The sequence below is a fragment of the Candidatus Dactylopiibacterium carminicum genome, assembly GCF_014736495.1.
Lineage (GTDB): Bacteria > Pseudomonadota > Gammaproteobacteria > Burkholderiales > Rhodocyclaceae > Uliginosibacterium > Uliginosibacterium carminicum.
Map to the genome: position 1 here is coordinate 1 of NZ_MDUX01000002.1, position 55,974 is coordinate 55,974.

At 64.7% G+C, this 55,974-nt stretch carries 52 protein-coding genes, 3 tRNA genes and 1 pseudogene (1 of these 56 only partly in view); 16 read left to right on the top strand and 40 right to left on the bottom strand.

Features of this window, described 5'->3' with window-relative positions; translation table 11 throughout:
• Positions 1 to 668: 668 nt before the first annotated feature.
• From BGI27_RS00700 to BGI27_RS00725, 6 genes are all read right to left on the bottom strand, one after another.
• Positions 669 to 744, bottom strand: a tRNA-His gene (locus tag BGI27_RS00700).
• 69 nt (positions 745 to 813) lie between these two features.
• Positions 814 to 890, bottom strand: a tRNA-Arg gene (locus BGI27_RS00705).
• 56 nt (positions 891 to 946) lie between these two features.
• A tRNA-Pro gene (locus tag BGI27_RS00710) sits at positions 947 to 1,023 on the bottom strand.
• Positions 1,024 to 1,083: 60 nt separating this feature from the next.
• A complete protein-coding gene (locus tag BGI27_RS00715; RefSeq protein WP_095523018.1) occupies positions 1,084 to 1,410 on the bottom strand; it encodes a helix-turn-helix domain-containing protein in 327 nt (108 codons plus the stop codon).
• An 82-nt stretch (positions 1,411 to 1,492) separates the two neighbouring features.
• A complete protein-coding gene (locus tag BGI27_RS00720) occupies positions 1,493 to 2,086 on the bottom strand; it encodes an IMPACT family protein (protein WP_095523019.1) in 594 nt (197 codons plus the stop codon).
• A gap of 36 nt (positions 2,087 to 2,122) precedes the next feature.
• Positions 2,123 to 3,025, bottom strand: coding sequence for a LysR family transcriptional regulator (locus tag BGI27_RS00725; RefSeq protein WP_223871505.1), 903 nt, complete (start codon positions 3,023 to 3,025; stop codon positions 2,123 to 2,125).
• 112 nt (positions 3,026 to 3,137) lie between these two features.
• Here BGI27_RS00725 and argC point away from each other — a divergent pair, with 112 nt between their 5' ends.
• Positions 3,138 to 4,079, top strand: coding sequence for an N-acetyl-gamma-glutamyl-phosphate reductase (gene argC / locus BGI27_RS00730; RefSeq protein WP_223871506.1), 942 nt, complete (start codon positions 3,138 to 3,140; stop codon positions 4,077 to 4,079).
• Here argC and BGI27_RS00735 read toward each other — a convergent pair.
• From BGI27_RS00735 to BGI27_RS00755, 5 genes are read right to left on the bottom strand one after another with little or no spacing between them, the layout of a single operon-like run.
• Positions 4,076 to 5,128, bottom strand: coding sequence for an ABC transporter substrate-binding protein (locus tag BGI27_RS00735; RefSeq protein WP_095523020.1), 1,053 nt, complete (start codon positions 5,126 to 5,128; stop codon positions 4,076 to 4,078). The genes argC and BGI27_RS00735 overlap by 4 nt on opposite strands.
• A gap of 11 nt (positions 5,129 to 5,139) precedes the next feature.
• Complete coding sequence (locus BGI27_RS00740; RefSeq protein ID WP_095523021.1) at positions 5,140 to 5,880, bottom strand: ABC transporter ATP-binding protein; 741 nt, start codon at positions 5,878 to 5,880, stop codon at positions 5,140 to 5,142.
• A gap of 5 nt (positions 5,881 to 5,885) precedes the next feature.
• Positions 5,886 to 6,641 carry an ABC transporter permease gene (locus tag BGI27_RS00745; RefSeq protein ID WP_095523022.1) on the bottom strand — a complete coding sequence of 252 codons (756 nt, stop codon included), beginning with the start codon at positions 6,639 to 6,641 and terminating at the stop codon, positions 5,886 to 5,888.
• Between the two features lie 13 nt (positions 6,642 to 6,654).
• On the bottom strand, positions 6,655 to 7,623 hold the full coding sequence (locus tag BGI27_RS00750; RefSeq protein ID WP_095523023.1) for an aliphatic sulfonate ABC transporter substrate-binding protein: 969 nt from the start codon (positions 7,621 to 7,623) through the stop codon (positions 6,655 to 6,657).
• 33 nt (positions 7,624 to 7,656) lie between these two features.
• Positions 7,657 to 8,733: an ABC transporter substrate-binding protein gene (locus BGI27_RS00755; RefSeq protein ID WP_095523024.1), complete on the bottom strand. Its 1,077-nt coding sequence runs from the start codon at positions 8,731 to 8,733 to the stop codon at positions 7,657 to 7,659.
• A 397-nt stretch (positions 8,734 to 9,130) separates the two neighbouring features.
• Here BGI27_RS00755 and BGI27_RS00760 point away from each other — a divergent pair, with 397 nt between their 5' ends.
• Positions 9,131 to 10,753, top strand: coding sequence for a methyl-accepting chemotaxis protein (locus BGI27_RS00760; RefSeq protein ID WP_170943000.1), 1,623 nt, complete (start codon positions 9,131 to 9,133; stop codon positions 10,751 to 10,753).
• Positions 10,754 to 11,262: 509 nt separating this feature from the next.
• On the opposite strand, the gene BGI27_RS00765 is transcribed toward BGI27_RS00760, so the two are convergent.
• From BGI27_RS00765 to BGI27_RS00780, 4 genes are all read right to left on the bottom strand, one after another.
• Complete coding sequence (locus tag BGI27_RS00765; protein WP_095523026.1) at positions 11,263 to 12,222, bottom strand: metal ABC transporter solute-binding protein, Zn/Mn family; 960 nt, start codon at positions 12,220 to 12,222, stop codon at positions 11,263 to 11,265.
• A gap of 4 nt (positions 12,223 to 12,226) precedes the next feature.
• Positions 12,227 to 13,096 (bottom strand): metal ABC transporter permease, encoded by an 870-nt coding sequence (locus BGI27_RS00770; protein ID WP_095523027.1) that lies wholly within the window; start codon positions 13,094 to 13,096, stop codon positions 12,227 to 12,229.
• Positions 13,097 to 13,098: 2 nt separating this feature from the next.
• On the bottom strand, positions 13,099 to 13,923 hold the full coding sequence (aztA, locus tag BGI27_RS00775; protein ID WP_095523028.1) for a zinc ABC transporter ATP-binding protein AztA: 825 nt from the start codon (positions 13,921 to 13,923) through the stop codon (positions 13,099 to 13,101).
• A 275-nt stretch (positions 13,924 to 14,198) separates the two neighbouring features.
• The gene (locus tag BGI27_RS00780) at positions 14,199 to 15,614 is read right to left on the bottom strand and encodes an aminotransferase-like domain-containing protein (protein WP_095523029.1); all 1,416 of its coding nucleotides are present in this window, start codon (positions 15,612 to 15,614) and stop codon (positions 14,199 to 14,201) included.
• Between the two features lie 138 nt (positions 15,615 to 15,752).
• Between BGI27_RS00780 and BGI27_RS00785 the strand changes: the two genes are divergently transcribed.
• Complete coding sequence (locus tag BGI27_RS00785) at positions 15,753 to 16,001, top strand: hypothetical protein (RefSeq protein ID WP_095523030.1); 249 nt, start codon at positions 15,753 to 15,755, stop codon at positions 15,999 to 16,001.
• A gap of 132 nt (positions 16,002 to 16,133) precedes the next feature.
• Here the strand turns inward: BGI27_RS00785 and BGI27_RS00790 are convergent, their stop codons facing one another.
• Positions 16,134 to 17,009: a LysR family transcriptional regulator gene (locus tag BGI27_RS00790; protein ID WP_095523031.1), complete on the bottom strand. Its 876-nt coding sequence runs from the start codon at positions 17,007 to 17,009 to the stop codon at positions 16,134 to 16,136.
• 110 nt (positions 17,010 to 17,119) lie between these two features.
• Between BGI27_RS00790 and BGI27_RS00795 the strand changes: the two genes are divergently transcribed.
• Positions 17,120 to 18,172 carry a DMT family transporter gene (locus BGI27_RS00795; protein ID WP_095523032.1) on the top strand — a complete coding sequence of 351 codons (1,053 nt, stop codon included), beginning with the start codon at positions 17,120 to 17,122 and terminating at the stop codon, positions 18,170 to 18,172.
• On the opposite strand, the gene BGI27_RS00800 is transcribed toward BGI27_RS00795, so the two are convergent.
• The 8 genes from BGI27_RS00800 to BGI27_RS00835 all read right to left on the bottom strand — a co-directional run bounded on the left by BGI27_RS00800 (position 18,091) and on the right by BGI27_RS00835 (position 29,560).
• Positions 18,091 to 19,500: a polysaccharide lyase family 7 protein gene (locus BGI27_RS00800; protein WP_095523033.1), complete on the bottom strand. Its 1,410-nt coding sequence runs from the start codon at positions 19,498 to 19,500 to the stop codon at positions 18,091 to 18,093. The genes BGI27_RS00795 and BGI27_RS00800 overlap by 82 nt on opposite strands.
• A 91-nt stretch (positions 19,501 to 19,591) precedes the next feature.
• Complete coding sequence (locus BGI27_RS00805; protein ID WP_095523034.1) at positions 19,592 to 20,365, bottom strand: SDR family NAD(P)-dependent oxidoreductase; 774 nt, start codon at positions 20,363 to 20,365, stop codon at positions 19,592 to 19,594.
• A gap of 91 nt (positions 20,366 to 20,456) precedes the next feature.
• Entirely contained in the window at positions 20,457 to 22,679 is a 2,223-nt protein-coding gene (locus tag BGI27_RS00810; protein ID WP_223871527.1) for a heparinase II/III domain-containing protein, read from the bottom strand.
• A complete protein-coding gene (locus BGI27_RS00815) occupies positions 22,630 to 24,762 on the bottom strand; it encodes a heparinase II/III domain-containing protein (RefSeq protein WP_095523035.1) in 2,133 nt (710 codons plus the stop codon). Before BGI27_RS00815 ends, BGI27_RS00810 begins: the two co-directional genes overlap by 50 nt.
• 107 nt (positions 24,763 to 24,869) lie before the next feature.
• On the bottom strand, positions 24,870 to 26,420 hold the full coding sequence (locus tag BGI27_RS00820; protein ID WP_223871507.1) for an extracellular solute-binding protein: 1,551 nt from the start codon (positions 26,418 to 26,420) through the stop codon (positions 24,870 to 24,872).
• 145 nt (positions 26,421 to 26,565) lie between these two features.
• Entirely contained in the window at positions 26,566 to 27,447 is an 882-nt protein-coding gene (locus BGI27_RS00825; RefSeq protein ID WP_095523036.1) for a carbohydrate ABC transporter permease, read from the bottom strand.
• A 60-nt stretch (positions 27,448 to 27,507) separates the two neighbouring features.
• A complete protein-coding gene (locus BGI27_RS00830) occupies positions 27,508 to 28,470 on the bottom strand; it encodes an ABC transporter permease (RefSeq protein WP_223871508.1) in 963 nt (320 codons plus the stop codon).
• Positions 28,471 to 28,480: 10 nt separating this feature from the next.
• Complete coding sequence (locus BGI27_RS00835) at positions 28,481 to 29,560, bottom strand: ABC transporter ATP-binding protein (protein WP_272896537.1); 1,080 nt, start codon at positions 29,558 to 29,560, stop codon at positions 28,481 to 28,483.
• Positions 29,561 to 29,906: 346 nt separating this feature from the next.
• Here BGI27_RS00835 and BGI27_RS00840 point away from each other — a divergent pair, with 346 nt between their 5' ends.
• The 4 genes from BGI27_RS00840 (at position 29,907) to BGI27_RS18375 (ending at position 33,733) form a co-directional block, all read left to right on the top strand.
• Positions 29,907 to 30,977 carry a LacI family DNA-binding transcriptional regulator gene (locus BGI27_RS00840; protein WP_170943001.1) on the top strand — a complete coding sequence of 357 codons (1,071 nt, stop codon included), beginning with the start codon at positions 29,907 to 29,909 and terminating at the stop codon, positions 30,975 to 30,977.
• 16 nt (positions 30,978 to 30,993) lie between these two features.
• Positions 30,994 to 32,172, top strand: a complete 1,179-nt coding sequence (locus tag BGI27_RS00845) for an alginate lyase family protein (RefSeq protein ID WP_095523039.1) — start codon at positions 30,994 to 30,996, stop codon at positions 32,170 to 32,172.
• Between the two features lie 203 nt (positions 32,173 to 32,375).
• Complete coding sequence (locus tag BGI27_RS00850; protein ID WP_095523040.1) at positions 32,376 to 33,620, top strand: MATE family efflux transporter; 1,245 nt, start codon at positions 32,376 to 32,378, stop codon at positions 33,618 to 33,620.
• Complete coding sequence (locus BGI27_RS18375; RefSeq protein WP_263406589.1) at positions 33,611 to 33,733, top strand: hypothetical protein; 123 nt, start codon at positions 33,611 to 33,613, stop codon at positions 33,731 to 33,733. The genes BGI27_RS00850 and BGI27_RS18375 overlap by 10 nt, the downstream gene beginning before the upstream one ends.
• On the opposite strand, the gene BGI27_RS00855 is transcribed toward BGI27_RS18375, so the two are convergent.
• On the bottom strand, positions 33,730 to 34,158 hold the full coding sequence (locus BGI27_RS00855; RefSeq protein WP_095523041.1) for an ArsC/Spx/MgsR family protein: 429 nt from the start codon (positions 34,156 to 34,158) through the stop codon (positions 33,730 to 33,732). The two genes, BGI27_RS18375 and BGI27_RS00855, sit on opposite strands and share 4 nt — an antisense overlap.
• Before the next feature lie 256 nt (positions 34,159 to 34,414).
• Here BGI27_RS00855 and BGI27_RS00860 point away from each other — a divergent pair, with 256 nt between their 5' ends.
• Positions 34,415 to 34,729, top strand: a complete 315-nt coding sequence (locus tag BGI27_RS00860; protein WP_095523042.1) for a DMT family transporter — start codon at positions 34,415 to 34,417, stop codon at positions 34,727 to 34,729.
• A gap of 35 nt (positions 34,730 to 34,764) precedes the next feature.
• On the opposite strand, the gene BGI27_RS00865 is transcribed toward BGI27_RS00860, so the two are convergent.
• The 5 genes from BGI27_RS00865 to BGI27_RS00885 form a co-directional block, all read right to left on the bottom strand.
• Positions 34,765 to 36,438: an MHYT domain-containing protein gene (locus BGI27_RS00865; RefSeq protein ID WP_170943002.1), complete on the bottom strand. Its 1,674-nt coding sequence runs from the start codon at positions 36,436 to 36,438 to the stop codon at positions 34,765 to 34,767.
• Between the two features lie 155 nt (positions 36,439 to 36,593).
• Positions 36,594 to 38,219, bottom strand: coding sequence for an AI-2E family transporter (locus tag BGI27_RS00870; RefSeq protein WP_170943003.1), 1,626 nt, complete (start codon positions 38,217 to 38,219; stop codon positions 36,594 to 36,596).
• Positions 38,180 to 38,419: a hypothetical protein gene (locus tag BGI27_RS00875; protein ID WP_095523045.1), complete on the bottom strand. Its 240-nt coding sequence runs from the start codon at positions 38,417 to 38,419 to the stop codon at positions 38,180 to 38,182. Before BGI27_RS00875 ends, BGI27_RS00870 begins: the two co-directional genes overlap by 40 nt.
• A 141-nt stretch (positions 38,420 to 38,560) precedes the next feature.
• Positions 38,561 to 39,466, bottom strand: a complete 906-nt coding sequence (locus tag BGI27_RS00880; protein ID WP_095523046.1) for a LysR family transcriptional regulator — start codon at positions 39,464 to 39,466, stop codon at positions 38,561 to 38,563.
• Positions 39,467 to 39,519: 53 nt separating this feature from the next.
• A complete protein-coding gene (locus BGI27_RS00885) occupies positions 39,520 to 39,666 on the bottom strand; it encodes a hypothetical protein (RefSeq protein ID WP_170943004.1) in 147 nt (48 codons plus the stop codon).
• A 64-nt stretch (positions 39,667 to 39,730) separates the two neighbouring features.
• On the opposite strand from BGI27_RS00885, the gene BGI27_RS17775 reads away from it, so the two are divergent.
• The 4 genes from BGI27_RS17775 to BGI27_RS00910 all read left to right on the top strand — a co-directional run bounded on the left by BGI27_RS17775 (position 39,731) and on the right by BGI27_RS00910 (position 44,716).
• A protein-coding gene (locus BGI27_RS17775) for an IS5 family transposase (RefSeq protein ID WP_095523047.1) occupies positions 39,731 to 40,491 on the top strand; the annotation gives its coding sequence in 2 pieces (ribosomal slippage) (positions 39,731 to 40,052 and positions 40,052 to 40,491; 762 coding nt in all).
• 115 nt (positions 40,492 to 40,606) lie between these two features.
• Entirely contained in the window at positions 40,607 to 41,413 is an 807-nt protein-coding gene (locus tag BGI27_RS00900) for a zinc-binding alcohol dehydrogenase family protein (protein WP_317984268.1), read from the top strand.
• A 107-nt stretch (positions 41,414 to 41,520) separates the two neighbouring features.
• Positions 41,521 to 42,438, top strand: a complete 918-nt coding sequence (locus BGI27_RS00905) for a DMT family transporter (protein WP_095523048.1) — start codon at positions 41,521 to 41,523, stop codon at positions 42,436 to 42,438.
• 148 nt (positions 42,439 to 42,586) lie between these two features.
• Positions 42,587 to 44,716 carry a putative bifunctional diguanylate cyclase/phosphodiesterase gene (locus tag BGI27_RS00910; RefSeq protein ID WP_095523049.1) on the top strand — a complete coding sequence of 710 codons (2,130 nt, stop codon included), beginning with the start codon at positions 42,587 to 42,589 and terminating at the stop codon, positions 44,714 to 44,716.
• Positions 44,717 to 44,733: 17 nt separating this feature from the next.
• Here the strand turns inward: BGI27_RS00910 and BGI27_RS00915 are convergent, their stop codons facing one another.
• From BGI27_RS00915 to BGI27_RS00930, 4 genes are all read right to left on the bottom strand, one after another.
• Complete coding sequence (locus BGI27_RS00915; protein ID WP_223871511.1) at positions 44,734 to 45,108, bottom strand: P-loop NTPase family protein; 375 nt, start codon at positions 45,106 to 45,108, stop codon at positions 44,734 to 44,736.
• A 170-nt stretch (positions 45,109 to 45,278) separates the two neighbouring features.
• Positions 45,279 to 45,725, bottom strand: a complete 447-nt coding sequence (locus BGI27_RS00920) for a GNAT family N-acetyltransferase (RefSeq protein ID WP_095523050.1) — start codon at positions 45,723 to 45,725, stop codon at positions 45,279 to 45,281.
• A gap of 48 nt (positions 45,726 to 45,773) precedes the next feature.
• A complete protein-coding gene (locus BGI27_RS00925) occupies positions 45,774 to 45,998 on the bottom strand; it encodes a DUF3079 domain-containing protein (RefSeq protein WP_095523051.1) in 225 nt (74 codons plus the stop codon).
• A gap of 30 nt (positions 45,999 to 46,028) precedes the next feature.
• Positions 46,029 to 46,502 carry a MarR family winged helix-turn-helix transcriptional regulator gene (locus BGI27_RS00930; protein WP_095523052.1) on the bottom strand — a complete coding sequence of 158 codons (474 nt, stop codon included), beginning with the start codon at positions 46,500 to 46,502 and terminating at the stop codon, positions 46,029 to 46,031.
• A gap of 133 nt (positions 46,503 to 46,635) precedes the next feature.
• On the opposite strand from BGI27_RS00930, the gene BGI27_RS00935 reads away from it, so the two are divergent.
• Positions 46,636 to 47,223, top strand: coding sequence for a flavin reductase family protein (locus BGI27_RS00935; protein ID WP_095523053.1), 588 nt, complete (start codon positions 46,636 to 46,638; stop codon positions 47,221 to 47,223).
• A 53-nt stretch (positions 47,224 to 47,276) separates the two neighbouring features.
• On the opposite strand, the gene BGI27_RS17780 is transcribed toward BGI27_RS00935, so the two are convergent.
• From BGI27_RS17780 to BGI27_RS00955, 5 genes are read right to left on the bottom strand one after another with little or no spacing between them, the layout of a single operon-like run.
• Positions 47,277 to 47,732, bottom strand: coding sequence for an NnrS family protein (locus BGI27_RS17780; protein WP_223871512.1), 456 nt, complete (start codon positions 47,730 to 47,732; stop codon positions 47,277 to 47,279).
• The gene (locus BGI27_RS17785; RefSeq protein ID WP_223871513.1) at positions 47,732 to 48,484 is read right to left on the bottom strand and encodes an NnrS family protein; all 753 of its coding nucleotides are present in this window, start codon (positions 48,482 to 48,484) and stop codon (positions 47,732 to 47,734) included. The genes BGI27_RS17780 and BGI27_RS17785 overlap by 1 nt, the downstream gene beginning before the upstream one ends.
• 8 nt (positions 48,485 to 48,492) lie before the next feature.
• Positions 48,493 to 49,293: an ABC transporter ATP-binding protein gene (locus BGI27_RS00945; protein WP_223871514.1), complete on the bottom strand. Its 801-nt coding sequence runs from the start codon at positions 49,291 to 49,293 to the stop codon at positions 48,493 to 48,495.
• On the bottom strand, positions 49,290 to 50,084 hold the full coding sequence (locus tag BGI27_RS00950; RefSeq protein ID WP_170943071.1) for an ABC transporter permease: 795 nt from the start codon (positions 50,082 to 50,084) through the stop codon (positions 49,290 to 49,292). Before BGI27_RS00950 ends, BGI27_RS00945 begins: the two co-directional genes overlap by 4 nt.
• A gap of 6 nt (positions 50,085 to 50,090) precedes the next feature.
• The gene (locus BGI27_RS00955) at positions 50,091 to 51,080 is read right to left on the bottom strand and encodes an ABC transporter substrate-binding protein (protein WP_095523118.1); all 990 of its coding nucleotides are present in this window, start codon (positions 51,078 to 51,080) and stop codon (positions 50,091 to 50,093) included.
• A 289-nt stretch (positions 51,081 to 51,369) separates the two neighbouring features.
• Between BGI27_RS00955 and BGI27_RS00960 the strand changes: the two genes are divergently transcribed.
• Both BGI27_RS00960 and BGI27_RS17790 read left to right on the top strand, forming a co-directional pair.
• Positions 51,370 to 52,488, top strand: coding sequence for a TonB-dependent receptor plug domain-containing protein (locus BGI27_RS00960; protein WP_186815397.1), 1,119 nt, complete (start codon positions 51,370 to 51,372; stop codon positions 52,486 to 52,488).
• Positions 52,489 to 52,530: 42 nt separating this feature from the next.
• Positions 52,531 to 53,175 (top strand): annotated as a pseudogene (locus BGI27_RS17790) (TonB-dependent receptor domain-containing protein); the annotation flags it as partial.
• Here BGI27_RS17790 and BGI27_RS00970 read toward each other — a convergent pair.
• On the bottom strand, positions 53,061 to 55,974 hold the 3' portion of the coding sequence (locus tag BGI27_RS00970) for an EAL domain-containing protein (protein WP_095523054.1). It continues 410 nt past the right edge of the window; 2,914 of the gene's 3,324 nt are visible here — the last part of the coding sequence; its start codon lies off the right edge, out of view — the gene reads right to left on this strand; the stop codon is at positions 53,061 to 53,063. The pseudogene BGI27_RS17790 and the gene BGI27_RS00970 overlap by 115 nt on opposite strands.

Here is a 55,974-nt window from a genome sequence, read left to right on the forward strand (position 1 = left end):
ATGTCTCCGATAGACTATGAAAAACAGTATTTCATGAAGCTCGGGGCTGTCTAGGAAACCCGGGGCGATTCAGAAGCGCCACATAGCCTCATGTATCCTATCACATAAATATATGTGAATCCGTGGCAAACAACCGAGTCTAATCACCACGCGGAAAAGAAGGCCGCCCAGATCTTTGGCCAAGGAACCTTGGTCGACGACATTGCCGCAGCGCCCGCGATCAGTACCAATCGGACATCCCTCGACACCAGAGCCCAAAGGCGCTCGCGATCATTTCGGAATGCGCAGTAAGGACTACTTACGGCCTGCTCTCCCCCTCCCTTTTCTCTTGTCGCCATTATCGACCTCCAGCGGTACATAGGCTTGCAAAGCCTACTCCCTGAACCCCCGACGATTTTTCTTGTCTTTGTTGGCTGTCAGCCAATCATTGACATCCTTGGCGTCCCACCTAGGACTCCCGCCAACATTCAATGCTGGCTCAGGAAATGGAGTGAGGCCCACGGTCGGCGAAGAAAAGCGTCTGGTCCGTTTCTGGTCCAGCCTTTCGACGCTAAATGCCGAACGAATGCATCGCCCGCGCTGATCAGCCTACAGGGTAGAGCCCCCCCGAAATCCTGGCTCAGAAAGGAAAACGGCCCTGTGATCACTCACAGGGCCGTTCTGAATTTTGGGGCGACATACCGGGTTCGAACCGGTGACCACTGGAATCACAATCCAGTGCTCTACCAACTGAGCTAATGCCGCCGCCGAAACGGGTGTTGCAGAGGGCTGCAACGAATTCTGTACTGCGCCGTACCACATACTGCCATGCTGTGGCCTGCCCGAAGGGAATCGAACCCCTAACCTACGGCTTAGAAGGCCGTTGCTCTATCCAGTTGAGCTACGGGCAGATCCTTCATGAGCAGGTCCCCGGACAATGCCGACCAGGTCGCTGACTTTGGAACCTTGGTCGGGGCGAGAGGATTCGAACCTCCGACATCTTGCTCCCAAAGCAAGCGCGCTACCGGGCTGCGCTACGCCCCGAGGGAGCGAGATTATTGCAAGACACCGCGAAAGAGTAAAGCGCTTTTTGTGTGTCCTGCTTCAGGCCGCGGCACATGCCTCGGGCATCGGCCTGCGGTTCAGCACCGGGGCATGCGCGGCAGACGGCAGCGGCCGTTGCGCAGGTTGTTCCATGCTGACGCCGGAAGGCGCCACCAGCACCAGCTCGGCTTCCATTGCACGCAACACCCGCAGCAAGCGGGCCAGACTCACTACGGAGGGGTCGGCCTCAAGCTGCGCATAGGCTTGCTGCGTCATGCCCAGCCGTTCGGCCATGGCCTTCTGCGTCAGACGCTGCCCCTTGCGAAAGCCTTTGAGGATGGAGGCCAATTGCTCCAGCTGGTCCAATCCGGTGATCTTGTACGACATCTGCGCGCTCCCGTGTGTTCGCATGAACATGGGAGCTAACGCGCGACCCCGCGCGCAGGATGACGACGACGGACGGACGGCGCTATTCGGCCGTCTCCAGCCACTGGATACGCCCTTGCCCGGACGCGCTCAGCTGAGCCATGAAGGGAGCCGCCTGAACCTCCGGCAAGGTAATCGAAAAGGTCACCGCCTGGCCGTGGCGCACTTCCGCGAGCGTCGCCCCGGCCGCATCGATGCCGCGCCTGATCATTCCTTCCAGTGAATACGGCGCTTCACAGCACAGCGTGCACAAGCGGATGAGCGGCACCTTCTGCGCGGTACGCAGCGGCTGGGCGACAGCATCGGTGTAGGCGCGCACCAACCCGCCCGCTCCCAGCTTCACGCCACCGTAGTAGCGCACCACGGTGGCCAGCACGCCCTCCAGTTCCTGCAACCGCAGCACCTCCAGCATGGGCCGCCCCGCGGTGCCACCGGGTTCGCCATCGTCCACGGCAGCGGAGTCTCCGCCAGCGAGCAAAGCCCAGCATACGTGCGCAGCGCCCGGGTGCTGGGCCCACAGAGCCGCCACGATCTTCTGCGCCGTGGCCCGATCCGCCACGGGCTGCACGCAGCCAAGAAAGCGGCTCTTCTTGATCACGAGTTCGCAATCCACGGGCGTGGCAATGCTGTAGGGCATGGAAAAACGGAAGAAGACGCAATCGGGAACGCGATTCTACGCTTGCCGCCAATCACCCTTCCCGGGAGCTCTCGCGCAGGACGTCCAGCACGTGGCGCGTAGCCACTTCGGCATGCGCTGCCGGATAAGCCAAGCCAAGCTCACGCCACAAGGGCGGTTGCAATGGCCGCACAACCAGGTGTGGATCCGCCATCGCGAATCTCCCTCCTGTGGCAGCAGCGTCGCACCAAACCCCGCGCCCACAAAACTGCGGATCGCATCGTTGAAGTTGAGCTGGATGCGTGCCTGCGGGAATTCGCCCGCAGCGGCGAACCATTCCGTGCACAGCCGGTGCAGATGCGTGCTCGCGTCGTTGAGGATCAGGGGCTGGGTGGCGAGCCAGGCCGGGCTTGCCGTGTCCGGAATGTCCCATCCCGCAGGCAGGAAGGCCATCACGGGATCCCGCCGCCAGGGCTCGACGCACACCTGCCGCACAGGCGCCTGCGGCAGGGCAACCAGACCGATCTCCAGCGTACCGGCAGCCAGTCTGGCGATGCTCTCCCGCGACGTCAGGATCTCCACCTGTACCTCGATGCCGGGATGCCGCACGTGGAGCAGCTTCAACGCCCCGGGCAGCAGATGCGCCACGGCGCCGGTAGATGCCCCCAGGCGCACGCGCCCAGCCAGCCCTTGAGCCTGACGCTGCGCGGAGAGCAGAGCCTGTTCGGCCTCCAGCAACAATCGCCGGGCCCGCTCGATGAGGAATTCACCCACAGGTGTGGGCCTCACCTCGCCACGCTTGCGGGACAACAGGCGTGCGCCAACACGCGTCTCCAGTTCGGCCACGTGCAGGCTCACCGTGGGCGGAGCCAGATGCAGCAGATCGGCAGCACGGGCGAAGGACCCCAGTTCGGCCACCGCCACCAGGGTGCGCAGGCGATCCAGGCTGACTTCACGCATGGGTTTTCCCGATTCAGAAAATTCGAATTATGCGCTCATGAAATTCAACTTTTCATCATCACACCAGGATCGCAAGATCAGCCCTCCACACTACAACGCGAGGATTTCCGCGATGACCAGCCCCATCATCTTCATCGATGGCGACCAGGGCACCACCGGCCTGCAGATACACGCCCACCTCGACGGTCGCCCGGACCTGCACCTGCTCACGCTGCCGGAGACCCGGCGCAAGGATCCCGCCGCGCGTGCCGAAGCGCTCAATGCCTGCGATATCGCCATCCTCTGCCTGCCGGACGACGCTGCCCGCGAAGCGGTCTCCTTCATCACCGCACCGCATGTCCGGGTGATCGATGCCAGCAGCGCCCATCGCACCTGCACAGGCTGGGTCTATGGCTTTCCCGAGATGGCGACGGAGCAGGCTGCACGCATCGCTCAAGCCACGCGCGTCAGCAATCCCGGCTGTTACCCCACGGGCGCCATCGGCCTGCTGCGGCCATTGCGCGAAGCCGGCCTGCTGTCGGCCGACCACCCGCTGAGCATCCACGCAGTTTCTGGCTATTCGGGCGGCGGACGTCCTGCCGTGGAAGCCTTCGAAGGAACGAGTGGCGGCCAGCCACCGGGTCTGCGCCTGTATGGCCTGCAGCTCGCGCACAAGCATCCGCCCGAAATTCGCCACTACTGCGGACTCTCGCGCCTGCCGCTATTTGTGCCGGCTTATGCAGCCTATCGCCAGGGCATCGTGCTCAGCATCCCGCTGCATCGCGACCTGCTGCCTGCAGTCAGTGATGCCGCCCGCCTGCACGACTGCCTGGCCACGCATTACGCGAACGCAGGTGCTGTCGCCCACGGCCGCCCGCCAGCTGTCCCATCTCGATCCGCAGGCCTGCAATGGCAGCAACCGCATGCGACTGGCGGTCTTCGAAAATGCCGATGCCGGCCAGATCCTGCTCACGGCCGTGTTCGACAACCTCGGCAAGGGAGCCGCCAGCGCAGCCGTGCAGAACCTGCAACTGATGCTGGGTGGCGGTGTTTCCTAGGGGCTGGCGGCCCCTAGGCTGCGCGCACTTCGGCCAACCTGGACTGTGCCGTCGCCAGCGGCTCGGGCGCCAGCCATTCTTCCAGCGGCACCACGCGGTCGATGAAGCCATGGCGGTGGAGGAACTCGTTCTGGCCTGCCAGGGCTTGCAGCAATGCAGGTGCCAATGACGGCGCCAATACCTGGTGGAAGTGCTCGCCAAAGATGTCAGGCACCAGTTCCTCGGCGTTGCCACTTTCCGCTGCGGTGATCCTGATCGCCATTTCCCGCGTCGTCCGCGCCAGTTCGGCAGCCTCCAGCAAGGCCGTCAGCAGTGCGGTGACGGCATCGGAATGGTCGCGCAGGAATTCGCCGCTGACCGTGAGCGCCAGCAAGGATGAGTTGTTGATACGCGCTTCGGGCGGATGGCTGCGCGTCAGGTCGGCCAGTACACGCAAGCCCAGCACCTGCTGCAAGGCGATGCCATAATGCGCTGGCGAATAGATGGCATCGACGGAGCCGGCCAGCAGAGCCCGCCCTTCCCGGGTCTGGCTGGAAAGCGTCTGCCGCGCCGCGCCGGGCGGGCTGAGCAGGTCCGGACGGCTGGCTCGTTCGGCAAACGCAGCGGCGTCGATGGGGATCTCCACCAGCGTCACGTCATCCAGCGACAGCCCCACCGTGGCGAGCAGATCGTGATAGCCCTTGAGCACCGTGGCGCGCCAGAAATCGATCGGATAGTTCGGGCGTACCGGCAAGGCCAGGCGCTTGCCCTTGAGATCCGCCACGTCCTGGATGTCGTCGCGCTCCACCAGCAGCAACTGGCGCTCATCCGTCCAGCTCAGCCCGAGCAGGCGCACATCGCGCCCGGCGGCACGCGACCACAGCGGTGGAATGTGGCCGCCCTGGCGCGTCATGTCAGGCAGGGCATGCGTGAAATGCGCGAGCCGGAAGGACGCGTCCGCGACGTGGCGCAGGGATTGCGGCGCCACGCCGAAGGCGGCCAGGTGGCGGGCCAGGATGCCCGAGTGCACGGCCAGCGAAAAAGCGGTGGGCAAGGGGCAACGAGTGAACCAGAGCGGTGTGCTCATGCGATGTCCTTTCAGGCGGCCTGGCGCCGCGAAGAAGGCAGCAGATCTTCAAGCAACAAGGCCTTCAGTGCCGCGAACCGGGTGGAGCTGCGATCCCGCGGCCGGGGCAGGTCGACAGCCAGATCGCGCTGCAGACTGGCAGGCGGCCCCCGGAACACCAGGATGCGATCTGACAGCACCAGCGCCTCTTCGATGTCATGCGTGATCAGCAGGATGGCCGGCCCTTCGTCGCCCACGATCTCCAGCAGGTGCTCCTGCATGCGGATGCGCGTCAGCGGATCGAGTGCACCAAAGGGTTCGTCGAGCAACAGCAGCGCAGGCTCGCCGACCAATGCACGTGCAAGCCCCACGCGCTGTGCCATGCCGCCGGAGAGCTGCTTGGGCAAGGCATGCGCGAATTGACTCAGACCAACCTTGGCGAGCGTTGCCTGCACCGCCTGCTCACGCCGCTCGGCCGGCCAGTCCCACACGGCCAGCGCGATGTTCTGTGCCACATCCAGCCAGGGCATCAGGCGCGGCTCCTGGAAGGCGACACTGACCCTCGGGTCCGGCCCGGTGATGGCCTGCCCGTCCAGCGTGATGCTGCCGGCACTGGCCTGCTCCAGGCCAGCGATCAAACGCAGCAAGGTACTTTTACCGCAGCCGCTGGGGCCGATCACCGAGAGGATCCGCTCAGCGCCGCTGCTGAAACTCACCGGCCCCAGAGCCGCGAAGTCACCGAAGGATTTCCTCAGACCGGATACCTGGATCATGCGGTTCACTCCTGCGGCAGGGTGTCCTGCCAGCGCAAGGTTCGGTTGGCGATGCGGGCGATCAACCAGTCGGTGCTCTTGCCCGCCAGGGCGAAGATGATCATGCAGGCCATCACCACGTGCGGGCGTCCGGTCATCTCGCCATCGAGCAGCACGTAGCCGACACCGCTGGAGGCTCCGAGCAGTTCCGCCGCCACCACCACCAGCCAGGCTACGCCCATCGACTGGCGTAACCCCACGAACAGGAAGGGCAAGGCCTGCGGCAGCAGCACGCGCTGCACCAGCAGACGCCCCTTGAGGCGATAGACCTGGCCGACCTCGATCAGCTTGCGATCCGCGCGCACGATGCCCGACATGAAATTCAGATAGGTCGGAAAGAACGCCGCCTTGGCGATCAATGCGACCTTCGAACCTTCGTCGATACCCAGCCAGAGAATGAACAGCGGCACCCAGGCCAGCCCCGGGATCGTGCGTAGCGCTTGCAGGATGGGGTCCAGCAATGCGCGCTGCGCGGAAACGCCAAGGTTGTCGGCCAGTTTTCCGGATGCGGCCATGTCCGCCAGCTCACCCAGTACCTGCGTCGGTGCGGGCAGCAAGGTGGGGTCGACCAGCGCCTGCCGGCTGATGAACTGCCACACCAGCAGGATCAGCGCGGGTACTACCCAGGGCAGCGCAGCGCGCCAGCCGATACCGGCTCCGGCGCCTGCCGCGCGGCCCACGCTACCTTCCGGGCGAAACCATCTGAGCAACAGTTCGGACATGGCAGACGTTCCCTCAACGGGCCGGCGTGAACACGCCTGGATCCAGCGTCGCCTTCACCACCGCAGCCACATCGGTGTTCGCGGGGATGGAGCCATTCTTGCGATAGAACTCGCCCCAGGCCGCCAGCGTCTTCGCATCCTTGGGCAGCAGCTCGGGATGCTCCAGACGACTGCGCTCGAATGCACGTTGCGCCGCCGCCAGCTCGATCTTCGACTGTTCGGCGAACACCTTGACCGAATCCGCCTCGTTCTGCAGGCTGAAACGGCGTGCCCGGTCAAAACCGGCCAGCACGGCCTTCACCACATCCGGATAGTTGGCGAGGAATTCCTCACGCACGTCGATGCCGCCGCCCCCCGCCAGATCCGGGTCAGCAAACAGCACGCGCGCACCGCTCTGCACTTCGGCGATGGCCCAGTCCGGGTCCAGTCCGGCCCAGGCCTCCACCTTGCCGGTCACCAGTACCAGCCTGCCCTGGGGATGCTGCAGGCTGACGATCTCGACGTCCTTCTCGCTCAGGCCATGCTTGTCCAGCGCGGCGATCAACGAGATGTAGGGGCCGGTGCCCGGCGTAGCGGCGATCTTCTTGCCCTTCAGATCGGTGACGCTGCGATAGGTGGCATCCTTGCGGACCAGGATGGGCGAGCCGGTATCGTTGCGCGAAGTCCAGTAGACGTACTTGATCGGCGTGCCGTTGGCGCGTGCCAGGAATGCCGAAGCAGCGCTAGAAGGGCCGATATCCAGGCTCTTGCCGCGCAGGAATTCGATGGTCTTGTTGCTACCCAGCGACTCCACCCATTTCACGCTGATACCCTGCGGCGCCAGCGCTTCCTCGATCCAGCCCTTCTCCTTGGCGACCAACGTCTCGGGAACGATCTTGGTGAAACCGACGCGTACTTCCTTGAGTGGCTCGGCGCCCTGCGCGGCAAGGCTCAGACCACCGAGGGCAAGAGCGGCGAAAACGAAACTGCGAAAATTCTTCATGTCGGACGACCTCTTGTTGGGTGCAATGCCTGATCACGCGGCCAGACTGGCCAGCGCTTGTTCGAGATAACCGGGGCGGGCCCATTCGCGGATGCTGAAATCATTGCGGATGTAGCCACGCTCCAGCAGGAAACGCTTCTGTATCTCCAGCCCGGCCAGGTTCTGCGCCGAGAGCGTCGGCACGAAGTCGTAGCCGGCAATCAGGCTGGCGATCAGGGCCGGGTCGCGATGTATGGTCACGCGGGCGAATATCTCGGCCGCCGCAGCGCGGTTGGCATTGATCCAGCGCCCGGCGCGGATCGCCGCCCGCAGGAAGGCGATGACGACCTCCGGATGCGCTTCGGCAAAATCAGCATTCACCGCCGTGGTGAAAGGCGCATTGGCCACGTTGAGCGTCCAGTCCGGATGACGGGAGAGATCCTCGATCACGGTGAATTCACCGCTGGCCACCAGGCTGGCAGCACGCGTCTCATGCCCGTAGACGGCATCCACACGACCTTCGCGCAAAGCCTGCAGATCGGCCCCCGCCGTCTGCGGCGTGCTCGGGAACTGCTGCCAGAACTCGAATGGCCGCACGGCGGGCTGGAATACCGGGGTATCCGCTTCATCGGTATCGACGATCTCCACATCCTGCTCGCCCAGCCCGGCCAGCTGCAGCGCCAGCAAGATGCCCCGCTGCGCCGTGATGCGCGTGAAATCGATCTTCTCGGTATTCAGGCTGTGGCTCAGCCCGATGCGCCGCCCCTTGAGGTCGGCCACGCGACGGATGCCTGCATCGGCCCGCACGATGATCTTGCCGCCGGTCTGCGTGAAGGTGGAAGCAATCAGGTAGGTGTTGGCGAGATCAGCACGGGCATGGATGGTCGGAATCGCTCCGCCGTCGCGGAACAAGCGGGGCAGCGAGTGGCGGTAATGCGGCAGCCAGCCGGCGTTGTCTGGCAGGCTGCGCAGATACACGGCACTCGCGCCTGCCCGGCGGAATTCCTCATCCAGCCAGCCCAGCTCGACTGCGATGTTGGATGCCACGAAAACCGGGCAGATGGTGTAGTAGGCCTCGATCAGCGTGCCTGATGAGGGGGCGAGGATTTGCTGGTCGGCTTGATTACCCATGCTGCTCTCCATCAGAATCGGAACGGGAGAAGAAGCTTGCGCCTGGGCCATGGAACGCCGGAACTAAGAATATCGGCTATGCACAGCAGCACTGCCATGCATATGCACAGAGCAATCCGATCTATCACTTTCTGCTTAGCCATGCCGCGTTGCTGTAATTGCGGCACTCGCGCTGTATCAAAAAAGAGATAACGGTTATGTGCAGTGCAGCATGAAAATATGACAATAAACTTTTATCCAACCAGGCTTCTGGCCGCACAGCAGGCGCTTTTCTGCCACAGGCCGAGCTTTCGGCGGATCGTCAAAACCTTCCTGAACAGCGCATGACGGCGTTCAAGTCCTGACGGCACTAACCGTAATGTGGTCAATTCGTCACGTGTTGTTGGGAACCGATCTCATGTCTTTGAAAAAATGGACAGTAGCAGGCCGGCTTGGCCTGCTGGTAGCCGGCCTGCTACTGGCCACTTTGCTGGTTGGGCTGGCGAGCTTTATCGAAGGCCGCAGGATGCAGGCCGGCTTCGCTTCGATCTACAACGACAGCATCGTCCCGGTGGATCAGCTCAAGCATGTCTCCGATGCCTACGCCGTAAACATCGTCGATGCGACCCACAAGGTGCTGGACGGCATGATCGGCTCTTCCGTGGCCGTTGAAGGCATCGAAGAAGCGCGCAAGGTCATCAGCACGGAATGGACTGCTTACACGGGCACCAACCTCACCGAAGAAGAAAATGTGCTGGTCGCCAAGGCCGAGGAGCTGATGCCCAAGGCCGACAACGCCGCCAACCGGGCGCTGATGCTGATCCAAAGCAATGACTCCGAGGGACTACGCATGTTCGCCGCGCAGGAACTCTATGCCGCCATCGACCCCATCAGTGCCGTGATCGCTGAGCTGGTCGATCTGCAACTCAAGGAAGCTCAGCGGGACTTCCAGCAGGCCGAGGCTGCCCATGCCCGCAGCACGCTGGTCAACCTGACCCTGCTGGGGCTGGCCGTGGTGCTCGGCACGCTGGCAGGTTACGCCATCATCCGTCAGCTCACACAAGAGCTGGGTGATGAACCGGCTGCCGTGGCACAACTGGCCGCCCGCGTCGCCAAGGGCGACCTGAGCGGAGATATCCGCGTCCGCCGTGGTCTGGAAGGCAGCGTGATGGGTTCGATGGCGGCGATGCACCGCAATCTGCGTGAGCTGGCGCAGGAGCTTCGCGCCAACGCGAACGAAGTGACCTCTTCTGCCCAGGCGCTCACTGGCGTGGCGCAGCAAGTGGCCCACAGCTCGGCCAGCCAGGCCGATGCCTCCTCCGCGATTGCGGCGGCGGTGGAAGAGATGGCCGTCAGCATCGACACCATCGCCGATCACTCGGCACAAGCCAAGGACACATCCGGTACATCTACCGACAGTGCCATCGCCATCCTCGATGGCGTGCGCGCGGACGTCACCCGCATTGCCAGCACCGTCACGGCTTCCTCCACCACGATTGGTGACCTGACCGCCAAGAGCAGCCAGATCGCCGCCGTGGTATCCGTAATCAAGGAAGTCGCGGAACAGACCAATCTGCTGGCGCTGAACGCCGCCATCGAAGCCGCGCGCGCCGGTGAGCAGGGGCGTGGCTTCGCCGTGGTGGCCGACGAGGTGCGCAAGCTCGCCGAACGCACCAGCGCCTCCACAGTGGAGATCGGCCGCGTCGTCGCCTCTATCCGGGAAGCGGGTCAGAGCGCACAGGCACAGATCGAGGAGGCCAGCGCGCTGGCGCAGAGTGGTGCGCAGCGGGCGCAATCCGCCGGTGAGGTCATCCACGATATCCAGATCGCGGCGAGGCAGCTTTCGGAGTTCATCGGCGAGATCGCGAACAGCCTGGCAGAACAACGCCATGCCAGCACGGACATTGCCAACCGCGTCGAATCCGTCTCCCAGATCACGGAAGAGAACAGCGAAGCCGCAAACAACATCCTGAACTCCGCCAACGCCCTGTCACAGAAAGCCGAACAGTTGCAGCAAGCCGCGCGACGCTTCCAGCTTTGAGAGCCTGTTCGGTGTCTTCCAGGCGCCATGAAAACCCAGCCGGAGGATCGGGTGTGCCCACCCGATCCGCTTCAAAGGCGAAAGGCATTGCCTTGCGGATTCCCTCTTCCCGCCCCCTTTGTCAGGGGAGGGAGTCCGCACCGGCACAATTCGCTTTGCGCCTCCCATGACAAGGGCAAGCCGGGATGAGTTTCAGGCAACAATCCAGGCATACCGCTGAATGAGCGTCATCCCGGCGAATGCCGGGATCCAGGCCGGAGGCACAGCCCCTCTGGATTCCGGTTTGCGCCGGAATGACGCTCAATCCTCGACTGGACAGCATTGGCTATCCAATTCATGACGATGAAAAACTGAACAGTCTCCAGGCATCGGCTCCCACGCTCCCCTCAAGCAAGGTTGCCGCCCCCAAGGGGACGCTTTTTTGTCTTGGGACGGCCCGGCGACAAAAAGGCCTGCACGCTGGTGCAGGCCTTTCGCCTTCATGCGTGGCGACCGATGCCGCGCCGGCTTCAGCGTGCCGTGATGGCTTCTGTGAGCAGGCGGGTGTTGTGCCGCATCATGTCGGCATAGGTCGCGGCAGGCGCGCCAGCGGAGAGCGCATCGGAATACAGAGCCCCCGCGGGCTTGAGGCCGGTTTCACGGGCGATTTGCTCGATCAGGCGCGGGTCGGAGATGTTCTCCACGAACAGCGCCTTGATGCCTTCCTGCCGGATCTGGCGCACCAGCTGCGCCACGCCCTTGGCCGAGGCTTCGGCCTCGGTGCTGACCCCCTGCGGCGCCAGGAAGCGCACACCATAGGTCTGGGCGTAGTAGCCAAACGCGTCATGCGAGGTGATCAGCTTGCGCTGCGCTTGCGGAATACGCGCCCAGGCCGCACGGATCTCGCCATCCAGGGTCTGCAGCTTCGCGGTATAGGCTGCGGCGTTGCGCTCATAGCTCGGGCAACCCGCGGCATCGGCAGCACACAGGCCGGCGGCGATGTTCTTCACGTAAAGAATCGCATTCGGCACGCTCTGCCAGGCGTGTGAATCCTGCCCGCCGTGTTCATGATCGTGGTCATGCCCATGCTTGTGATCCTCGTGCCCATGGGCGTGCTTCCCGTCCTCCTCCGCCTCCCCCAGCAGCTTCACGCCCTGGCTCGCCACCACCTGACGCCCCTTGAAGCCGGACGACTTCAGCAGCCGCTCCATCCAGCCCTCGAAACCTGCGCCATTGGCGAACAGCACACGGGCCTGCGCCACGGTGCGGGCATGCGCCGGCGTGGGCTGGAAGACATGCGCATCGGCGCCCGGGCCAGCCAGCACGGCCACCTCGACCCGCTTCCCGCCGACCTGCCTGACCAGATCCCCCAGGATGCTGAAGGTAGCCACAGTCTTCAGTTTCTCCTGGGCCTGCGCCACCGATCCAGACAGGATGAGGCAGGACGCGAACAGTGCGGCCGGCACCGTTTTCAACGAAACATGACGCATGATTTCAAGCCCTCAGATGCTTGGTTTGGCGCAGACGCGCGCACAACAGCCCCTGGCGCCCCAGCACCAGAGACACCAGATAGATCAGCCCCAGGCACAGCACGATGGCCGGGCCGGTGGGCAGATCCGCGTGATAGGAGAGCAGCAGTCCGCCCAGGCTGCCGGCAAAAGCCAGCAGCGCAGAAAGCGACAGCAAGGGGGTGATCTCGCGCACCCAGAAACGCGAGGCGGCTGCCGGCAACACCATGTAGCCCACCGCCATCAAGGTGCCCAGCGCGTGGAAACCGGCCACCAGATTGAGTACCAGCAGTGCCAGGAAGCCGTAGTGCGCCACCGGGCTCCAGCGACTCACCGAGCGCAGGAAACCGGGATCGAGGCATTCCAGCACCAGCGGGCGGAACAGCATCGCCAGCCCCAGCAGGGTCACGCTCGCTACACCACCCAGCAGCCACAGGGCCTCGTCATTGAGCGCCAGCACCGTACCGAACAACACGTGCAGCAGATCCACATTGCTGCCACGCGTGGAGACCAGCAGCACGCCCAGCGCAAGCGAGATCAGATAGAACGAGGCCAGGCTGGTGTCCTCGCGCAGCACCGTGCTGCGGGCTACCAGACCGGAAGCCACCGCCACGGCCAGCCCGGCGATGATGCCGCCGATGGTCATGGCGCCGACCGAGAGCCCCGCGATCAGGTAGCCCAGCGCAGCCCCCGGCAGGATGCCATGCGCCATTGCATCCCCCGTGAGGCTCATGCGGCGCAACATCAGGAACACACCCAACGGCGCCGCGCTCAGCGACAGCGCCAGACTGCCGACCAGCGCGCGCTGCATGAAGCCGAACTCGAACAGGGGCGAAAGGATGCTCAGCAGTGCCATGCTCAGACCTCCTCTCCGGCGTGCACATGTCCATGCGCATGTCCGTGGCGATGATCGTGCGCTTGCACCGTGGCCGCCGGGCCCTCCGGCACTTCGCAGGGTGGCGCTTCATCATCGAATGCTTCGTGCATGCCCATCGAGCGCGCCAGATTGCCCGGGCCAAGCACCTCGGCCGGCGCTCCCCAGGCGATCAGTTCGCGGGCCAGCAGCATGGCGTGCGAAAAATGCGCGCGCGCCTGCGCCAAGTCGTGCAGCACGGCCAGCACCGTACGCCCTTCCGCATGCCAGCGATGCAGCAGTTTCAGCAAATCCTCGGTGGTCCGCGCGTCGATGGCCGTGAAGGGCTCGTCGAGCAGGATCACGGGGGCATCCTGCAACAGCAGGCGCGCAAACAACGCGCGCTGGAACTGCCCACCGGACAGCGTATCGATGGTGCGGCCCGCGAAGCCCTGCAGGCCCACGGACTCCAGCGCATGATGGCAGCGCTCGCGCTGCGCGCGGTCGAGCCCTCCCAGTGCCCCCGTCTCATGCCACAGGCCGAAGGCCACCATGTCCAGCACATTGATCGGAAAGCTGCGATCCATCTCGGCGTGCTGCGGCAGATAGGCCACGCGCTGTCCCCTCAGCCCGTGCACCTGCCCCTGCAATGGCTTCTTGAGCCCCGCCAGCGCCTTCACCAGCGTGGACTTGCCGGCGCCATTCGGCCCCACCACCGCCACCAGTCCGCCCGCTGGAATTTCCAGCGAAACGTGATGCACCACGGGATGACGCTCGTAGCCCAGCGTCAGGTTTTCCAGCCGGATCGCCGGCCCGCAAACGACGCTCATGCCATGGCCCCCAGCAAGGCAAGCCAGAGCAGGAGGCAGGCGCCAAGCACGAGCACCACACGCAACAGGGCTGAGCGCTGCAAGGCGCTGGAACGGGAAGGATCAGGCTTCATGGGAAAGGCAGGAATGCCGAAGGTTATTTGCAACACTGTTGCAACAGGGTGCGGATCATAACGCAACACGATTGCAAAAGCAGCCCTCTGGAAGCACCGCCCTTCTCGATGCATGCACCTCCGGACCCGCCCCTTTCAGACAGGTGCTCCCCGAACCGGAGACTACCCGGCAGCGTCCAGCACACGCGACAGGAAACGCTCGAGGCGTACGTCGCCGGCATAGGCCACGTTCAGGCGCAGCCAGGAAGACGCCTGCCCCTGCGGACGGAAAAGCGTACCCGGGGCCAGGATGATGCCTTCTTTGGCGGCCCGGGCGGCCAGAGGTACGGCATCTTCCACGCCAGGGATGCGCACCCAAAGGAAGACGCCACCCTCCGGCGAAATGAAGGGCGACAGACCGGTCTTGTCCGCCAGGCGCAACGCGCGGGCGCCGGCTTCGCTCAGGCGGTTGCGCAGGCGCTCGACATACTTGCGGTAATGCCCTTCGGTGAGCATGCGATAGATCAGCGCTTCGGCCGTCGCCGGCGTGGTCATCGAGATCAGCACCTTGATATTGGTGAGCGCCTCCGCAATGTCCGGCCGCGCCGCGATGTAGCCAACGCGCAGATCGCCGGAGAGCGTCTTGGAAAAGCTGCTGATGTAGATCACACGGTCGAGCTGGTCCAGTGCGGCCAGCCGGGTGGTCACGCCAGGGTGGAGATCGCAGTAGGTATCGTCCTCCACGATGTGGAAGTCATGCCGCGCCGCACACTGCAGGATGCGATAGGCATTGGCCGGAGAAAGGCAGGCGCCCGTCGGGTTGTGTAGCACCGACTGGGTGAAATACACCTTCGGCTTGTGCTCGGCGGCCAGGCGTTCGAGCTCGACCGGATCCGGCCCCTCGGGCGTCCAGGGTACGCCGATGAGGCGTGCGCCATGCAGGCGCAGCAGGCCAAACAGGGAGAAATAGCCCGGATCATCGACCAGCACGGCGTCACCGCGTCGCACGTAATGGTGGATCGCCATGTCCAGCGCCTGGGTAGCGCCCAGAGTCAGCACGATCTGCGTCGGCTGTGCCGCGATCCCCAGCTCTCCAAGCCTGAACGGCAGATGCTGGCGCAGCGGCAGATAGCCTTGCGGGCTGCCATAGTCGGCGAACTTGCTGCCTTCATCACGCAGCATGGCACGCATCTGACGGCGCAAGCCATCCTCGTCCATCCAGCTGTGCGGCAGCCAGCCCGCACTGGCGCGCAGGCCCTCGGCACCGGCATCCAGTGCCTGCCGCATCAACCAGGCGGCATCCAGCGCTGCCTCAGGCACTTCGGGTGCCGCCGCGGCCGAGGCTGCGGCGGGAAGACTGCGATTCGCCACATAGAAACCTGAGCCCCGGCGTGACTGCACGTAGCCCTGGGCCACCAGACGGTCATAGGCCTCGACCACGGTAAAACGGCTGACACGATGGGCCTCCGCGAATTGGCGGATGGCTGACAGCCGGGCGCCCGGGCGCAACACCCGATCCTCGATCTGGCCGCGCACGGCCTGCACGATCTGGTCAACGAGAGGTACGGTGCTGTCGGGCGCGAGGCTGATCTGCAACATGGCCGGGTTTTCCTGGCAAGCCTGTGCCGGTGCTGGCGCCGGTACAGTGCGTTGAATTGCTCGCCAGATTGTATCGGTCAATCGCAAAAATTGTCAGCTATTGTCCGGCCATACATCACAAAAGCCGGGAGCAACATCATGTCGCCACAGGAAACTTCGCCCTCCATCCCCTCGGGAATCCGCCTGCTTCAACGTGCAGCCTGCATCCTGGCCTTGGTGCTCACCCCCTTTCTGCTCGCCCTGGCAGGCAAGGCCATGCAGGCCTGGCAACCGGATCTGCCGCAGCACTTCGATGCTCAGCGTCAGGTGTTGTTCACTGCCCAGACCGATGGCAGCGTACGGCCAGGAGCTGCACGTGCAGGGAGACGACGCACTCTACCGGTATGACGCCCGCAGCCTGCGCCTGATCGCACGTGAAGAATCCGCGCTGGCCTCCGCCAGCAGCATCAGACTGATACGCTGAGGCCGGCCCTGCCCCTCTCCCGCCAGGGGGAGGGCGGCCCGCCCCGGCGCCTGGATTCAGGCGCGCATGAAATCGATGAAGGCACGCGTCTTGGCCGCCAGCAGACGGTCTGGCAGCGTCACCAGATGAAGCTGCTGCACGGGCGGCGTGCAATCGCGCAGGATGGGTTGCAGCTGCCCGCTGGCCAGTTCGTCCTCGATCAGGTAACGCGACAGCATGATGATGCCCAGCCCAGCACGTGCCATGGTGCGCAGCACTTCGGTGCTGTTGGCCACCAGTGGCCCGCGTACTGCCACTTCATGCAGAACCCCCTGTGCATCGCTTATCCGCCAGGGGTTCTGCACGGTCTCTCCGACGAAGTGCACGCATCGATGCTGCGCCAGTTCACGGGGATGGGCCGGCTCACCGTGCAGCGCAAGATAGGCTGGCGCCGCGCAGATCACGTAGGGAAGATCGGCCAGATGGCGGGCGACCAACCCGGGCGCCGGCGTGCTGGTCAGACGCAACGCCACATCCACGGCCGAGCCGGCGAGATCGACCATGTGATCCGACAAGCCAAGTTCCACGCGGACCTGTGGATGCTGGAGCAGAAAGGCCGCCAGCCGTGGCGCCAGTACACGATTCCCCCAGGAATGCGGCGCCGAGATGCGCAAGGTGCCCGAAGGCGTACTGGTGAGCGCCTGCAGGCGCGCTTCGGCGCTGTTCATTTCATCGAGCACACGCCGGCAATGGGCATACAGCGCCTCTCCGGCCTCGGTCAGGCTCTGCCGCCGCGTCGTGCGATGCAGCAGGGTGACACCAAAATCCTGTTCCAGCACGCGGATGCGCTTGCTGAGCACGGCCCGCGAGCATCCCAGACGCTCGGCCGCCGCCGAGAAGCTGCCCGCTTCCACCACTTCGGCGAAGCTCGCCATGTTGATCAGGCGTTCCATAATTTGCACTTAATTGGAAACAATTCTGATCAACTGTAGCGCTTTTTCTGCCAAAAAACCTCGCCTAAAGTGGCGCATCCGAAATCCCCTCCGGAAAGCGCAGCACAAAAATGAATGATTCCTCCGCTCACGGCTTCACCTGGGTTGCCGTGGCCAGCCTCACGCTGGCCACATTCTGCTGGGGCGCAGCCTTTCCGGTCGCGGCACCCGTGCTGCAGCACATGGACCCGATCACCCTTGCACTGTGCCGATACGGCATCGCCGCCCCGCTCTTCCTCGCCCTGCTCGCCTGGCGCGAGGGCGCGGCACGGCTCTCGCCCCAGGGCCATGGCTGGCGCCTGCTGGGCCTGGGCACGCTGGGCTTCGCCGGTTTCAATCTATTGATGTTTCAGGGCGTGAACCTGTCGCGCCCGGAATTCGGCGCCATCGTGATGGCATTGCAGCCGCTGATCGCGGGGCTGATCCATTGGGCACGCAGCGGCCGGCGCCCGGCAACGCGCAGCTTCATCGCGCTGGGAGTCGCCATCGTCGGTGTGGTGATGCTGACCACCGATGGCCAGCCGGCACGCCTAGCAGGTCAGGTTTCATTGCTGCCCATCCTGATGATGATCACTGGCGGAACCTGCTGGGTGCTGTATTCGATGGGCGCAGCCGCCTTTCCCGGCTGGTCGCCTCTGCGCTACACAGCGCTGAGCAGCACCGGTGGCGTCCTCGGTATCGTGATCATCGCGCTGGTCTTCGGCGCGGCAGGGGCCTTGCATATCCCCGATGCGGCACGTTTCGTGAGCCTGCTGCCGGCCTTGAGCTTTCTCGTTCTGCCCTCGGCGGTGATCGCCGTGCTGTGCTGGAACCAGGGCTTGCGGCATGTCGGTACGCAAAGCGGCATGCTGTTCATCAACCTGATCCCGCTGACCGCGCTCGCCGTGGGCGTGGCACGCGGCCACACCCTGGGTGCTGGCGAGCTTTTCGGTGCCGCGCTGATACTGGCCAGTCTGGCGATCAACCAGCTTGAGCGCCGGCCGGCTGCACCGGCCACTGCAAGCCGCCGGCATTGGACAGCAGCCCTGAGCCGGGTGCCGGATCAGGGCCGGCTCAGACGCAGCGCATGCACCACCACCTCGCCGTACTCCGCCGGATCCTCGTCGGCGAAGCCGTTGTTGTAGGCGCTGGTGTTGCGGCTGCTGGACTGCACGTACATACCGGCTTTCCAGTAACAATCTCGGGTCTCGATGCGCACCGGCGCCTCCTTCACGGCGGTGACCTGGCCGTTGTAGAGCACACTGATCCGGCCCGCATGCGCGATGATTTCCACCGTGAAGCGCGTGCCGAGCACGTAGGCCGGGTCGATGACGTAGACATCCTTCGCGTTGTTCAGCCGCACCTGCAGGGCGCCCCGCACGCTGCGCCTGCCGGGCGAATCGCCCTCGAACTTCAGCATCAGCACGTCATCCCTGGCGTTGTGGATCTGCCCCACCACCACCTGCGGCTTCTGCAGCGGCACCGCGGTGATGGTCTGGTCGATGAACATGCGCCGCGCCACTCCGTCGGCCAGATCCCAGCCACGGCGCTCGTAGCGGATCTGCCGGTCGCCGTCATAGGCCGTGTCCATCTGCAGCAGCTCGCTGCGTGCGAAGCGCGTGTTGTTGCTGGTGCGCGCGCCCCCGGCGTTGGCGCGGAACACCACGCCCGTACCGGCCTCATCGACGAAGAACCAGGGCTGGCGGCTGAGTTTGCCGAGCGCCGGTTGCTGCACTTCCTCCGCCCACGCCTTGCCGGCACCCTGCACCGGCAGCGTCAGCTTCCAGTCACGCAGATGCTCCAGTGCAGCCAGGTCCCCCGGGTTCAGCGTGGCATGGGCGCGCTGTCCATCCGCTTGGGGAGGCTGAGTTTTCGGCGCGGCCCGGGACATCACTGGCTGCTGCGCAGGTGCCAGTGGCGGGGTGAATTCTGCGCACTCGGGGATCAGGGCGATCAGATCCAGGTTGCCGGAGCCGTCGGCACCATCGCCGCCCAGGTTGCGCATGCGCAACGACACGGAGCCCGCCTTCAGCGTCACCCAGACCGGGCGGCCTTGCGCATCACTGACGACGAGATCACGCCACTGCCCGGCCTCGGTTCCGAAGCCGCCGGTGGGTGTCCAGGCGATGCGTGAGAAGGCCGGTGGCAGCTGCGCCCCCTCAATCTGCAGATCGCGATAGACGGCCCAGCTCCGGCCACCGGCATAACGAAGCACGACGGCATATTTACCGTCACGCGGCACCTCGGCCTGCCATTCGACGACATGGTCACGATGATCCCAGGCCGAGATCGAGACATTCCCCGAGGTACCGGGGCGGCCCGTTCGCCGCACTAGCTGCCCGCCACTCTGCGCCGTGAATGACTCCGCCTCCACGATGACACGCGACAAAGGCGCAGCCCTGTCTGCAGGCGGCGTCGCACAGGCAACCAACAGGAGCGCCGACAGCGCCCCCGACAGGATCGGTTTCTTCATCTCGTTTCCTCATGAAAGGCGGAAGGGGGCACGCCCTGCCCGCCAGCCGCCGTGCACAGCCAGCGGGTGTTCGCGTGCCCCCGCCGCACACTCAGGGGGCGATCTGGCCGCCGTTGACGTCCAGGATCTGCCCGGTGATGTAGCCGCTGCAGGCATGCGAGGCGAAGAACAGGAAGGTCGGCGCCACTTCCTCGATGCGGCCGAAGCGGCCCATCGGGATGGAAGCCGCGATCTTCGCACGCAGCTCGTCGCTCTTGCCATCGTGGAAAGCGGTGTCGATGGTGCCCGGGGAAACGACGTTGAAACGGATGCCGGCCGAGGTGAATTCCTTCACCCAGTTGCGATGTACGTCATGCACCCAGGCCTTGGCGCCGGCGTAGATGCCCGCGCCCACTCCGCCGCCTTCGCGTGCGGCGATCGAGCCGGTGCTGATCACCGAAGCGGTCTGCCCGCTCGCCGCTGCTGACGCCCGCAGATGCGGAATCGCGAAGCGCGTGGTCATCAGTACCGAACGCACGTTGAGGTTCATCACCCGGTCGTAGAACGCATCATCGACCGACTCCAGCCCGGCCCGGCCACCGAGACCGCCCGCATTGTTGATCAGCACATCCAGCCCGCCGAAACGGGCCACAAAGGCTTCGATGAGTTTGGCGCACTCACGGGTCTGCATCAGATCGGCCTGGAAAAATTCGGCTTCGCCCCCGAGAGCCTGAAGTTCGGCAACGGCTTCGGCCGCGCCCTCCGCGACATGGCTGTTGAGACCGATACGGGCGCCATACCGGGCGAAGAGGCGGGCGGTTGCCAGCCCCATGCCTGCGGTGGAGCCGGTGATGAGGACGCGCTTGCCCTTGAGATCATTGAACATGGTGTGACACTCCTTATGCGAAAAGTTGAACGCGCGAGGCCTCGCCCCGCGCGGGAAAGCGCTGCGACGCCGGAGCGCCGGGCGCACGGGGTCAGGTGCTGGTGACGGCGAAAGCGCCTTGCCAGCGGAAGGTTTCGCCCGCCAGCGTCACTTCGTGGTAGGTCTGCGCGTCGACACCGGTCAGGTTGCTGAGCATCACGGTGTGCCGCAGGCCGGCCACGTCATGCAGGCGCACCACCGAGGCCGTGGCGTCGTGACCCAGCACCTCGATACGCTGCAGGCGCCCGCGCGCATCCACCGAGATCTCGTTGGCTTCGTCGAAGTGCCCGTGGGTTTCGAGAGCGGTGGCGAAGAGATGTGACGCGGCCCGTGTGCGCAGCACCAGCAAGGGCTCGTTGCGCAGGTTGAACTGCGGATCGTTGGCACCGATGCGCGCGAAGATCATTTCACCGGGCGCCGGCGTGGCGCACAGCGCGCTGTAGTAGCTGCCACCATCCAGCCAGCTCAGCAGCGCACTGCCGCCGGCCGGCAGCAGCGGGCTGCGGCCTACCTCCCACAGATGCTGGTAGCCGGCCTGACGACCCAGCGGTGCCAGCGTGGCGTGCGTGGTAAAGGGGAAATCGCTGCGGATGATCTGGCCCTGGTAATGCAGCGGATAGTCGTACTGATGCACCTGCTCGCTGACGAGGCGGTAGAGGTCCAGCAGCAACGGCTTTTCCAGCCCCGGCAGGTTCAGCAGCAGCACCGAGCGCTGCATGTCGACGCCGGGGTAGTAGGCATGCAGGCGGGCACTCATGCCCTGCCCGGCCGGATGCGTGCCGACGAAGAAGTGCTTCTCGCCCCAGCGCGCCGTAGCCGTGGCGGTGTCGCCGCCGTTCTGGCTGGCCTCGTCCACCACCACGGTGTTGTGGGCTATGGTCTGCTTGCAGTAGCTGTCGTTCTCGGGGATGTAGCGCCCGCCGAATTTCGGCTCGACGTTCACCCAGCGGCCGAAGCCGTAGTCGTGCAGCACTTCGCGGCCACGATTGAAGAAGGAAAGGTGCAGGCCGTCGAAATGGCCGTGGTCCAGCGCGTCGTGCAGGGTGTGGTCGCTGCCGTGCTGGCCGTACCACATCAACGCCATGTCCAGATCGCCCTCGGCATCCGCCTGACGCAGGATGCCGACGCCACCGCGCTGGCCGTCCGGCCCGTCGGAGAGCTGCACGCTGCCCCAGTTGAGCTGTGCCGGCGGTTGCGTGAGCGCCGCGTCCGACAGCGCCAGCCCGGCACCGCCGACCCACACGCGATCCTGCAGGCGTGCCATGGCGATCAGCTTGGTGTCCGCACCGTAACGCCAGAAGCACAGGCTGGTGGCGATCATCAGGCCCTCGTCGCGGATGCCCATGGTCTTGGAGGCGTCGTTGAGCGCCGGAAATGTGCCATCCGGGAATGCCAGGGACATCAACGCCTCGGTGGTGCGGCGGATCACCTGCTGCTTGAACTGGTAGATCGCCAACCCCGGCTGGCGCCGTTCGATGGCCTCGGCGAAGAGCAGCAGCGGCCGAATGGCGAAGCGGTGGTAGTACGGCCCTTCTATGTAGTAGCCATCGGGCGAGAAGAGCTGGGCGAGCTGCGCCAGGAAGCCGCCGCTGCTGCTGTCGCCGCGCAGGCCGTAGAGCGCGCGGTCGACGATGCTCTGGTCGCCGATGGCGTAGCCGCACATGCCGACCGAGGCCACCGACCACAGGCCGTGGTTGTGCACGATGTCGAAATCATGGGCGTAGGTTTCGCTGAACAGCGCCACCATGGGACGGAACAGGCGCTGCTCGACGAGCGCGCGCTGGGCGTCCGAGAGGCGATAGCGGATGCAGCTGTAGGCCTCGGCGGCGTAGAGCAGCCACATGTTCTCGTTGAGCGTCTGGTGGAACAGGCGGCCGGGCTTGTTGCTGTCGCGGCTGGTGTTGAGCGGGATGTCGAGGTAGGCCTCGGCATAGGCCAGCAGCATGTCGCGGGCGTAATCCAGGAAGCGCGGCTCACGCGTGATCAGGAACAGGCGCCCGGCCAGGTTCAGGTGGATGTAGTTCTGCTTGTGGCGGTTGTGTTCGTAGCCGCCGGCCTCGCCGTGGCCGGGGATCTCGATGGGCGCTGCCATATAGCGCTCCAGCACGGCGCGCTCGGCCTGCAGCGAGCGCCCCATCAGGCTGTCGCGCCCGAGTTCGTGGCGCAGCGCTTCGGCCTCGGCGAAGCTGATCAGCAGCGGTTGGTATTCGGGGGTTTCCATCTTCTCAGCCTCGTCGGCAGGCAAGGTAGCCAGACCATGCATAGCGGGTGTCACCAATGAGCAGTTCGTGTTCGGTTTCGGGGCGGACGTCGGGCCGGTTGCTGAGCATCAGCGTCAGCACCTGGTCCGTCAGGAGGATCTGCAGCACGCTGCCGGTCTCGTCGTGGCCGAGCACGCGCACCGCCTGCAGGCACGGGCGGGCGCCGTGGCAGCGCTCGCTTTCTTCGTCGAACAGGCCGTGCGTCTCGAACGCCGAGGCGAACAGGTGGGTAGCGGCCCGCGTGCGCAGCAGGAAGCCGCTTTCCCGCCGCAGGTTGGAATCGGGGTCGCCGGCGCCGCTGAGGGTGCACAGCAGCTCGGCCTCGCTGGCCGCAGCGGCCCAGGTATTGAAGCGCCTGCCCTGCAGCCAGGTCAGGCGCAGGCCGTCGCCGAGCGACGCGCGCGCCGTGGCGAACAGGTGCTGGTAGCCATCCGTCTCGCCCAGCGCCTGCCATTGCCGCGTTTCGGCCACCAAGGGCGGCGTGCTGGCGGTGATCTGGCCGCTGTATTGCAGCGCGTAGTCGTACTGGTGCTGGCTATCGCTCACCAGCCGGTAGAGATCTACCAGTAGCGGATGCGCCAGTTCAGGCAGTGTCAGCAGCAGCACGCTGCGCTGCATGTGCACGCCGGGATGGTGCTCATCGGCCCGCGCACTCATGGCCTGCACGTCGCCCTCGCCGACGAAGAAATGGCGCCGGCCGTGTACCGCGTCGGCGCGCGCCACGTCGAAGCCGTTCTGGCAGGCGCCGTCGACCACTACGCAGTTGTGCGCCACGGTCTGGCGCGCGTAACGCTTGTTCTCGGGTAGATAGCGGCCGCCGAACTTGCTCTCGACGTTGAGCCAGCGCGCGAAGCCGTATTCGCGCAGCACTTCGTCTCCAGCGCTGTACCAGGTGATGCCCAGGGTGTCGAAATGGCCGTGCCCCATGCCGTGCTGGCCGTAGTTCATGAGTACCTGGCTGATCTCGCCCGCCGCATTGGCGGATCGCAGGAAGCCCTGTGCGCCGCGCGTGCCGTCCGGCCCTTCGCGCAGCTCGGTGCTGGGCCAGTGCCCGGCGCCCTCAGGAGCCGTATCGGCCAGCGCCAGCGCAGCCGGATGCACCCAGACTTGCCCCTGCTGCTGCGCCGTCGCCAGCAAGGTGGCATCACAGCCGTAACGTGCCGCATGGATCGCCACGGCGATCAGCACGCCTTCGTCGCGGATGCTCATGCTGCGCGAAGCGTCGTTGAGCGCCGGGAAGCGGCCGTCGGGATAAGCCGTGGCGAGCAGCGCGCGGATCGTGGTGCGGATCACGCGATCCTTGAACTGGTAGATCTCCAGTTCGGGCCGGTGCAGTTGCAGGGCTTCGGCGAACAGGCACAGCGGGCGGATCGCGAAGCGATGGTAGTACGGCCCTTCGATGTAGTAGCCGTCGGGCGAGAAGAGCTGGCTGATTTGCGCCAGGAAGCCACCTGTGCGGCGGTCACCCGCGAGGCCGTCGACGGCCATGTCGACGAAGCGCGGCTCGCCGATGGCGATGCCGCACAGGCCCACGGCAGCCACGGCCCACAGGCCATGGTTGTGGATGTGGTCGAAGTCATGCGCATAGCGCACGGTGAAGAGCTCCACCATCGGCCTCAACAGCCAACCTTCGATGTGGGCACGCCGCGCCGCATCGAAGGTGTGGCGCACGCAGCCATAACCGAGCGAGGCATAGAGCAGCCACATCGTCTCGTTGAGCATCTGGTGGAACAGCCGCCCCGGCGGATTGGTGTTGCGCTGGGGATGGAAATCCATCGACAGGTAGACGTTGGCGTAGCGTGTCAGCGCCGTTTCGATCCAATCCGCATATCGCTGCTCGCCGCTGAGCAGATACAGGCTGCCGGCAGCCTCGATGAGCTGGTAGTTGAGCTGGTGACGGTTGTGGGCATCGCTGCCGGCCTCGCCCTGCCCGGGCACCTCGGGGGGAACTGCGAGCCAGGGCTCGAACCGTTGCCGCAAGGCCGCGAGGCTCTGGCCGACAGGCCCCGGCTCAATGACAGCGGCACGCAAGGCCTCCAGCTGTACCGCGGAGTACAGAGGAAACAGGGCGGGGGAAATGGAATCAGGCTGCTTCATGTGAATCCTCTTGGACGGAACGGGCATGACGGACGGCCACACGGGGCCCTGACGGGGCCACGCGGGTGGCCCGTCATGCAATTCCTGCGGTGATGCCTGTCAGGTACTCAGCGCTTGCCGTACTGCCGGTCGTAGGCGGTCTGCATGGCGGAGAGCACTGCCTGGAAGCCGGATGCCTTCAGGCGCGCCTGGTATTCGTCCCAGGTCTTGTCGACGCTCTTGGTGCCGAGCACCCAGTTCTGCGCCATCTCGGACATGTAGGTCTGCAGATCCGGCCAGTACTGGTCATAGATCGCGCGCTCTTCCTTCTTCATGTTCACGCCGTAGAACATCGGCACGAACCAGTTGCCCTTGGTGTACATGTCGATGCCTTCCAGCGCGGCCGGGTTGGTCCACTGGCGCTCGTACTCGTAATCCATCCAGTAGCCGATGGGCAGCAGCGCGCCGATCTCCCAGAGCTGGTTGTTGACCGGCTTGGCGTTCTTCAGCACCGATTCCTTGAACTGCGGCTTGCCGTCCTTCATGTCGTAGGTGAGGCCTTCGACGCCGAAGTTCTGCAGGTTGCGGCCAGCACGCGAGAAGAAGAAGTCGAACAGCTTGATGGTCTCGACCGGATTCTTGTTGGTGATGGTCATCGCCCAGCCATCCGGGCGCATGTCGGCACGCGAATTCTCCAGCCAGCGGCGGCCGTTGATGTCGGCCGGCGGCGCGATGGAAACCAGCTTGAAGCCCGGCACGGTCTTCGATATCGAATCGTTGAAGCCGGCGGTGCTGGCGAACCAGTCGAAGGTCATGCCGCCCTGGTTGGCACTGAAGAGCTGTTCGCGTGCGCGATTCTTGCGCGTGTAGATCTCGGCATCGATCAGGCCTTCCGCGTACCACTTGGCGAGGTTGCGGATCGCATCCTTGAAACAGGGCTCGGCGAAGGGATGACGGATCTTGCCGTTGTCATCGACGTAGAAATCCATCGAGGCATCCGAGCCGGTGGCGCGACAGCCGTAGAAGTTCACCAGGTTGTAGAGACGCTCAGGCTCCTTGTCGAAGAAGGGAACCTCATTCTTCTTGCCGTTGCCGTTGGGGTCCTTCTCGCGGAAGGCCTTGAGCACGGTGTAGAGCTCGTTGATGGTCTGCGGCTCCTTGAGGCCCAGCTTGTCCAGCCAGTCCTTGCGGATCCACCAGCCGCGCGAGACCTTGCCGTCCGGCACGTAGGGGATGAAGTAGATGTTGCCGTCCGGCGCGGTGATCGCGCGTTTCACCTGGGGATGGCTGTCGAAGAAGGCCTTGAGGTTGGGGGCATGCTGATCGATCAGCTTGTTGAGCGGCTGGAAGGCGCCTTCCATGCCGTAACGGATGAAATTGTCCTTGAGGCTGTCGCCGCCCACGATGTCCGGCAGCTTGCCGGTGGCCATCATCAGGTTGAACTGTTCCTGGCTGTTGGTGGCCGTCTTGCTGGCGGTGCCCACCAGTTGCAGGTTGGTGAGGCGGAAGAGTTCCTTACTCATCGGCAGGTTTTCGTCCCACACGTATTTGTCGCGCGCATGCAGGTGGATCTTCAGCGTCAGCGGCTTGTCGGTGATCCAGGTCGGCTCCTTCGCCTGGGCGGGTACAGTTCCCGCCAGCAGCGTCGCGAGCATCAGCGGCACTATCGTCTTTTTCATGACTACGTCTCCTCATGGTTGTCGCGTCACGCCGAGATGGCCGCGCGATCTCTGGTGCTTCAGTGCCAGTGCGGCGCACCGGCCATCGGACAGCTTTCTGCCTGCGCACGGCCCGGACACGGAGCCCCGGCCAGCGGCATCTTCCTCACTCCTTGACTCCGCCCAGCATCACGCCCTTGGTGAAGTACTTCTGCACCACCGGATAGATCAGCAGCACGGGGATGATGGACATCACGATGATGGCGCCGACGATGGTCTCCACCGAGTAGCTGTGCGCCAGTGCGGCGGCCGAGAATTCTTCGGAGAGATTGACCTCGACGATCATCTTCTTGAGGTACACCTGCAGCGGGATCTTGTCCTCGGAGCGCAGCAGCACCATCGACCAGAAGTAGCCGTTCCAGCGGGCAATCACGCACAGCAGCGTGACCGTGGCGATGGCCGGCTTGGAGAGCGGGATGTACACCTTCCACAGGATCTGCAGATCGTTGGCACCATCCATGCGCGCGGCCTCTTCGAACGACTGCGAAATCGATTCGAAGTAATTGCGCATCAGGATGATGTTGAAGGCATTGCAGGCGAAGGCGATGATGATGCCCCAGCGCGAATCCATCATGCCCAGATTGCTGATGTTCAGATAGAACGGAATCATCCCGGCGTGGAACCACATCGTGAAGGCGATAAAGAAACCGATGATGCGGCGCCCGCGCAGGCGGTGCTTGGAAAGCGCGTAGGCGCTCGGAATGATGAAGAAGAGACTGGCAATGGTGCCGAACACCGTATAGAAGAAGGTGTTGGCATAGGACGTCCAGAACAGCTTGTCTTGAAACACCCGCGCATAGGCCGAGAAGTCGATGTCCACCGGCAGCAGGAAGACCTTGCCGGCCGTGACCGCTGCACCGGTACTCATCGACACCGAGGCCACGTAGATGACAGGGTAGATCGCCATGATGGCGCACAGCGCCAGCAGGATCGCGTTGACGCGGCCGAAGATCCGGTCGCCCCGCGAGTAGAACGGTGTTGCAAGCATTTAGCCCACTCCTATTGCATGTCTGGCGCACGCCACGCCGGGCGTGCGCCGTGCCTGGATTCAGAACACGCCGGTTCGCGTGATGCGACGGCTCAACCGGTTTGCGACCAACACCAGCACCAGGGCCACCACGGCGTTGAACACGCCGGCGGCGGTCGCCAGGTCGTAACGCGCGCCCTGCAGGCCCTGGCGGTAGATGTAGGTACTGATGACGTCGGCGGTCTCGAAGGTGGAGGGCTGATACAGCAGGATGATGTATTCGAAGCCCACCTCCAGCACCCGCCCGAGGCGGATCACCAGCAGCACCGCGATGGTCGGCACGATGCAGGGCAGCGTGATGCGCGTCATCATCTGCCAGCGCGAAGCGCCGTCGACCTGCGCGGATTCGTACAGCGCGGGGTTGATGCTCATGATCGCGGCGAGGAAGACGATGGAATCGAATCCCGCCTCCTTCCAGATGTTGGAGCCGATGAAGATGCTGCGGAACCATTCCGGCCGCGTCAGGAAGTAGATACGGTCCAGCCCGAGGAACTCCAGCGCGTTGTTGACCACGCCCGTGGTCGGTGACAGGAAAGCCACCACGATGCCGGCGACGATCACCACCGAGATGAAGTGCGGCAGGTAAACGATGGTCTGCACGGCCTTGCGATAGCGCTGTGACTGCACCTCGTTGATCATCAGCGCCAGCAGGATGGGTACCGGGAAGGCCAGCACGATGGAATAGGCGCTGATGATCAGCGTGTTGCCGACCGCCCGCAGGAACTGTTCGCTCTGGAACAGCGTGACGAAGTGTGCGAAGCCGACCCACGGGCTGCCATCGATGCCTTTCCAGGCGCTGTACTGCTTGAATGCCAGTTGCAGGCCGTCCAGCGGCATGTAGAGGAAGACCAGGAACCAGATCAGTGTGGGTGCGAGCATGGCGTAGAGCAGCCAGTCACGCCTCAGATCCTTCAGCGCGGCCTGCCAACCCTGGCGCAGGCGCGTGCCCAGGGGCTCGCGTACGGAAGTTTGGATGTCTGCCATGGTCTGCCCTTCAGTAGATGGAGACCGAACTCTGGGCATCGAACAAGTGCACGCGCTCCAGATCCACGAACAGCGTGACCACTGTGCCGACCTCGACGGTACGACGCCCTTCCACACGCACGATCAGGTTGTGCTCACCGATCTGCACATGCAGGATCGCCTCGGACCCCAGTGGCTCGACGATCTCCACGGTGCCGGTGATCTGTGCCCCCTGCGCGAACTTGGGCGTGAGGCTCACATCCTCTGGGCGGATGCCGAAAGTCACTTCCTGCCCGGCCGCGACGCTGGAGCTGCCGCGCGGTTGGATCCCGATCGCACAGGAATCCGCCAGACGTACGCCCAGCCCGCTCCCCTGCGCCTCCAGCCGGGCCGGCAACAGGTTCATCGGCGGCGAGCCGATGAAGCCAGCGACGAAAGTATTGACCGGATGGTTGAACAGCTCCATCGGTGCGCCGATCTGCTCGATGTAGCCATCGCGCATCACCACGATGCGATCCGCCAGCGTCATGGCTTCCACCTGATCGTGAGTCACATAGATCACGGTGGTGCCCGGGCGTGCATGCAGACGCTTGATCTCGGCACGCATCTGGGTGCGCAGCTTGGCATCGAGGTTGGAGAGCGGCTCGTCGAACAGGAAGACCTTGGGATTACGCACGATGGCACGCCCCATCGCCACGCGCTGGCGCTGGCCGCCGGAGAGGTCGGAAGGCTTGCGCTCGAGCAGGGAATCCAGCCCCAGGATGTCCGCCGCGGTTTTCACCTTGCTGGCAATCTCATCCTTCTTTGCACCGTTGAGGCGCAAGCCAAAGGAAATGTTGTCGCGCACGGAGAGGTGCGGATACAGGGCATAGTTCTGGAACACCATGGCCACATCGCGATCCTTGGGCGCCAGATCGTTGATGACACGGCCATCGATCCGGATCTCGCCGCCCGAGATTTCCTCCAGCCCGGCCACCATGCGCAGCGTGGTGGACTTGCCACAACCGGACGGCCCCACCAGCACCATGAACTCTCCGGGCTGGATGTCGATGCTGACGCCATGAACCACCGTCGTGCGGTCATAGCGCTTCACGACATTGCGAATATTCACTCCTGCTGCCACACGCTCCTCCTATGTCTCATGAGTGAGGGCCAATCCGCTCCGCAGGCAGTACCCCCTGCACAAATGCTCCGGCCCTTCTTGTAAACAATGCGTATCTGCCTTGCTCTACTGGATATGGATATGCGGCATGCACAACCCGTTTCCAAAAATTCCGCATGAGGAAATTTTTCCAAAACCGGAAAGTGGAAACAAGATGCGGTAAACCAGAATATTCGGAAACTTTACGGAAATAAAGAATTTGCTGGAAATTTCTTTACGCCTTATATAATGCGCAGAGATGGCAGGCGCAGGGCTCGCCCCCGGCGACAGGGACAGGAATACAGGAGAAATACAGATGGAAATGCCCGGGAACGAAGACAACGGCAGCGGACGCCCGCGCCAGGCGGATGTCGCCAAAAAAGCGGGGGTTTCGCCCAGCACGGTATCCAAGGTCATCAGCGGCAGCCCGGGAATCAGCCAGGAATTGCGCAACCGCGTGCTCAACGCCATGCGGGAACTCGGTTATGACGTAGGCAATACCCGTGACACAGTTGCCGCCAGCAAACGTATCAAGCTGGTGACCTTCTTCCAGTTCCTGACCCGCGAAAACAGTTACTTCCACTCCGAAGTCATCTGCGCCGTGCTGGCCGAATGCGAGCGCCTGGGCATCGAGATCGACACCGTGCTGCTCAATCGCGACAGCGACAACGATCTGGAACAGTACGTCACCAGGCTGGAGGCTGGCCGCGCCGATGGTGTCCTTTTCGTCGGCCTGGACATGCCGGAGATCCTGCAGCCGGTACGCGATCTGGGGTTGCCGGCCGTAATCATCAACGGCACCGATCCACAATCCGAATTCGACTGCCTGGCACCCGCGCTACGCGAGGGCAGCCGTATGGCCACACGCCACCTGATCGAGCTGGGGCACCGGGAGATCGTGCACGTCACGCATCTGTACCGGAACATCATCCATCGCCGCATGGAAGGCTTCAAGGAAGCGCTGGAAGAGGCCGGGCTGCCCTTTTCACCGGAACGCAATGTCATCGACATCGATCATGACAGCCACTTTTCTTCCGACAAGGCCGCTGACCTCATCTGCTCACTGATCCAGGCAGGCAAGCTCACCGCCACGGCGATCTTCTGCGTCTCGGACTACACCGCGTTCGGCGTCATCCAGGGCATCCAGCGCGCCGGCAAACGCGTGCCGGAAGATTTCTCGGTCGTCAGCTTCGACGATCTCCCGCTGGCACAGCTGTGCTCGCCCACACTGACCTCGGTGGGCGTGGACCGCGTGGCACTTGGCCGGCTCGCAGTGCAACGCTTGATCGACCGCTGGCAGAACCCGGACGGCCCGGCCCTTCGCATTGAGGTCGGAGCACGCCTGAGCGAACGCAACAGTTCCCGCGCCCTCGAGGCGGGCGCCTGATAACCAGGAGAAAAGCATGAACCCGATGGATTGCCATCCCGAACGAATTGCCGCACCTCTCCGCCGGGTGTTGCTGGGCATCGGCCTGTGCCTGGGCAGCCTGTGCGCCGCCCAGCAGGCCCAGGCTCACTCCTTCGAGCAAGCCGTGGTGAAAGACCCCACGGCCTCCTTCATCGATGTGCCGGCACGCCGTGCCTACCTTCAGAAGGCCGTCACCGAAGGACAGCTGGACGACCGCCTGCGCAGCGCGCTGCCGGCAATCGAAGACTGCCGCAGCACGCCGCGAATCCAGGCGCAGACCGGTCCGATGGTGATCCCCTCCCGGTACCTCTCCGGCAACACCGGGGCCATCCATCCCGACTATGAACGCGTGGTCGCGCTTTACCGGGATTTCGAGGATTCACTGGGCAGACTCTCCTCACTCTATGTACTGACCGGTAACTCCGACTACGCCGGTTGCGTGCTCGATCAGCTGGCTGACTGGGCCGATGCGGGCGCGCTGCTCGATTACACCCCGTCGGAACGCAAGCAGGCGTGGTACCAGACGGAATGGTCGGTCGGCGTGGCTGCGATGTCGCTGTCCCTGGTGATCACCGATCCGGCGCTCGACGCCGGCAAGAAGACACGCGTACTGGACTGGCTCAAACGCGTCTCGTACAAGCAGATCAGCGAACCCGGCGCGGACATCAGTTGCTGCAACAACCACTCTTACTGGCGCGGGCTGCAGGCCACGATGATCGGCGCACTCACCGGAGACGATGCGCTGTATCGCTGGGGCCTCGGACGCTATGCCCAAGGCATCGGCCAGATCGCAGCAGACGGCAGCTTCCCGCTGGAGATGACGCGCCGTGAGCAAGCGCTGCACTACCAGAACTATGCCCTGCAACCGCTGACGATGATTGCGCAGATCGCTTCGCGCCAGGGACTGGACCTCTACGCTTACCGCGAGAACGGCCGCGACATCCATGACGCCGTGCGCTTCACGCTGGCCGCCATCCAGGATGAAACCCTGATCGCCCGTCATGCCAGCGAGAAGCAGAACCGCCGTGCCTTTGCCGCCGGTCGTGGCGATCTCGCCTGGATGGAGTACTACCGCACCCGCTTCCCGCTGCCGGATCTCGGCCCATTGCTATCGAAGCCTTTCTTCTACCCACGCAATGGCGGTGCCGTGACGCTGTTCGTCTACACGCCCTGACCCCGAATACATCGTCCAGCGCCAAAGCCGCGCGCGTGTGGAATCAACAGACCCGGCGAATGCGCCAGGCCATCGTCACCCATCGGCTGTAGTGGCCGACGTGTGCAGCCGATGGCACACTTCGCCGTGCGGTGCGCGGGATCGCGCGCCGGGGTGGTGTATCCACCCGCCTGCAGAGACCGCCAAGGTCCGCTCTCCTTCCGATGAAGATATCCATCCGCCCAGACGTCCTGCGTCTGACCCTGCCCGTTCTGTTCGAGCAGTTCTTCGTGCATCTGCTCGGCACCGTCAACACCATCATGGCCTCACGCCTGGGCAAGGAGGCGGTTTCCGCCATCGGCATGGTGGATTCCATCAACGCCGTGATCAATGCGTTGCTCTCGGCACTCGCCATCGGCGCCACGGTGGTGGTGGCGCAATCCGTGGGGCGGGGCAATCGCATCCGCGCGGGTGCGGGCGCCTGGCATGCGCTGGCAGCCGGCACGCTCTTCGCCGGTGTCGTGGCGCTGCTGCTGATCGTCGCGCGCGGCCCGGTGCTGCATTTGCTGTATCGCGGCATCGATGCCGAAGTGATGGCACACATGGAGACTTATCTCGGCATCAGTGCGCTGGCCTTCCCGCTCACCGCGCTGACCGTGATCGGCTGCGGCGCCTTGCGCGGCGCTGGGGAAACCGCTTCGACGATGAAGGTGAACACCCTCATCAACATCCTCAACGTGGTGTTCAGCTACGTGCTGATCTACGGCGTGCAATTGCCCCTGGGGCCATTCCAGCTTGTCGTCCCGGCTTTCGGCGTAGCGGGAGCCGCCGCCGGCCTGGCGCTGGCACGCCTGGGCGGCGTGCTCTATCTGGCCCGCACGCTGCAGTTCCAGCATGACGTACTACCGCTGGGACGAGCCCGCGACTGGCGCTTCGACGCGACACTGCTACGTGCGGTATTTGCCATCGGCATTCCCGCCAGCCTGGAATCCCTGGTGTTCAACGGCGGCAAGCTGGCGGTGCAGGTGTTCATCGTCAGCATGGGCACGGTAGCCATTGCAGCCAATTACATCGCCTTCTCGATTTCCAACCTGATCAACATTCCCGGTGCGGCGCTGGCCGTCGGCCTCACCACACTGGTCGGCCACGATGCCGGGCGTGGCGATTACACCGCGGCCCGTCACACCATGTGGCACGTGCTGCGCGTCTCATGGGTCTGTATGGCGGTGATCGGCGTGCTCTTCATCCCGCTAGCCCCCGCCGTGGTCGGCCTGTATTCGCCCGACCCCGACGTGATCGACACCGGCTCCCTGCTGGTACGCATGAACTGCGTATTCCTGATCTGCTACCCCACCACCTTCGTGTTGCCCAACGGCCTCAAGGGCGCGGGCGATGCCACTTACACGCTGATCACCACAATCATCGGCATGCTGCTGTTCCGCCTGCTGCTGGCTACCTGTTGGGCGTAACGCTGGGCTTCGGTGTGGTGGGTGTGTGGTGCGGGATCATCGCAGACTGGTTCGTGCGCAGTGCGCTGTACGTGCACCGCCTGTACGGCACGCGCTGGCAGCGCGCAGGCTAGGCACCCCGCGGATCCGGGCAAGGCTTCTGTGTCTTCGAGGCGCAGCCCTCGCTGGGCGCGGCGACGTTCGCCACCTGCAGCAAATGGCGCCGCAGCAATGCCTCGTTGAATCCGACCAGACGCGTGCCATCTTCCAGCGCGATCAGCGGCCGCCGGATCAGCAGGGGAGTCGCCAGGAGCAGATCGATGGCCTCCCCTGACTGCACTGCCTCGGGGCAGATCAGCCCGTCACGCACCGCAGGCGCCGAGCGGTTGAACCATTCAGCCACGGGCAAAGCCCTCAGCCACTCCAGCAGTACCTCGCGCGTCCAGGGCCACTCCAGCAGGCTGCGCACCTCCAGCACATGCCCGCCAGCCTCCAGCCAGGCCTTCTGTTTCGCGTTACCGCTGCAACCGGGTTTCTCGTAGAAAACAATACGCGCCATTCCAGCGCCCTCCTTGATAGAGCCAATGGGGCCACTGGCTACAAGCAAGAAGCCTGCGCATGTTGCATGAGCAGAAAATTCCGAGCATCGCGGCAGCCATTGCGGATGTGTGTGACAAAATTTTCCGCCCCTTGAAGGCGGCAATGACCGACACCTGTGCGGGAATGACGTAGCATCCTTGGCCTGAAGACGACCTCACCCACCGTGGGAACCACATCCGGGACGGCCCGGCGCTTTCATGCAAAGGAGAGCCGCCATGGCTTGGATCCTGTTGACGCTTGCCGGCCTGCTCGAAGTCGCCTGGGCCTTTTCGATGAAGCTTTCCAACGGCTTCACCCGACTGGGGCCTTCACTTTTCACCTTCGTGGCGATGGTGGCCAGCTTCGCGCTGTTGTCCATCTCGATGAAGACCCTCCCCCTCGGCACGGCCTACACCATCTGGACCGGTATCGGTGCCGTGGGCGCTTTCCTGGTCGGTATCCTGATCCTGGGTGAGCCTGCCAGTGCGATGCGGCTCATTGCCGCGGCGCTGATCGTGAGTGGTCTTCTGCTGATGAAGTTTTCCTCATGAGCCCACGCCGGTGACGGCATGGTGGCCTGTCGCGTTCAGCAATCGATGATCGCGATACGCCCCTTGCCGTCCTTTTTGACCTGGTACATGGTTTCGTCCGCCTTCTGCAGTAAAGTGTCCGCTGAAAGCTCACAGCCGGGCCGGTAGATCGCCACGGCGATGCTGGCACCAACCCGTACCCTGTTGTGGCCCAGATCGATTGGCAGGCAGATCTCCGCCAGCGCTTTCTCCGCCAGGCGGCTGGCATCATCGTCCCGTTTCAGCCCCTCAAGCACGATCACGAATTCATCACCAGCCAGACGCACGACCAGATCGGTACCCCGCACGAGCTGTTGCAGACGCCTGGCGATCACTTTCAGCAGCTCATCGCCCGCCTCGTGCCCGAAGCTGTCATTGACCTTCTTGAAGCCATCCAGATCAATGAACAGCAAGGCCATCGGATCCCCCGAGCGGTAGGTTCGACCGATGGAGCGCGGCAGCAGAATGGAAAGCTGGCGACGATTTGCCAGCCCCGTCAGCGGATCCTGGGTTGCCTCGCGCTCCAGCAGTTCCTCGAAGCGCTTCTGCTCGGAAATGTCCGCAATGAAACCCACAAAGAAGATCTGATCATCCACGCGCACCTCACCAACCGCGAGACGGATCGGAAACACCGTCCCGTCCCTGCGCTTGGCGGTCGTCTCGCGGCCGATGCCGATCACTCTCGCCGGGCCACCTCCCAGATAGCTGTTCAGATACTGTGCATGATGGGAATGGTGGGGCTCGGGCATCAGCATCGTCACGTTGTTCCCGATCATCTCTTCCGGCATCCAGCCAAACAGGCGCGTGACCGAGGGATTCACGGAAAGCATGGTGCCTCGTGGATCGATGGTGATCACGCCATCCACGGCCGTGTCGAAGATCGCCTTCTGGCAGGACTCGCTCAGACGTAGCTGCTTGTAGAGCATGTGGAAACGCAGGAACAGGTTGCCCGCAAGCACCGCACTGGCAAGCACCAGCGTCACGATGGTGATGGTGAGGACCAGGTCGATATCCAGCTCATGCACGTAGCCAGGATCGTCCTCGCCGACGAACCGCGCAGCGCCCATGGCCACGTAGTGCATGGCCGCAACGGCCAGCCCGAGCACCACTCCGCTGAGCATGGTGATCACGGGCTTGGCGAGCCTGCCGTGCTGACGCAGGCCGAAGCGAAGCCACAAGGCGAACCAGGCAAAAGTGACCGAAACAACCAGCGACGCGATGAACCACCGGGGGTCGTAACGCAGCTGGGGGGCCATTTCCATGGCAGCCATGCCGACATAGTGCATTTCACCGATGCCTGCCCCCATCAGAACACCCCCTGCCATCAACTGGTAGCGATCCACATGCTCGCGGGCCAGCATCTCCAGCGCGATCCAGAACGCCAGTACGGCCGGCACGATGGAGACCGCGGTCAGGGCGACGTTGTAATTGATGGCGGTACAGAGGCTGAAGGCCAGCATGCCGATGAAATGCATCGACCAGATGCCGATCCCCTGTGCGACTGACCCTGTCAGCAAGGTCAGGTGACGATAGCTGGGAGTGCGGATTTCCCTGGCGATGCCCGCAATCTGCATCGCGATGCTGCAGATCAGGATGGAGATCAGCACGGACAGCGTGACCAGCCGGAAGTCATACGCCCCCAGCATCAACAGGGATGGGGTCTCCCCCATCCAGAAGAACCGCTCCAGCATCAGCATCCCCTTCCAGCAGCCAGCATGCCGCGCCAATTCATCGTGGATGACTCGTTATTCGAACGCCCAGGCAGTCAGCCTGAGCATAAGCTCCTTCCTTACGGATACAAGGTCAATGACCTGAAAGGGAGCCCCTGCCCTCACGGTCGGGCATTTCAGGGGGCAATACCCACTTTATCTTCCGGGGAAAGCAGGCGGATTCCGATCTGTACCGCCTCCTGATAGCCACCGATCACTGCGTCCGCGCCGGCATCGGCAAGCGTCAGCTGTGCGACCGGATCATCCGCCTCGCCCAGCACGCGCATCACCACCAATCGTGCCTGTGGCAGCAGGCCGCGCAGCTCCGCGAGTACCTCGCCCAATGCCTGTGCATGCGTCTCGGGCTCCACGCAGGTGATGAAGACCAGCGGAATGCCCTGCCCCTGCCCGGGCACGATCTCCTGCAACGACTCCCACGCCAGATAACACGCCTCGATGCGTTCGTTGTGCAGCACATTGACCAGGATCCGTGCCGTGATGTCGGCAATGTCCCGCCCCACACCCGTCACCAGCACGGATTGCCCTGCGCGCGGCGCGGCGGGTCGCGTCATGGAGACCTGCGGATCAAGCACGGCACCGGCACGACGGCGCTTGCGCAGCGCGGGCTTGCGCGACATCGCATCGATCAGTGCCGACACGGCGCTGTTCATCCGCAACTGCTCGGCCTGCGTGACTTCATGCACCGAGAATTCCTCGTACCCCAGGCGGATGGAGGGCAGCACCACCTGATCGGCAAACTGATGCAACGGCCGATCCTTGAGGAAACGCCGCAGCCCACGTACCAGCTCGGCAGAATCCCCGGCAAGGGCTCGCTGGTAGAAACGCTCCACCTGGGTCAGCGCGGAAAGATCCCCGAGCAGGATCTCCAGGAAATTCAGGGCCGGCACATGACGCCCCGCCACCACCAGACACAGGGTCAGCGGTGTGGACAGGATCAGGCCCACCGGCCCCCACAGGGCACTCCAGAAGATCGCCGCGATCACCACCGAGAGCGGCGACAGGCCGGTGGAGTGGCCATACAGGCGCGGCTCCAGGAACTGTGCGATGACGATCTCGATGAACAGGTAGATCGCTGCCGTCAGCGCCATCAGCATCCAGCCATCCGAAGTCGCCGCGGCCATCAGCATGGCGGCGCCTGCCGCCAGCCAGATGCCGACGTAGGGAATGAAGCGCGACACCGCCGTCAGCGCGCCGAGGAACATCGCACCACTGAGCCCCGCCAGCCCCAACCCGAGCGCCACGAGGCTGCCGACCAGGGCATTCACCGCAAATTGCGAAACGAAGAAACGGGACAGGCGTTCGGTGGCATCGCTGATGGCCTGCGTCGTGGCGCGCAGATTGCCGCCGCTCATCAGGCGGATCATGCGATCCCGCAGGGATTCATAGTCGAGCAGGATGAAGATCAGCACGACCAGCACGATGCCTGCCGTCTGCAGGGGCGGCAGCACGGCTTCGGCGATCTTCGAGATCACCTCGAACGGCTTTGCGTGCGTCGGCACGATCTGCACCGGCGTGGGTGTCAGCCCTCCCGCCGTGGTCGTGGCGGATTCCGGCGAGAGCTGGCTGACCAGCCTGTCGGCCTGCGTGACGACGACATTCAACTTACCCAGCGTCAGCCGGTCCAGTGTCTGCAGCTTGTCGCGAATCGTCGACTCGTACTGCGGCAGGTTGCCGGCCAGGCGGATCGCCTGGCCACCGAGCGTCAGCCCCGCCACCGAAAAGCCCAGAAACAGCAGCAGCACGGAGATCGCCACAGCCTGCCGAGCCCCCAATGGCGCAGGCGGCGGATCAGGGGCGCCATCAACAAGGCCAGCACGATGGCCAGCGCGATCGGGATCAGCACATTGCGCCCGTAATCGAGCATCACCAGCAGGATGGCTGCACCGATCAGGCGCGGCAGTTGATCGGAGGCGGAGCGCGGAGCGTTACTTGTGCCGGACATGGAAGAAACCCATTCGAGGAATCAAGGCGCCAGGGCAGGCCTGCCGGCGCGAGCGTACGCATTGTGTACGAAGCGGACCGCCTGGGCGATGGCATGTCGGGTGACGCGATCGACACCACGTTCGCTCCTGTGGCCCCGGTGTCAGTCCTCGGCCTGCGTTTGGGCGAAACGCGCGGCCAGGAAGGCACGCAATTGCTGCACCACCGGCGTCAGCGCACTGCGATGCGCGGCCACGAGCTGCAAGGGTGCGGGCTGGCCCCAGCCTGACGGAAACAGCTCCACCAGACGGCCAGCCGCGATATCCGACCCCAGATCCAGGCGGGATTTGTAGACCACGCCCAAGCCCGCCACAGCCCAGCGCCGCACGATGTCGGCATCGTCACTGACGCGGTCGCCGCTGACCGGCACCGTGCGTACTCCCTCGGGCAGCTGGAAGCGCCAGCGCTCGTGTGTGTGCTCGCTCATCACGTAGCGCAGGCAGTTGTGGTGACGCAGATCGTCCGGCGCCAGCGGTCGGCCATGACGCGCCAGATACGCTGGCGCGGCGCACAGGCTGCGTCGGTTGTCCGGCACCAGTGGCAGTGCAACGAGGCTTGAATCCGCCAGCTGACCGTAACGCACGCTGGCGTCCAGCGCGTCGCGGAAGAAATCCGCCGTCTGATCGCTCAAGTGCAGATGCAGGCTCAGGCGCGGATGCAGTTGCTGGAATTCATCCAGCCAGCGCAGCAATACGTTGCGGCCAAGATCGGAAGGCATCGACAGACGCAGCGGGCCGGCGACCCCCGCGCGCCCTTCGGCCAACGCCTCCTGCCCGGAAGCGACGGCATCGAGGATGGCCTGTGCATGTGGCAGATAGCGCAGGCCGTCTTCAGACAAACGCATGCGCCTGGTGGACCGCACGAAGAGCCGTATGCCCAGCGCGCGCTCCAGGCGCTGCACTGCGCCACTCGCCAGCGCCGGGCTGAGATCGAGTTCGCGCGCTGCCGCCGAGAAACTGCCGGCACGCGCCGCATGTACGAAAACCCGCAGATCGTCGAGGCGGATCATTTTCGTTTTTCTTTTGAAAGTATTTTCGGATATTGCCTGTTTCCCGCGAAGAATCAAACGCGCAGGATGCGCTTACCCCAACCCGCTGATTGCCAAGGAGCCTCCTCATGAAAGCCATCGGTTTCCACCAGCCTCTGCCCATCGACCACGCCGAGGCGCTGGTCGACCTCGAACTGCCTGCCCCCGTCGCCACGGGGCATGACCTGCTAGAGCCTGTTCACAGTATCCGGAATGTGTTTACATTCTGGAATTTGGGTGTGAGCCATGGATCGGGGAATGTTGAACGACGCGCAATGGAAACGGATTGAGCATCTGCTTCCGGGCAAGCCGACGGACAAAGGCGGTCGGGCGGCGGATAACCGTCGTTTCGTGGAAGCGGTGTTATACACGGCACGTGTCGGAAACCCCTGGAGGGACTTGCCGACGCGTTTTGGGAACTGGCACTCGGTGTATGTCCGCTTTGCCCGCTGGGAGACATACGGAGTATGGGATCGCATTGCTCAAGCACTGCGCGGTGAGGCCGATCTTGAAGAACTCTTCATCGATTCGACAATCGTTCGAGCCCACCAACACTCAGCCGGTGCTCCCAAAAAAACGGTCCGCATCAGGACCAAGCCATCGGGCGAAGCCGTGGTGGATTGACCACCAAGATACACGCCTGCGTGGATGCACTGGGCAATCCGATCCGTCTGATCCTGACTGCGGGGCAAGAGGCCGACGTGACGCAAGGTGCGGCACTGGTGGCAGAGATTCCAACAGGCGCCGTCATTGCTGACAAGGGATACGACAGCGACGCTCTGATCGAAACCATTGAGGCCTCGGGGGCTCAGGCCATCATTCCGCCTCGGAACAACCGCACGATCCAGCGCGAAACTGACTGGCATCGCTACAAAGCGAGAAACCTCGTCGAGCGATTCTTCAACCGGCTCAAGCAGTTCCGTCGCTTGGCGACGCGTTACGACAAGCTGGCCAGTCGTTTCAGCGCCTTCTTGCATCTCGCATGCGCCTATATCTGGCTACTGTGAACACGCCCTAGTCGAAGTGCGCGCGATCTCGGTCAATCCGGTCGATGTGAAGATCCGTGCCAGCGCCACGCCACCGGCCGGCGAAGCACGCGTGATCGGATGAGATGCCGCCGGCATCGTGAGGGCCGTGGGTGACAAGGTGACCCGCTTCAGGCCGGGCGATCGCGTCTGGTATGCCGGCGAGATCAACCGGCCCGGCAGCAATGCGGAACTGCAACTGGTGGATGAGCGCATCGTCGGCCCTGCGCCGCAGCGCCTGGATTTCGCAGAGGCCGCCGCCCTGCCACTGACCAGCCTCACCGCCTGGGAACTGCTGTTCGACCGCCTCAAGGTGCAGGATGCCGACCCCACGGCAGATAACCGCCTGCTGGTGATCGGCGCGGCCGGCGGCGTGGGCTCGGTACTGTTGCAGCTTGCACGCCAGCTCACCGGTTTCACCGTGATCGCCACCGCCTCGCGCGAGGAAACCCGCAACTGGGTACTGAGCCAGGGCGCCCACCACGTCATAGACCACCGTGAGCCCTGGGCGCCGCAACTTGCCAGGCTGGGGCTCCAGGACGTCAGCCATGTCATCGGGTTGAACGCCACGGACAGCTATGTACCGCAGATCGTCGAAGTGCTGCGGGCCGAAGGCCAGCTCGCGCTGATCGACGACCCGAAACAGTTCGACATCGTGCCGTTCAAGCGGAAGGCACTGTCGGTGCATTGGGAGCTGATGTTCACACGCCCGCTGTTCAAGACCGCCAGCCTCACCCGCCAGCACGACATCCTGCGCAAGATGGCCGCACTGGTGGATGCCGGCGTGGTGAAAACCACGCTCACGCAACGCCTCCAGGGCATCAACGCGGCGAACCTCAGACAGGCCCATGCCCAACTGGAACGCGGCAGCACGCGCGGCAAGATCGTGCTGGAAGGCTTCTGAACTGCCGCATCGCCCGCCCCGAAGGGTCTCTCGCAGTGCACAATCGCGGCTTTGGCCGGCCTGGCGCCCCTGGCGCAGGCCGGCGACTCATGCGGGAGTTTCCAGGAATGTCCTCATCGCCAGCAGCAGCCGGCCAGAAGGCGGATTGGGCCGGCATTGCCATGCTGACCTTGCCCCCCTTGTTCTGGGCGGGCAATTTCATCGTCGGGCGCGCCATGCGCGATACCGTGCCGCCCCTGGCGCTATCCTTCGACCGCTGGGTGATCGCCTTCTGCTGCCTCTCCCCCTTCGCCTGGAGGGCAATGCTGCGGGATCTGCCGCGCTACCGGGAATTCTTCTGGCGCCTGCTGGGGCTGGCAGCCACCGGCGTGGCGGCATTCAACGTGCTGGTGTATTTCGGCCTGCAATCGACGAGTGCGGCCAACGGCATGATGCTCAACTCCTTCATCCCCCTGCTGATCGCAGGCATCGGCGCGCTGTTCTACCGGCAGCGGCTCACGCCGGCACAGATCGCAGGCTTCATCGTCTCCTTCTTCGGCGTCACGCTCATCGTCTCGCACGGCGATCCGCGCACGCTGGCCTCACAGGGCCTGTCGCAAGGCGATGCATTGGTGTTCATCGCCACAGTCTGCTGGGCCTTCTATACGCTGTGGCTGCGCCAGATCCCGGCGGAGATCGACCGCCTCGGTCTGATGCTGGCGCAGATCGTGATCGCACTGGTACTGCTTGCGCCCCTGCTCGCCTGGGAAATGGCCAGCGGCCGGCACGTCGTCTGGGGTACGAACTCCCTGCTCGCCATCGCTTATGTCGGCGTTTTCCCGTCCGTACTGGCCTTCGTTCTCTATGGCGCCGGCGTGATGCGCGTGGGCGCAGCACGGGCAGGCCTTTTCATCCATCTGCTGCCCGTCTTCGGCACCCTGCTTTCGGTGACACTGCTGCGCGAACCATTGCACGGCTATCAACTCTTCGGCATGGGCGCGATCCTGGCGGGCGTGGCCTGGGCCAACCGACCGGCGGGGCGCTGAAGCCCTTTCGTCACACAAGCTGCAGGTTTGCAAATAGAAGAAAAACAAGGCCCTGCGATAAGCCTGCGTGCGCTGTTTTCGTGCACGCCTGGAGTATGCTTCGCCCTCAAAGAACGAGAGCCCCCGTTTCTCGCCGGGCGATGTACGAATGATGACTTCTCCGCTGATCAGCGCTTACCTGGTCTCAGTCGGCATCCTCCTGATGGCCGGCGCGCATGCCGCGATCCTGGCCTGTGGCCGGAACCACGCGGCCGCGAAGTGCTTGTTCGCCGCGCTGTGCTTCGGCTTCGCCGGTTTCCAGTTCTTCAACGCCATGCAGAACGCAGCGCCGGATCATGCCAGTGCGCTGGCGGCGCACCGCTGGGTCGGCTTCTTCTCCATCCTCGTCATCCCGCTGATCGGCTGCGCGACCGCAGCCCTGGATACGCGTCGCTTCCCGCTGCGCACGATGCTCGCGCTGATCGCCTTTTCCGCCCTGGCGATCACCTACAACTTCCTCACGCCTTACGGTTACCGCTTCTACAAGCTCGCACCCGACCTGATGCTGACGCTGCCCTGGGGAGAGCATGTCTGGCTGATCCGTGGCGAGCCCACGCTGATATACCGGCTGATACGACTGGTATCGCTGTGCGTGATGATCTACATGATGCAGGTCGTGTTCTCGCACGCCCAATTGCGGGACAGGCTCTCGCGACTGCTGATCGGCGCAGGCGTGGCTGTGCTGATGGTGGCTGCACTGCTGGCCGGCATGTCGGACTCCGGCACGCTCGCCATTCCCTACCTCGGCGGCTTCGTCTTCGTCTTCCTGGCCGGAGCGTTCTCCTTGCTGATCCGCCGCGAACTGATCCGGCACGCACTGAACGAAAAACGCATCGAACGCGCGCTGCACCGGGAAGCACGCAGCCGACGCCTGGCCGACGCGCGGGCGGACCGCAACCTGCACACCGACACCCTGACCGGTCTGCCGAACCGGGCCGGCTTCTTCCTCAAGCTGCAAGCCCTGATGGCACAGGGGGCACACCAGGACGCCATGATCGTGGTGCTTCGGCTGGATATCGACCGCCTCGGCATCCTCAAGGGAACGCACGGCATCGCCACCAGTGACGAGGCCCTGCTCAAGGCCAGCCAGCGACTGCTCGACAACATCCGCAACAGCGACGTGCTGGCACGCACCAGCAACGATGGCTTCGCACTGATCGGCAACCATCTCGCCGACAAGGCCGGCATAGAAGCCTTCCGCCGCAAACTCGGCAGCATCTTCGAGCAGGCCTTCGACATCGGTGGCCACAGCCTCAAGCTCACCGCCTGTGTCGGTACCGCAATCTTTCCCGACGACGCGCTGAGCGCCACCGACCTGCTGGCCGCCGCGGAACTCGCGTTGCAGGACGCCCGCAGCGTTGGCCCCAACCAGCAACGAAGCTTCCGTCCCGAACTGCAGGAAAAGCTGCGCCAGCGCATCGATCTGGAGTCGGCACTGCGCGAAGCACTGTCACGCCGGCAACTGTTTCTCTGCTACCAACCCCAGATCTGCGCCGATACCAGCCGTACGCTGGCCTTCGAAGCACTGATCCGCTGGCAGCATCCGGAATACGGCCTGGTGCCCCCCGCACACTTCATCCCGCTGGCCGAAGCCATCGGGCTCATCAACCCCATCGGCGCCTGGGTCGTCGAGACAGCCTGTGCCCAGCTGGCCGCCTGGCATCGCGCCGGCCATCGCCCGCTGCGCATGGCCGTCAACCTCTCCGCCCGCCAGCTGCTGGACCCCACGCTCGAAAACACCATCCTGCGCGCACTCGCGGAAACCGGCCTGACGCCCCCCGATCTCGAACTAGAGATCACCGAATCCGTGCTGATCCAGGACCCCAAACGCACCGTCGAGCGTCTGCTCGCGCTGCGCAAGCTGGGCCTGCGGCTTTCCATCGATGATTTCGGTACCGGCTATTCCTCCCTCAGCTACCTGCGCATCCTCCCCGTCCACGCCCTGAAACTGGACCGCAGCTTCGTCGACGAAATGGACAAGGACACCATCAGCCGGGAGATCTGCGCCAGCACCATTCGCCTGGCCCAACGGCTGCAACTGGAAATCGTGGCCGAAGGTGTGGAAACGGAAACCCAGGCACAGCAACTGCGGGAGCTCGGCTGCCCCATCTTCCAGGGCTACCTCTTCTCGCACCCGCTTGGTGCCGAGGCCGCCGAGCAGCATCTGCAGCACAAGCGCTCATCCGAAAATCCATGCCTCCTGCCCCTGAACTCCGGGCCGGCCACAGCAGTGCCCTGAGCGGGAGCGCGCCGGAATCAGGTCGCCATCTGACGGAGCACCGCATCGCACAGGTGCTCGACAGGCTCGGCGGAATCCAGGCGGATAACTGGGCAATGCAGCGTGGTCATCCAGCGCTCATGCAGATCAAAACTACGGACTGGTGCCCTGGCATGATCGTAGCTGCTCGCCCAGGCCATGAACTCCAGATGCTGCTGACGCATATCACCACCAGGCTCAAGCCGGTCGCCATACCGCGTCTGCTCACGTGCGGCGATACGGGCCATGCGGACCGCCGGATCCAGGGAAAGGAATACCGCCAGCGTGAAATAAGGCAGTAGCGGACCACCCCAGCTGCAGAGCGAACCGGACAGCACCCAGCGCGCCTCATCGCGGATATCCCGCTCGATCATCGCGATGCGTTCGCCTGCGCTGCGCCTGTGCGTGAATGGCGGCTCGGTCGGATGCTAGTAGTACGAATCCGTGTCGAGATGGCGTCCACCGATCGCCCTGGCCAAGCATTCACCCAATGTAGTGGTGCCGGAACCGGAAGCACCGAAGACGTGGATCCCGAGGCCCTTCATCACCCAGCCACCAAGCGCTTTCTGAACAGCATCTGGCCATCGTCCTGGACGCCTTCGGCACGCCAGCCCAGAGCGCGATAGAAGCCGTTGGCTCTGACCTCGGGGCGACTGTCGGTCAGCAGCCAGGCCTCGCTGCACGCCTGCGAAAGCAGCCAGCCCTCTGCCGTGTCCAGCAGCCGTCGGCCTACGCCTCGCCCCTCATGTGCCGGATGCACGAACAACGCGAAGACACAGGCCTCACCGGCATCCGCCATGGCAAAACCGAGCAGGACGCCCTCTTCATGAACGACCCAGCCACGGCTGCATCCCTCCAGCATTCCGGGAAGGCTCTCCGGCGTCACGCCAAGCTCGGCCAGCGCTGCACGTGACATATGGTTTTCACGCACGCTGGTGCGCAACTCGAACATCGCCTGAACATCACCCGCCGTGGCGACACGCATCTCCATCCGCATTTCTTCCACCTCCCGGGCAAATCCGCCGGAGGTTCTCACGAATCAGGTCGCGGAGTCTCGCGTCGATGGCATCGCCTCAGCTACCTGCTCCGGCTGATCCCGACTTTCCGGAGTCCATTCGAACCAGTCGTCACCGAAAGTTTCGACCGGATGGGGCGTGCGCTCCGAACCATTGCCACACGCCATCGAGCCCGCCGGGCAGTACTTGTCGCAGCCCCAGCAGATGCGTTCCGGGTGCGCGGGGTGGATCGGGAATTTCTTGGCCATCGATGCTTCTCCAGGCTGAGCCACGCGCATTCATGACGCCTGACGCCGGCCGCGACGCGGCGCGGGCGAGGCCGGCCCGGGAGCGGCCGATTCGCGGTCCTCGTCGTTGAACGCGGTGATCCGCGCCACGCGGAAGGTTTCCTGCAACGAACGCAGTTCCGCCTCGTGCAGGGCCGCCAGGCGTTGCAGGTGCTGCTCGCCCGCCGGCTTGAGGTGGATTTCGACGCGGCGCCGGTCCGCCTCGCTCTTGCGCCGCTCCACCAGATCCAGCTCCTCGCAGCGCGTGAGCAGCGCCACGGCGCCGTGGTGATGCATCTGCAGGCGCTCGGCGAGTTCGCCGACGGTGGCCCAGTCCCGCCCCGGAAAACCGCGTACATGCAGCAGCAGCAGGTATTGCAGCGGCGTGATGCCCTCCTGCTTGGCGGCCGTCTCGCTGAAATGCAGGAAGCGGCGCAGTTGGTAGCGGAATTCCGAGAGCGCTTCGTAGTGTTGCTTGGTCAGCATGGTTTGATCCGGGCGAACTTGCATCAAGTTGTGATGTATCTTACGCTGCAAATACATCATGTGGTGATGGATTTTTGAATGCGCGGGGGCGTCATCGACGGCGCCCGGCCCGCCGCCAACGGAGAGAAACGACATGCACAAGACCATCGAAGCCAAGGCCCTGTACTGGGGCAATACCGTCATCCTGCTGAGCACCATCGATGCCACGGGGCAGACCAACATCACGCCGATCTCGTCGAGCTGGTCGCTCGGCAAGGGCATCGTGATCGGCCTCAGCCTGAACGGCAAGGCCATCGAGAATCTCGAACATCACCCGGAAATCGTGCTGAACGTGGCCAGTGCGGATCTCGCCAGCCAGGTGGCGGCCATCGAGCGCTTTACGGGCAAATTGCCGGTGCCGCCGGAAAAGGAGAAAGCCGGTTTTTCCCACTGCGCCGACAAGTTCGCCGCCGCCGGCTTCACCCCCGAGCCCTCCGTGCAGGTCCGCCCGGCGCGCATCCGCGAATGCGGCATCCAGGTGGAATGCACGGTGGCGCACATCACCCGGCGCGACGGTTTTGCCATTGTCGAACTCCAGGTGCGCTGCGTGCATGCCGCGGAAAGCCTCCTCAAGGAAAGCGACCGGATCGACGCCACGCGCTGGCAGCCGCTGATCTACAACTTCCGCAGCTATCACGGCATCACCGCCAGCATGGGCGGCAACTTCCGCTTCGAGAACTGAGCGCCGCGGCTCTCCACCATACCGTCATGCCGGAGGGTATTCAGAGCAGCGGCTCAAGGCGGCCCCATGCAGCCCCGGCGGCCATCCGCCCGCGCCCGCCACAGCACCGGGCCAAGACGGCAGCTCAGCAGGGCGAAGGCGCCGGCCCACAGCAGCGAGGGCAGGCCGTAGGCGAAGGGCGCGAGCCAGCCGGCGGGCAGCCCCGGCCAGGCGATGGCGGTGCGCAGCAGACTGGCGGTGACGATCATCGCGGCGCCGATGGGCACCCAGGCGCGTTCGTCCAGTTCCAGACCGCTGTGATTGCGCCCGGCGATGCAGATCACGCAGTAGATCGACAGGCCGAAGGCGCCCACCGTCAGCAGATGGCGGCCGGCGCCCAGCCAGGCCGCCGCGTCGCCGAGCACCGCCAGCCCCATCGCGGCGTAGCCGGCGGCCATCAGCGCATACACCGCGTAGAGTATCAGCGCCCAGCGGCGCAGCAGCGGCCGGCCGACGTGCCAGTCCCCCATCAGGTTGAGGATCGCGGCGGCGGCGGCCGGGCGAGATACACCGGGTGACGGCCTGCGAGGGCGTCGCTGTCCTCGGCATCGGCGCCGGAAGTCAGCACGGCATGCTCCGCGTGGTATTCCTCGATCGCCAGATTGACGATGCGCATCGAAATGCGGCTCAGCGCCACCACGACGAGCATCATCATCAGCCCCACGCAGGCATGCAGCCAGCGCTGCGGCGGCAGGCTGCGCAACAGATCCGCCTGATGCCCGAGCGCCACCAGCAGCAGGCCGCCGATCCCCCAGGCGAACGCCATCTGGCGCCGCTCCGGATCGGCCCACAGGCGAGGCAGCAGCAAGGCCAGCAGACCGCCGAGCAGACCGGCCCAGGCCAACGCGGTGAGCAGCACGGCGAGCGGATGCGCGAAGCCCGACGCCAGCACGCCCACCAGCCAGCAGGCGGCCAGCGTGCGGCCATAGCGCTCGGGAAAAGGCGGCGTATCGGTGAATTCCGGCCCGGCCACCAGCACGAAGCCCGCCACGGCGGCAAAGCCGAAACCGAACAGCAGCCCTTGCGCATGCCAGCCGAACGGCCCCGCCGGCAATGCGAGGGCGGCTGGCGGCAGCAGCGGCAAGCCGTGGCCGAGGAACAGCCCCCACAGCAGCATCAGCGCCACGGCGACCAGGCTGCCGGTAAGGAAGAAGGGGCGGAAGCCGCACTGCCAGAGCGGGTGGCTCAGGCGCAGGCAGGCGGGCAGTGGCATGCGTGTCATGGCGGATCTCAGCAGGAAAGCGCGCGCGGCATCTGCGCGGCCCGTGGCGCGGGGGCCGCGCCCGGCAATTCGAAGCAGCTGCGCACCAGCGGCACCTGCAACAGCTTCGCGGTCTCGGCATGGACCCAGGCGGCATCCCGCGCGGCCGGCGCGAGGTCCGGCCGGTACTCGTGCAGGATGCGGCCGGGGTGCGGCGCCATGATCAGGATGCGGTCGGCCAGGCCCATGGCTTCCATCACGTCATGGGTGATCATCAGCACGGCGGTGGACTGCTGGCCGCGGTATTCGAGCAGCAGTTCGTGCAGCTGCGCCTTGAGGCCGATATCCAGCGCGGCGAACGGTTCGTCGAGCAGCAGCAGGTCTGGCGCCGTGACCAGGGCCCGGCCCAGCGCGACGCGGCTCTGCATGCCGCCCGAGAGCGCATGCGGCCAGGCCTCCAGCGCCAGCGAATCCAGCCCCAGGCGCAGGCCGATGGCCTGTGCCGCCTCGCGCGCACGAGCGCGCGGCACGCCCTCGGCGCGCAGGCTCAGGGCGATGTTGTCGCGCGCGTTCTGCCAGGGCAGCAGGCGCGGCTGCTGGAACATCATGGCCGGCCGCGCGAAGGTGTTGACGAGGCGGCCCGCCTGGAGATCCAGCAGGCCGGCGCACAGATGCAGCAGCGTGGTCTTGCCGCAGCCCGAGGGGCCGAGCAGCGCCAGCACCTCGCCCGCGCCGAGGTGGAAATGGATGTCCTGCAACATCGGATGGATGCGCCAGGCGTATTCGAGGGCGTGGACGCCGAGCTGCTTGCCCGGCAGGTGGCGCGTCATCGTGTGTTCTCCCGCCAGCGTTCGAGCTCGAGCCGCAACGGTTCGAGCAAACCGTATTCGACGCACAGCAGGCAACCCAGCACGGCGACCACCCAAGCCAGCGTGGCAGCGGTATCGAGCTGCGCGCGGCTGATGGCGAGCGCCGCCCCCACGCCGCGCTCGCTGGCGAGCAGCTCGGCCATCACCACCACCTTCCAGGCGCTGCCCAGCGCGGTGATCGCGGCCGGAAACAGATAGGAAAGGATGTGCGGCCCATAGACTTCGCGCAGGCGCATGCCCAGTGGCAGGCGGCAGGCGCGGGCCATGTCGCGCAGGCCGGCATCCAGCGTGCGTGCGCCCTGCAGTGCGCCGGCGAAAACAATCGGAAAGCAGGCGACGAAGACGGTGAATACCGGCGTGCCGTCGCCCATGCCGAACCACAGCAGCGCCAGCACCAGCCAGGCGATGGGCGGCGTGCCCAGCAGCACCGTGATCAGCGGCCGCGCCAGCAGGGCGACGGTGGCCGAGAGCCCGGCGCACAGCCCGAGCAGGCTGCCGGCGGCCAGCGCCAGCCCGAGCCCGATCGACGCCCGCCGCGCCGTGATCAGCAGTTCGCCGCCAAGTTTGCCGGCGGCGAGCAGTTCGCCCAGACGTTGCAAACACGTCAGCGGGTCCGGCAGGATCAGCGCGCCGTAGATCGCCGATAGCCCTTCCCACAGCGCGAGCAGGAAGAGCAGGCTGCAGGCCGCGCCCCAACCGCCCCAGAGATAGGCCGGCAGGCCGCGCAGCACCCGTTTCAGGCTGTGCAGCATCGCGTGTCAGACGCCGTAGAAGGCGTCGTCTGGCAGCTTGTTGCCGACCAGGCCGGCGTCATGCCGCATCAGCTGGGCATAGAAGAATTCCAGCGATTGCCGCGCCTGCCGCGCCGCAACGGATTCCATGCGGCTGGTGCTCAAGGCATCGGCGGCGGCCTCGGGCGTGATCATGTCGATATGCTTGGCGAGCAGGCGGCCCGCGGCGGCCGGATCGGCCAGGCAGGCGGCGAGCGAGCGGGTGTAGGCGGCATGCACGCGCGCTTGCAGCGCGGCGTTGCCAACCATCGCGCCGCAGGCGATCAGGCCGGCCTGCGGGATGCGGTCCTGCCGCTTGAAGGCACGGCCCCATTCCGTCTGCAGGTCCACGGCGCGGTGCAGTTCGGGCGCGACCAGGCCCAGCGGGAAGGATTTGGTCTTGCGCAGCGCCATCGAGGCCGCCGGCTCCTGCAACAGGGCATGGTCCACCCGCCGCGCGATCAGCAGCTGCATCGCTTCCACCGGCGAGGCGACGTAGCGTTTCTTCAGCGCGATGCCCTCCATGGCCGCGAGCTGGCTGAGCACGATGTCCGGCATGTCGCCGCGAAAAGGTACCGCGATCTCCTCGTCGCGGAAGTCCGCCAGGCGTTTCTTGTCCGCCGAACGCGAGACCAGCCACAGCAGGCCCCAGGTGGAGATGTTCACCAGCTGGAGTTTCGCGCCGCGGTTGTAGAGCGTGGCGGCGACGTTGCTCGGCGCGGCGAGGAAATCCGCCTTGCCCTCGATGGCCAGCAGGCGGAGCTGGTCGGGGTCGCGCCAGGGCTGGAAGCTGACCTGCGCGGCCACATCCGCCAGCGCGCCGCTTTCCACCATATGCACCAGCGGCGCGGAAACCGTGGCCGCGGGGCCGGAGAGCCGCAGCGCCGGAAGCTGCGTCCGGGTGGCGGCGCGCAGGCCCGGCGCGAGGGCGAGCGAGCCGAGCATGGACAGGCAGAGAAACTGGCGACGACTTGGCATGATGAGCCTTTCGAGCAATTGACAATCATTCGCAACAAGTCTGACCTGCCTTCGTCCGGGCGCGACATGATTCATGTCAAGAACGGCCAGACCGCTGCCGCGCGGCCCGCTCACCAGTCGCCCGAAGCCCGTCGCCGCGAAGGATCGCCGCGGGGTCGCCCACGATCCGTGGGCTGGCGAAAATTGACCCAAATCAATTACGAATGATTCTCAACTTCAGAAACTAGCCGCCCATTGGCACCTCGGCCAAGACAACACGGCAAGCGCGCTTGCCCACACTGGAGCTCCCATGATCCCGAATCCGCTGCGTCCGATAGCGCTTTCCCTGCTGGTCGCGTTCTCCCAGGCGAATGCCGACGACACCCTCCTGCCGACGGTCACCGTCACCACCAAGGGATACGAGTCCGACGACCTGAGCGCGCCCGTGTCCTCCACCGTGCTGGATCGCACCGAAATCGACCGCCGGGCCGGCCAGAATCTAGGCGACGCGCTGCGCGGGGAGCCCGGCATCGCCATCGCCAGCGACAGCGCCCAGGGGCAGAACCCGACGCTGCGCGGCCTCGGCCGGGACAGCATCGTGCTGCTGGTCGACGGTATGCGCTTCAACTCGGCCCAGCCGGCGGGCGCGATCGCCTCCTTCATGAGCCTGGGGCTGGCCGAGCGGGTCGAGGTCGTCAAGGGCGGCTCCTCGGTGCTGTACGGCACGGGCGCGCTGGGCGGTGCGATCAACGTCCGGCTGCCGCAGGCGCGCTTCACTCCCGGCGTGGGTGTCGAGGCCGGCGCTTCCTACGACTCGGCCAGCCAGGGAATCCGCGGCACGGCGGTCATGAACACCAGCAGCGGCGACCACGCCCTGATGCTTGGCGCCTCGCTGGCACGCATCGACGACTACCAGTCACCGGAAGGCAAGGTTGCACGCACGGGCTACGATTCCGACAGCTTCATCGGCCAGTACCGATTCCGCCTCGACTCTCAACAGCAGGTCCGCATCTCGGCTCAGTTGCACAAGGATGAGGACGTCTGGTATCCCGGCTCGACGCGTCCGCACGCCACCAACCCGGCCACGCGCTCGGTCACGGTCCACTCCCCGAAGCAGGAACGCCGTCTCTTCGAACTCGGTTACAACCGCCAGGGCGCAACCGACACTTCGCCCAATCTCGATCTGCGCGTTTACCGTCAGGAGATGGAGCGTCAGATCTATGCCAACGCCAACTGGCTGGAGCGCGACATCATCACCAACGAAGTCACCTTCCAGACCGATGGCATCGATGCCAGGACCGACTGGCAGGTCCATCCGCAGCACCTGCTGTCCTTCGGCCTCAATGCCTGGGAAATGACCGGCAACCCGGACCGCCGGATGGCCGCCGCCCCCGGCTTCACGAGCTTCGCCAGCAACAATCCGTTCTAGAACGCCAGCATCCAGGCCATCGGCGGCCATGTGCAGGACGACATGCGCTTCGGCCAGCTCAGCGTGCTCACCGGGCTGCGCTACGACATCGTCCGCTCGGACGCCGACAGCATGAACAACGGCGCACGCACCACCGGCCTGGACAATCAGGACCGCGCCCTCTCCGGCTCACTGGGCGGGCTCTACGAGATCACGCCCCTGCTGCGCCCCTACGCCAACTATGCCCGGGCCTTCCGCGCGCCCGGCATGCGCGAGCGCTATGAATCCGGCCAGCGCGCCGATGGTTACTACTACGCCGGCAGCCCGGAAGTGGAAGCCGAAAAGGCCGACTAGATCGAGCTCGGCATCAAGGGCGCCAGCGAAGACTTCAGCTACCAGCTGGCCGCCTATTACAACCGCATCGAGAATTACCTGACCGGCCAGATCCTCAGCGGCAGCGCCGCGGTGACGGCCTGCGGCGCCGCGAACGCGGCCAGTTGCAAGAAGACGGTGAACCTCGGCAGCGCCACCATCAAGGGCATCGAAGCCAGCGCCCGCTGGCGGCTCGTGCCCGGCCACTGGCTGAGCGCCGGCTACTCGATGCTCAGGGGGCAGAACGACGATCTCGACGAGCCGTTGTTCCAGATGCCGGCGGACGAAATCTCCCTGGGCTGGCAAGGCACGCTGATGCGTGATGTGCAAGGTGACTTCACCCTGCGCCTGGTGGACCGCCAGGACCGCGTCGCCACGCAATTCACCAATGGTGCCGAGAACCCCACGGCCGGCAAGGGGCGGGCGAAATAGTAGCCCTGGATCTCGTCGCACCCCTGGCTGCGCAGGCAGTCGCGCTGTTCCACCGTTTCGACCCCCTCGCCGACGACCTTGAGCCCAAGGCGGTGCGCCAGATCGATGATGGCGGCGGCGATCACGGCGCCGCCACCGTCGCCGGTGATATCGCGCACGAAGGACTGGTCGATCTTGAGCGCATCGATCGGGAAACGCTGCAGATAGCCGAAGCTCGAATAGCCGGTGCCGAAATCGTCCAGCGACAGGCGCACCCCCAGCTGCTTGAGCGCTTGCAGGATCTCGAGCGTGTGCTGCGGATCATCCATCAGCATGCTCTCGGTCAATTCAAGCTCCAGGCTGCCGGCGTCCAGACCATGGCGCGCCAGCGCGCCCTGCACCACCGCCGGCAGATCGCCTGCATGGAATTGCCGCGCCGAGACGTTGAGCGCAAGGCGGCATTCGGTCATCCCTGCGTCGTGCCAGGCCCGTAGCTGGCGGCAGCTTTCATCGATCACCCAGGCGCCGATCGGCACGATCAGGCCGGTCGCCTCGGCGAACGGAATGAACTGCGCCGGCGGCACCAGACGCCCATCGCCCTGCCGCCAGCGGATCAGCGCCTCGGCACCACAGGCACGGCCACTGCGCAGATCGGCCTTGGCCTGGTAATAGAGCACGAACTCCTGCCGTTCCACGGCCCTGCGCAGAGCGGCATCGAGCTCCAGCCGCTGCAGGGCATCCGCATTCATCTCGGCGGCATAGAAGCAGAATCGGTTGCGCCCCTGGGCCTTGGCCTGGTGCAGGGCAGCATCCGCATTGCGCAGCAGGTCGTTGGCGTCGTCGCCATCGTCCGGGTGGATGCTGATGCCGATACTGGCACCGATGTAGAACTCCGCGCCATCCGGCAGGCTGAAAGGCCTGGAGAGTGCAACCAGTATCGCGTGTGCCATTCCGGCAACGGTTTCATGATGATCGATGGACTCCAGGATCAGCATGAATTCATCCCCTCCCAGACGCCCGAGGGTGTCCTCGCCCCGCACGCACCGACGCAAGCGCGTGGCGACCTCGACGAGCAGCTGATCGCCCGCCTTGTGCCCGAGGCTGTCATTGACCGTCTGGAAACGGTCCAGATTCACGAACAGCACGGCCACGCGCCGATGTGAACGCGTGCACTGTTCGAGCGAATGCTCCAGCCGGGAGTGCAGCAGCAGGCGGTTGGGAAGATCGGTCAGCGGGTCGTAGTGCGCGAGGTGGGCCAGCTGCTCTTCGCTGCGCCGCTGCTGGCTGATGTCCGTCATCAGCACCACGTAACGGCTCACCTGATGATGCTCATCCAGCACCGACGAGATGGTCATCCAGCACAGATACAGCTCACCGCTCCGGCGCCGGTTGCGCACCTCGCCCTGCCATTGCCCGGTCCGCTGCAGGCTGGCCTGCAGGGCGCTGTAAAACTCCGGCTCATGCTGGTCGGAGCGCAGAGCGTGGGTATCCTGACCCAACACCTCGGCCTCCGCATACCCGGTGATTTCGGTGAAAGCCTGGTTGACGGCCAGGATTTCACCCTCCGGCCCTGTAATGACCACCGCTTCGCGCGCGCTCTCGAACACGGTCGCTGCCTGCCGCAGGTGTTCATCGGCCTGCCGGCTCTCGGTGATGTCATAGGTGATGCCCACATAACGCCCCGCCAGACCGTGCGGCGAGGTCACGGGGTGACCACGTTCGCGCACCCAGCGACGGCTGCCATCGGGACGCACGACACGGTATTCCACGTCGAACGCCTGCCCTGCCTGCATCGCCTGCTGCTCGGTCTGCCAGACCCGCTCGCGGTCCGCTTCGTCGAGCGCCAGCAACTTCGCGGCCGGGCTTTCGTACAGCGCATCGCAGGGACGCTGCCAGATGGCTTCGTACGCGGGGCTGACGTAAGCGTAACGAAGCGGGAGGGTTTCGATCAGCCAGATGGCCTCCGGAATCGTCGCCGCGATCAGGCGGAAACGCTCTTCGCTTTCCTGCAGCGCCTGTTCGGCAGCCTTGCGCGGCCCGACGTCCTCGATCACCGAGATGAAATACTCGGCCGCTCCCAGCTCGTTGCGAACCAGGGCAACGGTGAGCTTGATCCAAACCACCTCGCCGCCCTTGGTGATGTAGCGTTTTTCCAGCTCGTAGCTGTTCAGCTCGCCACTGAGCACCCGGCCCACCAGCCCGACATCGAGGTCCAGATCGTCCGGATGGGTGATCTCCTGGAAAGTCAGCTTGAGCAACTCGTTATAGCGGTAGCCGACGATCTCGCACAGTTTGCGATTGACGCGCAGCCAGCGCCCATCCGGCGCGACATGCGCGATGCCCACGGCGGCCTGCTCGAAAGTCGCGCGGAAGCGTTCCTCGAGATTGAGCAAGCGGCGCCCCACCCGGCGCCGCTCGTTGAGCAACCCGGCGATACGCGCCAGCAGATCATCGACGGTGCAGGGCTTCTGGATGTAGCCCTGCACACCGTGACGCAGCAACTTCGCGCGCAGGGCATCATCGGCCTTTGCCGTGAGCATGACGATGGGTGTGTCGTCGAGATCCGGATGCTGGCGGATGACCTCCACCAGCCGGTCGCCACTCATGCCAGGCATCATCACGTCGGAAATGATCAGCGCGGGCAACAGATCCAGTGCCTGCCGCAAGCCCGCGTGCCCATCGAAGGCGTTCGCCACCCGGTAACGTTCGGACAGGGCCGACGTG

Coding starts and splice junctions, on each gene's coding strand:
- BGI27_RS00955 (WP_095523118.1), bottom strand. CDS start 51,080: ATGCCAAGTCGTCGCCAGTTTCTCTGCCTGTCCATGCTCGGCTCGCTC.
- BGI27_RS00865 (WP_170943002.1), bottom strand. CDS start 36,438: ATGCTGGAGCGGTTCTTCTGGATGGGGGAGACCCCATCCCTGTTGATG.
- BGI27_RS00720 (WP_095523019.1), bottom strand. CDS start 2,086: ATGCCCTACAGCATTGCCACGCCCGTGGATTGCGAACTCGTGATCAAG.
- BGI27_RS00950 (WP_170943071.1), bottom strand. CDS start 50,084: ATGCTGCACAGCCTGAAACGGGTGCTGCGCGGCCTGCCGGCCTATCTC.
- BGI27_RS00845 (WP_095523039.1), top strand. CDS start 30,994: ATGAACCCGATGGATTGCCATCCCGAACGAATTGCCGCACCTCTCCGC.
- BGI27_RS00840 (WP_170943001.1), top strand. CDS start 29,907: ATGGAAATGCCCGGGAACGAAGACAACGGCAGCGGACGCCCGCGCCAG.
- BGI27_RS00860 (WP_095523042.1), top strand. CDS start 34,415: ATGGCTTGGATCCTGTTGACGCTTGCCGGCCTGCTCGAAGTCGCCTGG.
- BGI27_RS00725 (WP_223871505.1), bottom strand. CDS start 3,025: ATGCGTGAAGTCAGCCTGGATCGCCTGCGCACCCTGGTGGCGGTGGCC.
- BGI27_RS00770 (WP_095523027.1), bottom strand. CDS start 13,096: ATGGCACTGCTGAGCATCCTTTCGCCCCTGTTCGAGTTCGGCTTCATG.
- BGI27_RS00830 (WP_223871508.1), bottom strand. CDS start 28,470: ATGGCAGACATCCAAACTTCCGTACGCGAGCCCCTGGGCACGCGCCTG.
- BGI27_RS00850 (WP_095523040.1), top strand. CDS start 32,376: ATGAAGATATCCATCCGCCCAGACGTCCTGCGTCTGACCCTGCCCGTT.
- BGI27_RS00750 (WP_095523023.1), bottom strand. CDS start 7,623: ATGAAGAATTTTCGCAGTTTCGTTTTCGCCGCTCTTGCCCTCGGTGGT.
- BGI27_RS00855 (WP_095523041.1), bottom strand. CDS start 34,158: ATGGCGCGTATTGTTTTCTACGAGAAACCCGGTTGCAGCGGTAACGCG.
- BGI27_RS00915 (WP_223871511.1), bottom strand. CDS start 45,108: ATGATCGAGCGGGATATCCGCGATGAGGCGCGCTGGGTGCTGTCCGGT.
- BGI27_RS17785 (WP_223871513.1), bottom strand. CDS start 48,484: ATGACACGCATGCCACTGCCCGCCTGCCTGCGCCTGAGCCACCCGCTC.
- BGI27_RS00820 (WP_223871507.1), bottom strand. CDS start 26,420: ATGAAAAAGACGATAGTGCCGCTGATGCTCGCGACGCTGCTGGCGGGA.
- BGI27_RS17780 (WP_223871512.1), bottom strand. CDS start 47,732: ATGGGGGACTGGCACGTCGGCCGGCCGCTGCTGCGCCGCTGGGCGCTG.
- BGI27_RS00930 (WP_095523052.1), bottom strand. CDS start 46,502: ATGCTGACCAAGCAACACTACGAAGCGCTCTCGGAATTCCGCTACCAA.
- BGI27_RS00745 (WP_095523022.1), bottom strand. CDS start 6,641: ATGTCCGAACTGTTGCTCAGATGGTTTCGCCCGGAAGGTAGCGTGGGC.
- BGI27_RS00920 (WP_095523050.1), bottom strand. CDS start 45,725: ATGGAGATGCGTGTCGCCACGGCGGGTGATGTTCAGGCGATGTTCGAG.
- BGI27_RS00780 (WP_095523029.1), bottom strand. CDS start 15,614: ATGTTGCAGATCAGCCTCGCGCCCGACAGCACCGTACCTCTCGTTGAC.
- aztA (WP_095523028.1), bottom strand. CDS start 13,923: ATGAGCGTCGTTTGCGGGCCGGCGATCCGGCTGGAAAACCTGACGCTG.
- BGI27_RS00880 (WP_095523046.1), bottom strand. CDS start 39,466: ATGATCCGCCTCGACGATCTGCGGGTTTTCGTACATGCGGCGCGTGCC.
- BGI27_RS00735 (WP_095523020.1), bottom strand. CDS start 5,128: ATGAGCACACCGCTCTGGTTCACTCGTTGCCCCTTGCCCACCGCTTTT.
- BGI27_RS00795 (WP_095523032.1), top strand. CDS start 17,120: ATGAATGATTCCTCCGCTCACGGCTTCACCTGGGTTGCCGTGGCCAGC.
- BGI27_RS00935 (WP_095523053.1), top strand. CDS start 46,636: ATGCACAAGACCATCGAAGCCAAGGCCCTGTACTGGGGCAATACCGTC.
- BGI27_RS00875 (WP_095523045.1), bottom strand. CDS start 38,419: ATGTCCGGCACAAGTAACGCTCCGCGCTCCGCCTCCGATCAACTGCCG.
- BGI27_RS00905 (WP_095523048.1), top strand. CDS start 41,521: ATGTCCTCATCGCCAGCAGCAGCCGGCCAGAAGGCGGATTGGGCCGGC.
- BGI27_RS00925 (WP_095523051.1), bottom strand. CDS start 45,998: ATGGCCAAGAAATTCCCGATCCACCCCGCGCACCCGGAACGCATCTGC.
- BGI27_RS00945 (WP_223871514.1), bottom strand. CDS start 49,293: ATGACGCGCCACCTGCCGGGCAAGCAGCTCGGCGTCCACGCCCTCGAA.
- BGI27_RS00765 (WP_095523026.1), bottom strand. CDS start 12,222: ATGCGTCATGTTTCGTTGAAAACGGTGCCGGCCGCACTGTTCGCGTCC.
- BGI27_RS00755 (WP_095523024.1), bottom strand. CDS start 8,733: ATGGGTAATCAAGCCGACCAGCAAATCCTCGCCCCCTCATCAGGCACG.
- BGI27_RS00785 (WP_095523030.1), top strand. CDS start 15,753: ATGTCGCCACAGGAAACTTCGCCCTCCATCCCCTCGGGAATCCGCCTG.
- argC (WP_223871506.1), top strand. CDS start 3,138: ATGACCAGCCCCATCATCTTCATCGATGGCGACCAGGGCACCACCGGC.
- BGI27_RS00815 (WP_095523035.1), bottom strand. CDS start 24,762: ATGAAGCAGCCTGATTCCATTTCCCCCGCCCTGTTTCCTCTGTACTCC.
- BGI27_RS00760 (WP_170943000.1), top strand. CDS start 9,131: ATGTCTTTGAAAAAATGGACAGTAGCAGGCCGGCTTGGCCTGCTGGTA.
- BGI27_RS00885 (WP_170943004.1), bottom strand. CDS start 39,666: ATGCCCCGTGGCGACGGGGGCAGGCAGTTCGAGGTCGACCAGCGCCTC.
- BGI27_RS00960 (WP_186815397.1), top strand. CDS start 51,370: ATGATCCCGAATCCGCTGCGTCCGATAGCGCTTTCCCTGCTGGTCGCG.
- BGI27_RS00715 (WP_095523018.1), bottom strand. CDS start 1,410: ATGTCGTACAAGATCACCGGATTGGACCAGCTGGAGCAATTGGCCTCC.
- BGI27_RS00805 (WP_095523034.1), bottom strand. CDS start 20,365: ATGTTCAATGATCTCAAGGGCAAGCGCGTCCTCATCACCGGCTCCACC.
- BGI27_RS00740 (WP_095523021.1), bottom strand. CDS start 5,880: ATGATCCAGGTATCCGGTCTGAGGAAATCCTTCGGTGACTTCGCGGCT.
- BGI27_RS00800 (WP_095523033.1), bottom strand. CDS start 19,500: ATGAAGAAACCGATCCTGTCGGGGGCGCTGTCGGCGCTCCTGTTGGTT.
- BGI27_RS00910 (WP_095523049.1), top strand. CDS start 42,587: ATGATGACTTCTCCGCTGATCAGCGCTTACCTGGTCTCAGTCGGCATC.
- BGI27_RS00825 (WP_095523036.1), bottom strand. CDS start 27,447: ATGCTTGCAACACCGTTCTACTCGCGGGGCGACCGGATCTTCGGCCGC.
- BGI27_RS00790 (WP_095523031.1), bottom strand. CDS start 17,009: ATGGAACGCCTGATCAACATGGCGAGCTTCGCCGAAGTGGTGGAAGCG.